The 56,133-nt window shown below is 61.1% G+C and carries 56 protein-coding genes (2 of these 56 cut by a window edge); 34 read left to right on the top strand and 22 right to left on the bottom strand.

Annotated features, from left to right (window positions below; all coding sequences use genetic code 11):
- On the bottom strand, positions 1–849 hold the 5' portion of the coding sequence (rapA, locus tag HKK53_RS13790; RefSeq protein ID WP_169371280.1) for an RNA polymerase-associated protein RapA. 1,998 nt of this gene lie to the left of the window's left edge; 849 of the gene's 2,847 nt are visible here — the first part of the coding sequence; its start codon is at positions 847–849; the stop codon falls past the left edge of the window.
- A 240-nt stretch (positions 850–1,089) separates the two neighbouring features.
- On the opposite strand from rapA, the gene HKK53_RS13785 reads away from it, so the two are divergent.
- Entirely contained in the window at positions 1,090–1,431 is a 342-nt protein-coding gene (locus tag HKK53_RS13785; RefSeq protein ID WP_169371279.1) for an aspartate-semialdehyde dehydrogenase, read from the top strand.
- Positions 1,432–1,468: 37 nt separating this feature from the next.
- On the opposite strand, the gene HKK53_RS13780 is transcribed toward HKK53_RS13785, so the two are convergent.
- The 3 genes from HKK53_RS13780 to HKK53_RS13770 all read right to left on the bottom strand — a co-directional run bounded on the left by HKK53_RS13780 (position 1,469) and on the right by HKK53_RS13770 (position 4,087).
- Positions 1,469–2,659: an aminotransferase class V-fold PLP-dependent enzyme gene (locus HKK53_RS13780; RefSeq protein ID WP_169371278.1), complete on the bottom strand. Its 1,191-nt coding sequence runs from the start codon at positions 2,657–2,659 to the stop codon at positions 1,469–1,471.
- Positions 2,656–3,126, bottom strand: a complete 471-nt coding sequence (locus tag HKK53_RS13775) for a RidA family protein (protein ID WP_169371277.1) — start codon at positions 3,124–3,126, stop codon at positions 2,656–2,658. Before HKK53_RS13775 ends, HKK53_RS13780 begins: the two co-directional genes overlap by 4 nt.
- A gap of 88 nt (positions 3,127–3,214) precedes the next feature.
- Positions 3,215–4,087 (bottom strand): LysR substrate-binding domain-containing protein, encoded by an 873-nt coding sequence (locus HKK53_RS13770; protein ID WP_169371276.1) that lies wholly within the window; start codon positions 4,085–4,087, stop codon positions 3,215–3,217.
- Positions 4,088–4,176: 89 nt separating this feature from the next.
- On the opposite strand from HKK53_RS13770, the gene HKK53_RS13765 reads away from it, so the two are divergent.
- Together HKK53_RS13765 and ccoM are read left to right on the top strand one after the other, a co-directional pair.
- On the top strand, positions 4,177–4,419 hold the full coding sequence (locus HKK53_RS13765; protein ID WP_169368744.1) for a hypothetical protein: 243 nt from the start codon (positions 4,177–4,179) through the stop codon (positions 4,417–4,419).
- Between the two features lie 144 nt (positions 4,420–4,563).
- Positions 4,564–4,677 (top strand): cytochrome c oxidase subunit CcoM, encoded by a 114-nt coding sequence (ccoM, locus tag HKK53_RS32875; protein ID WP_054046898.1) that lies wholly within the window; start codon positions 4,564–4,566, stop codon positions 4,675–4,677.
- A 270-nt stretch (positions 4,678–4,947) separates the two neighbouring features.
- Here the strand turns inward: ccoM and HKK53_RS13760 are convergent, their stop codons facing one another.
- The 3 genes from HKK53_RS13760 to HKK53_RS13750 all read right to left on the bottom strand — a co-directional run bounded on the left by HKK53_RS13760 (position 4,948) and on the right by HKK53_RS13750 (position 7,000).
- On the bottom strand, positions 4,948–6,423 hold the full coding sequence (locus tag HKK53_RS13760; RefSeq protein ID WP_169371275.1) for an inorganic phosphate transporter: 1,476 nt from the start codon (positions 6,421–6,423) through the stop codon (positions 4,948–4,950).
- 88 nt (positions 6,424–6,511) lie between these two features.
- Entirely contained in the window at positions 6,512–6,670 is a 159-nt protein-coding gene (locus HKK53_RS13755; protein ID WP_169405736.1) for a hypothetical protein, read from the bottom strand.
- Between the two features lie 129 nt (positions 6,671–6,799).
- Positions 6,800–7,000 (bottom strand): hypothetical protein, encoded by a 201-nt coding sequence (locus HKK53_RS13750; RefSeq protein WP_169371274.1) that lies wholly within the window; start codon positions 6,998–7,000, stop codon positions 6,800–6,802.
- Between the two features lie 675 nt (positions 7,001–7,675).
- On the opposite strand from HKK53_RS13750, the gene pcaR reads away from it, so the two are divergent.
- From pcaR to pcaC, 11 genes are all read left to right on the top strand, one after another.
- On the top strand, positions 7,676–8,518 hold the full coding sequence (gene pcaR / locus HKK53_RS13745) for a pca regulon transcriptional regulator PcaR (RefSeq protein WP_169371273.1): 843 nt from the start codon (positions 7,676–7,678) through the stop codon (positions 8,516–8,518).
- A 170-nt stretch (positions 8,519–8,688) separates the two neighbouring features.
- Positions 8,689–10,035, top strand: coding sequence for an MFS transporter (locus tag HKK53_RS13740; protein ID WP_169371272.1), 1,347 nt, complete (start codon positions 8,689–8,691; stop codon positions 10,033–10,035).
- A 280-nt stretch (positions 10,036–10,315) separates the two neighbouring features.
- The gene (locus HKK53_RS13735; RefSeq protein ID WP_054046891.1) at positions 10,316–11,173 is read left to right on the top strand and encodes a CoA transferase subunit A; all 858 of its coding nucleotides are present in this window, start codon (positions 10,316–10,318) and stop codon (positions 11,171–11,173) included.
- On the top strand, positions 11,173–11,952 hold the full coding sequence (locus HKK53_RS13730) for a CoA-transferase subunit beta (RefSeq protein ID WP_169371271.1): 780 nt from the start codon (positions 11,173–11,175) through the stop codon (positions 11,950–11,952). Before HKK53_RS13735 ends, HKK53_RS13730 begins: the two co-directional genes overlap by 1 nt.
- On the top strand, positions 11,952–13,154 hold the full coding sequence (pcaF, locus tag HKK53_RS13725; RefSeq protein ID WP_169371270.1) for a 3-oxoadipyl-CoA thiolase: 1,203 nt from the start codon (positions 11,952–11,954) through the stop codon (positions 13,152–13,154). Before HKK53_RS13730 ends, pcaF begins: the two co-directional genes overlap by 1 nt.
- Before the next feature lie 35 nt (positions 13,155–13,189).
- On the top strand, positions 13,190–13,894 hold the full coding sequence (pcaH, locus tag HKK53_RS13720; protein ID WP_169371269.1) for a protocatechuate 3,4-dioxygenase subunit beta: 705 nt from the start codon (positions 13,190–13,192) through the stop codon (positions 13,892–13,894).
- 1 nt (position 13,895) lies between these two features.
- Entirely contained in the window at positions 13,896–14,462 is a 567-nt protein-coding gene (gene pcaG / locus HKK53_RS13715) for a protocatechuate 3,4-dioxygenase subunit alpha (protein WP_169371268.1), read from the top strand.
- A gap of 190 nt (positions 14,463–14,652) precedes the next feature.
- On the top strand, positions 14,653–15,957 hold the full coding sequence (locus HKK53_RS13710; RefSeq protein WP_169371267.1) for an MFS family transporter: 1,305 nt from the start codon (positions 14,653–14,655) through the stop codon (positions 15,955–15,957).
- 45 nt (positions 15,958–16,002) lie between these two features.
- Positions 16,003–17,367 (top strand): 3-carboxy-cis,cis-muconate cycloisomerase, encoded by a 1,365-nt coding sequence (locus HKK53_RS13705; RefSeq protein ID WP_169371266.1) that lies wholly within the window; start codon positions 16,003–16,005, stop codon positions 17,365–17,367.
- An 11-nt stretch (positions 17,368–17,378) separates the two neighbouring features.
- On the top strand, positions 17,379–18,185 hold the full coding sequence (gene pcaD / locus HKK53_RS13700) for a 3-oxoadipate enol-lactonase (protein WP_169371265.1): 807 nt from the start codon (positions 17,379–17,381) through the stop codon (positions 18,183–18,185).
- 11 nt (positions 18,186–18,196) lie between these two features.
- Positions 18,197–18,589: a 4-carboxymuconolactone decarboxylase gene (gene pcaC, locus HKK53_RS13695; protein ID WP_169371264.1), complete on the top strand. Its 393-nt coding sequence runs from the start codon at positions 18,197–18,199 to the stop codon at positions 18,587–18,589.
- Between the two features lie 78 nt (positions 18,590–18,667).
- Here pcaC and HKK53_RS13690 read toward each other — a convergent pair whose 3' ends face one another.
- The 5 genes from HKK53_RS13690 to emhA form a co-directional block, all read right to left on the bottom strand.
- Entirely contained in the window at positions 18,668–19,483 is an 816-nt protein-coding gene (locus HKK53_RS13690) for a methyltransferase domain-containing protein (protein WP_169371263.1), read from the bottom strand.
- A gap of 263 nt (positions 19,484–19,746) precedes the next feature.
- Positions 19,747–21,006: an OprD family porin gene (locus HKK53_RS13685; RefSeq protein ID WP_169371262.1), complete on the bottom strand. Its 1,260-nt coding sequence runs from the start codon at positions 21,004–21,006 to the stop codon at positions 19,747–19,749.
- Positions 21,007–21,403: 397 nt separating this feature from the next.
- The gene (emhC, locus tag HKK53_RS13680; protein ID WP_169371261.1) at positions 21,404–22,864 is read right to left on the bottom strand and encodes an efflux RND transporter outer membrane subunit EmhC; all 1,461 of its coding nucleotides are present in this window, start codon (positions 22,862–22,864) and stop codon (positions 21,404–21,406) included.
- Entirely contained in the window at positions 22,861–26,010 is a 3,150-nt protein-coding gene (gene emhB / locus HKK53_RS13675; protein WP_169371260.1) for an efflux RND transporter permease subunit EmhB, read from the bottom strand. Before emhB ends, emhC begins: the two co-directional genes overlap by 4 nt.
- Before the next feature lie 3 nt (positions 26,011–26,013).
- A complete protein-coding gene (emhA, locus tag HKK53_RS13670) occupies positions 26,014–27,171 on the bottom strand; it encodes an efflux RND transporter periplasmic adaptor subunit EmhA (RefSeq protein ID WP_169371259.1) in 1,158 nt (385 codons plus the stop codon).
- Positions 27,172–27,436: 265 nt separating this feature from the next.
- Between emhA and emhR the strand changes: the two genes are divergently transcribed.
- Positions 27,437–28,069 carry an efflux system transcriptional repressor EmhR gene (gene emhR / locus HKK53_RS13665; protein WP_169371258.1) on the top strand — a complete coding sequence of 211 codons (633 nt, stop codon included), beginning with the start codon at positions 27,437–27,439 and terminating at the stop codon, positions 28,067–28,069.
- Positions 28,070–28,359: 290 nt separating this feature from the next.
- Here the strand turns inward: emhR and HKK53_RS13660 are convergent, their stop codons facing one another.
- From HKK53_RS13660 to HKK53_RS13650, 3 genes are read right to left on the bottom strand one after another with little or no spacing between them, the layout of a single operon-like run.
- On the bottom strand, positions 28,360–29,409 hold the full coding sequence (locus HKK53_RS13660) for an alkene reductase (protein WP_169371257.1): 1,050 nt from the start codon (positions 29,407–29,409) through the stop codon (positions 28,360–28,362).
- A 22-nt stretch (positions 29,410–29,431) separates the two neighbouring features.
- Entirely contained in the window at positions 29,432–30,601 is a 1,170-nt protein-coding gene (locus HKK53_RS13655) for an MFS transporter (RefSeq protein WP_169371256.1), read from the bottom strand.
- Between the two features lie 3 nt (positions 30,602–30,604).
- Positions 30,605–30,925, bottom strand: coding sequence for an ArsR/SmtB family transcription factor (locus HKK53_RS13650; protein ID WP_054046859.1), 321 nt, complete (start codon positions 30,923–30,925; stop codon positions 30,605–30,607).
- 170 nt (positions 30,926–31,095) lie between these two features.
- On the opposite strand from HKK53_RS13650, the gene HKK53_RS13645 reads away from it, so the two are divergent.
- On the top strand, positions 31,096–31,665 hold the full coding sequence (locus HKK53_RS13645; RefSeq protein ID WP_169371255.1) for an acyl carrier protein phosphodiesterase: 570 nt from the start codon (positions 31,096–31,098) through the stop codon (positions 31,663–31,665).
- 109 nt (positions 31,666–31,774) lie between these two features.
- Here HKK53_RS13645 and HKK53_RS13640 read toward each other — a convergent pair whose 3' ends face one another.
- On the bottom strand, positions 31,775–32,569 hold the full coding sequence (locus HKK53_RS13640; protein ID WP_169371254.1) for a lysophospholipid acyltransferase family protein: 795 nt from the start codon (positions 32,567–32,569) through the stop codon (positions 31,775–31,777).
- Positions 32,569–33,324, bottom strand: a complete 756-nt coding sequence (gene olsB, locus HKK53_RS13635; RefSeq protein WP_054046852.1) for an L-ornithine N(alpha)-acyltransferase — start codon at positions 33,322–33,324, stop codon at positions 32,569–32,571. Before olsB ends, HKK53_RS13640 begins: the two co-directional genes overlap by 1 nt.
- Positions 33,325–33,478: 154 nt before the next feature.
- Here olsB and HKK53_RS13630 point away from each other — a divergent pair, with 154 nt between their 5' ends.
- From HKK53_RS13630 to HKK53_RS13590, 9 genes are all read left to right on the top strand, one after another.
- The gene (locus HKK53_RS13630; protein WP_169371253.1) at positions 33,479–34,366 is read left to right on the top strand and encodes an acyl-CoA dehydrogenase family protein; all 888 of its coding nucleotides are present in this window, start codon (positions 33,479–33,481) and stop codon (positions 34,364–34,366) included.
- Between the two features lie 130 nt (positions 34,367–34,496).
- Positions 34,497–35,591, top strand: a complete 1,095-nt coding sequence (locus tag HKK53_RS13625) for a serine hydrolase domain-containing protein (protein WP_169371252.1) — start codon at positions 34,497–34,499, stop codon at positions 35,589–35,591.
- The gene (locus HKK53_RS13620; RefSeq protein WP_169371251.1) at positions 35,588–35,911 is read left to right on the top strand and encodes an amidase; all 324 of its coding nucleotides are present in this window, start codon (positions 35,588–35,590) and stop codon (positions 35,909–35,911) included. Before HKK53_RS13625 ends, HKK53_RS13620 begins: the two co-directional genes overlap by 4 nt.
- A gap of 301 nt (positions 35,912–36,212) precedes the next feature.
- Entirely contained in the window at positions 36,213–37,388 is a 1,176-nt protein-coding gene (locus HKK53_RS13615; protein ID WP_169371250.1) for a M20 aminoacylase family protein, read from the top strand.
- A gap of 81 nt (positions 37,389–37,469) precedes the next feature.
- A complete protein-coding gene (locus HKK53_RS13610) occupies positions 37,470–38,780 on the top strand; it encodes a citrate-proton symporter (RefSeq protein ID WP_169371249.1) in 1,311 nt (436 codons plus the stop codon).
- On the top strand, positions 38,777–40,225 hold the full coding sequence (locus HKK53_RS13605; protein ID WP_442962284.1) for an amidase: 1,449 nt from the start codon (positions 38,777–38,779) through the stop codon (positions 40,223–40,225). Before HKK53_RS13610 ends, HKK53_RS13605 begins: the two co-directional genes overlap by 4 nt.
- Positions 40,226–40,293: 68 nt before the next feature.
- A complete protein-coding gene (locus HKK53_RS13600; protein WP_169371248.1) occupies positions 40,294–41,064 on the top strand; it encodes an IclR family transcriptional regulator in 771 nt (256 codons plus the stop codon).
- A 274-nt stretch (positions 41,065–41,338) separates the two neighbouring features.
- A complete protein-coding gene (locus HKK53_RS13595; RefSeq protein ID WP_169371247.1) occupies positions 41,339–41,929 on the top strand; it encodes a YceI family protein in 591 nt (196 codons plus the stop codon).
- A gap of 1 nt (position 41,930) precedes the next feature.
- A complete protein-coding gene (locus HKK53_RS13590) occupies positions 41,931–43,088 on the top strand; it encodes a phospholipase D-like domain-containing protein (protein ID WP_169371246.1) in 1,158 nt (385 codons plus the stop codon).
- A gap of 52 nt (positions 43,089–43,140) precedes the next feature.
- Here HKK53_RS13590 and bglX read toward each other — a convergent pair whose 3' ends face one another.
- Positions 43,141–45,432, bottom strand: coding sequence for a beta-glucosidase BglX (gene bglX / locus HKK53_RS13585; RefSeq protein WP_169371245.1), 2,292 nt, complete (start codon positions 45,430–45,432; stop codon positions 43,141–43,143).
- A 239-nt stretch (positions 45,433–45,671) separates the two neighbouring features.
- On the opposite strand from bglX, the gene HKK53_RS13580 reads away from it, so the two are divergent.
- The 4 genes from HKK53_RS13580 to HKK53_RS13565 all read left to right on the top strand — a co-directional run bounded on the left by HKK53_RS13580 (position 45,672) and on the right by HKK53_RS13565 (position 49,324).
- On the top strand, positions 45,672–46,280 hold the full coding sequence (locus tag HKK53_RS13580; RefSeq protein ID WP_169371244.1) for a LemA family protein: 609 nt from the start codon (positions 45,672–45,674) through the stop codon (positions 46,278–46,280).
- A gap of 76 nt (positions 46,281–46,356) precedes the next feature.
- Positions 46,357–47,115, top strand: coding sequence for a TPM domain-containing protein (locus HKK53_RS32810; RefSeq protein WP_169371243.1), 759 nt, complete (start codon positions 46,357–46,359; stop codon positions 47,113–47,115).
- Between the two features lie 43 nt (positions 47,116–47,158).
- A complete protein-coding gene (locus tag HKK53_RS13570) occupies positions 47,159–47,776 on the top strand; it encodes a TPM domain-containing protein (RefSeq protein ID WP_169371242.1) in 618 nt (205 codons plus the stop codon).
- Positions 47,777–48,109: 333 nt separating this feature from the next.
- A complete protein-coding gene (locus tag HKK53_RS13565) occupies positions 48,110–49,324 on the top strand; it encodes a class I SAM-dependent methyltransferase (protein WP_169371241.1) in 1,215 nt (404 codons plus the stop codon).
- Positions 49,325–49,397: 73 nt separating this feature from the next.
- Here HKK53_RS13565 and HKK53_RS13560 read toward each other — a convergent pair whose 3' ends face one another.
- Positions 49,398–50,288, bottom strand: a complete 891-nt coding sequence (locus HKK53_RS13560) for a DMT family transporter (protein WP_169371240.1) — start codon at positions 50,286–50,288, stop codon at positions 49,398–49,400.
- A 321-nt stretch (positions 50,289–50,609) separates the two neighbouring features.
- Between HKK53_RS13560 and HKK53_RS13555 the strand changes: the two genes are divergently transcribed.
- The 3 genes from HKK53_RS13555 (at position 50,610) to HKK53_RS13545 (ending at position 52,021) form a co-directional block, all read left to right on the top strand.
- Positions 50,610–51,191: a DJ-1/PfpI family protein gene (locus tag HKK53_RS13555; RefSeq protein ID WP_169371239.1), complete on the top strand. Its 582-nt coding sequence runs from the start codon at positions 50,610–50,612 to the stop codon at positions 51,189–51,191.
- Between the two features lie 14 nt (positions 51,192–51,205).
- Complete coding sequence (locus tag HKK53_RS13550) at positions 51,206–51,511, top strand: ribbon-helix-helix domain-containing protein (RefSeq protein ID WP_169371238.1); 306 nt, start codon at positions 51,206–51,208, stop codon at positions 51,509–51,511.
- Positions 51,512–51,676: 165 nt separating this feature from the next.
- Positions 51,677–52,021, top strand: coding sequence for a YegP family protein (locus tag HKK53_RS13545; protein ID WP_169371237.1), 345 nt, complete (start codon positions 51,677–51,679; stop codon positions 52,019–52,021).
- 129 nt (positions 52,022–52,150) lie between these two features.
- Here HKK53_RS13545 and HKK53_RS13540 read toward each other — a convergent pair whose 3' ends face one another.
- Together HKK53_RS13540 and HKK53_RS13535 are read right to left on the bottom strand one after the other, a co-directional pair.
- Positions 52,151–53,032, bottom strand: coding sequence for a dihydrodipicolinate synthase family protein (locus tag HKK53_RS13540; RefSeq protein WP_169371236.1), 882 nt, complete (start codon positions 53,030–53,032; stop codon positions 52,151–52,153).
- Between the two features lie 31 nt (positions 53,033–53,063).
- Complete coding sequence (locus tag HKK53_RS13535) at positions 53,064–53,846, bottom strand: aldolase (protein ID WP_054615903.1); 783 nt, start codon at positions 53,844–53,846, stop codon at positions 53,064–53,066.
- 159 nt (positions 53,847–54,005) lie between these two features.
- Here HKK53_RS13535 and HKK53_RS13530 point away from each other — a divergent pair, with 159 nt between their 5' ends.
- Positions 54,006–54,548 (top strand): helix-turn-helix domain-containing protein, encoded by a 543-nt coding sequence (locus HKK53_RS13530; protein ID WP_169371235.1) that lies wholly within the window; start codon positions 54,006–54,008, stop codon positions 54,546–54,548.
- Positions 54,549–54,664: 116 nt separating this feature from the next.
- Here the strand turns inward: HKK53_RS13530 and HKK53_RS13525 are convergent, their stop codons facing one another.
- Positions 54,665–55,684, bottom strand: a complete 1,020-nt coding sequence (locus tag HKK53_RS13525; RefSeq protein WP_169371234.1) for a DUF4917 family protein — start codon at positions 55,682–55,684, stop codon at positions 54,665–54,667.
- A 159-nt stretch (positions 55,685–55,843) separates the two neighbouring features.
- On the opposite strand from HKK53_RS13525, the gene yiaY reads away from it, so the two are divergent.
- Positions 55,844–56,133, top strand: partial view of an L-threonine dehydrogenase gene (gene yiaY, locus HKK53_RS13520; RefSeq protein WP_169371233.1) — the 5' portion only. 859 nt of this gene lie beyond the right edge of the window; only the first 290 of its 1,149 coding nucleotides appear in the window; its start codon is at positions 55,844–55,846; its stop codon lies beyond the right edge, outside the window.

The raw sequence follows: 56,133 nt of genomic DNA, 5'->3' as shown, positions 1-56,133 counted from the left end.
CAGGTGGTGGGCTTCGTCGACGACCATCAGGTCCCAACCGGCGGCGAACAGCGCGTCCTGGGCCTTCTCGTCGTCCACCAGCCATTCCAGCGCCACGAGGGCGAGCTGGGTGTCTTCGAACGGGTTGGCGGCATCGCTTTCGATGAAGCGTTCTTCGTCGAACAGCGCGACTTGCAGGTTGAAGCGGCGGCGCATCTCGACCAGCCACTGGTGCTGCAGGTTCTCCGGAACCAGGATCAGCACGCGGTTGGCGCGGCCCGACAGCAGTTGGCGATGGATCACCAGACCGGCTTCGATGGTCTTGCCCAGGCCCACTTCGTCCGCCAGCAGCACGCGCGGCGCGATACGGTCGGCGACTTCACGGGCGATGTGCAATTGGTGCGCGATCGGCTGTGCACGCACACCGCCCAGGCCCCAAAGGGACGACTGCAACTGACGACTGGTGTGTTCCAGGGTGTGGTAACGCAGGGAGAACCAGGCCAGCGGGTCGATCTGCCCGGCGAACAGACGGTCGCTGGCCAGACGGAACTGAATGAAGTTCGAGAGCTGGGTTTCCGGCAGGGTCACCACTTCGTTCTGCGCGTTGAGGCCGTGGTAAACCAGCAGGCCATCGACATCGTCGACTTCCTGTACGGTCAGTTTCCAGCCTTCGAAGTGAGTGATCGAGTCACCTGGGGAAAACCGCACACGGGTGAGGGGCGCATTCCGTAGCGCGTACTGACGAGTGTCGCCAGTGGCCGGATAGAGCACGGTCAACAAGCGGCCGTCCTGTGCCAGAACGGTGCCCAAACCCAGCTCGGCTTCGCTGTCACTAATCCAGCGTTGCCCCGGTTGATACTGCTGCGCCATGCTGCCTGACTCCCACCTTGAAAAAGCGGGCTATCTTAACGGAATGAGCCTTCAGGGCCAAAGGATAACTCGCATCGGCGCGGGCGAAGGCTGTGATTTTTCGATCTTCGGGAACGCTTGGGTTCTGTGCTGTCGGATAAAACATCGCCCCTCGCGCGTGCGCTGGTTCACAACTTTGCGACCGATGGCTCAAGTCGCCCCTCGCGCAGCCGACAGCCTGATGACAGGAGACTAATAATTATGCTGCAACCGATGCTGCCCTTGAGTGCCGTGCCGATCACCTCACAGCAGGACCCGATCCGCCAGCGTCCGGACATTCCGCCGGTAGTGCCTGTGCAGGAAAGCTCCAGCGAAAGCACGATCGACCTGCAAAAACGCGACCCGGAAGAGGCCGCCCTGCAACTGCGCGAAGAACAGCGCCGTCGCCAGGAGCAGGATCGGCGCCGTCGTGAGGCCGATGAAGATCCTGACGTGCACCTGGCGATCCCCGGCGACGAACTCAACGCCGACAACACCGTGCCGGTCGCGCCGTTGATCGAAGACGAGCCGCGCCAGGGTCTTTGGGTCGATATCCAGATCTGACTGCCTCCCGCAGGGGCTGCCGAAGGCTGCGATCTATTCAATCGCTGCCACTTTCGGCCAATTCCCGCAAACGCCCCAACAACACGTCGGTTTCCTCCTCAGTGTTGAAATAACTCACGGCAATCCGCGCAATGCTCTCCAGCCCTCTGGCCTGCATATCCAGAGGCGTATAAGCCACGCCATTGGCGCCGATATTGATCCCGCGCTGCGCCAGCCGCAGTTTCAGCTCGACACAGTCCCACCCCTTGAGCGTAAACGCGATCAGGCCGGATTGATGGCCTTGCGGGCCGAGATTGTGCAGCGTCAGGCCGGGGATCTTTAGTAGGCGCTCGCGCAACCCCCGACTCAGTCCGTCGATCCGCTGGCGAATGGCTGTTGTCCCCAGCGCATTGCATTCCTCCAGCGCATTGGCCAAACCGGCCAGCAACGCCACCGACACTTCGCTGGTTTCAAAGCGCCGAGCATCGTTGCGCATCGTAAAACCTGCGCCATCCCAAGGCGCCGAAAGCACATCGAGTTGAGTGGGTTGGAGCCGTTCCATGAATCCCGGCCTTATATACAGCAGCGCCGTTCCTCGCGGCCCGCGCAGGAATTTGCGCCCGGCACCCTTGAGCACATCGCAATTCAACGCCTGAACATCACAGGGCAGTTGCCCCAGCGCCTGGCCGGCGTCGATGAAATACGCGATGCCATGCTGCCGCGCCACGGCGCCAATCGCCTCGGCGGGATTGATCAAGCCACCGTTGGCGGGCAGCCAGGTCAGGGCAATCAGCTTCACCTTAGGATCGATCATTTGCTGCAGAGCGCTCACGGACACCGCGCCCGTCTCATCGCAGGGAATCACCTCCAGTTGCGCCCCGGCGGCGACGGCTCGGGCGATGCACGCCAGATTGCCACCCCATTCGTGGCGGCCGACGAGAATCCGCTCGCCGGATTGCCACGGCCCCAGGGCATTGAACGCCATGCCCCAGGCTGCCGAGCCGCTGCTGGCGAAGGCAATGGCTTCAGGCTCGGTGTTCAGCAGGCTGGCCGCCGCGGATCGGGCGCGAGCCTGCACACTTTGGTCGGCCGTCTCCATCGGCCCGCCGAGGGCTTCCCGTTGCAGTTGCCCGAGGATGGCGTCGAGGGTCGCCTGGCTCGGCAGCGAGGCGCCAGCGTGGTTGAAGTGAATCACGCTGGCGCAACCCGGTGTCGCCGCCCGCAAATGCGCCACTTCGGCGGGTGTCATGGCTTGAGCTCGAAAATCGCGTCGATTTCCACCGCCACGCCGCCGGGCAGGCTGGAAACACCGACGGCCGTACGCACATGTTTGCCTTTCTCGCCGAGGGCGTTGACCAGCAGGTTGGAGGCGCCGTTGGCCACCAGACCTTGGTTTTTGAAATCACCGGCGCTGGCGATGAATACGCCGAGGCGAATGATGCGCACCAGTTTCGACAGGTCATCACCGAGTGCATTGCTCAGTTGCGCAAGCAGACCAAGCGCGGCAAGTTCGGCGGCGTTAGCGCCTTCTTCGTCGCAAATCGCGTCCCCGAGTCGACCGATAAAGGTCGGTTTGCCATCGAGCAACGGAATCTGCCCGGAGATGAACAGCTGGTTCTGGCTGACCACGTGATTGATGTAGTTGGCGATCGGCTGGCTCGGGGTCGGCAACTTCAAGCCAAGTTGCTGGACGCGTTGGGCGAGTGAATCGGTCATGGTGAGTCCTCCTGAATGAAGGGTTCAGCATGTTGGCGTCTCGCGGGCGCGACAAACGGATAGATTTAATCCGACGTATTCAAATAACTCATGCGTCGGCGATTTCACTCAGCCATTGGGCGAAGCATTCGGCGGCCGGGCTTGGCGGACGATCCGGGGTGACCAGCCAATAACCGATCTCGCCGGTGAACGGCGGGGTGTCGAAGGCTTCGACCAACGCGCCTTCCTTGAGTCGACGTTCGATCAAGTGCCGGCGGCCCATGGCGATGCCCTGGCCGGCCACGGCGGCTTCGACGACGATGTTGTAGTCGTGAAGCATCACGCTGGGGTAATGGGCGAGGTCGACGGCGTGGTGCGCGCTCCAGTCGATCCACTCGAATGGCTGGTAGGACTTGGCCATCAGCAGCGGGCCATGATCGACACTTTGAGCCTTGAACGCCGGGCTGCACACCGGGGTGAGGGTTTCCAGCATAAAGCGTCGGGCCTGAACCTTGGGCCAGCCGCCCTTGCCATAACGGATGGCCAGGTCGACTTCGCCGCCATTGACGTCGGCCAGTTGCACCGACGGCATCAGCTCCACATGAATATGCGGGTAACGCGTATTAAAACCGGCCAGGCGCGGCGCCAGCCACAGGGTGGCGAAGGAAGCGAGCAGGCCGATGCGCAGGGTGGTTTCCTGTTGTTCGTGACCGCGCAGGTCGCGGGTGGCCGAGGCGATGGAGGCCAATGCCGGTTGAATCTTGCGGTAGTAGGTTTCGCCGGCTGGCGTCAGATCAATCGCCCGAGTACGTCGGATAAACAGCCGCTGGTTGAGGAACTGCTCGAGTTTCTGCACCTGATGGCTGATCGCACTTTGGGTCACCGACAGCTCATCGGCAGCCTTGATAAAACTCAAATGCCGCGCCACGGCCTCGAAGGCGCGCAGGGCCATCAAGGGCGGCAGATCCTGGTGCAATTCCACGGTTGGGTCCTTTGGGTCCATCGCGACGTGCCGATTGTGCGGTGAAAAATCCCTATGAGCACATATTTTGTTAAGGCCTTGTTCAGCGGGTGACTGGTCAGCGCGGGCGCCAGACCGCATTATTGGCGCAATCCCGACCGAACTTCCTTTCCAGCGATGCACTGAACACCATGAGCCAAGACGACAAACTGATCGACCTTAACGCCGAACGCGCCAAGCGGGTGCATGACCTCAACGACAAGCGCCTGAACGAAGTGCGCCAGGCCTTCGAACAGGCCATGCCGTTGGGTAAAGCGAAGAAAAAGCCGAAAAACAAACCGAAAAAGCGTTGAACCCCCCTGCATCGATTGATGCAGGTCAGTTATTTCCCCTCCTTTACGCCCAGTCTCGGGCGGCATTGATCCCGGTCAATTTTCTCTCCTGCCCGATTGGTTAACTTAGCCCTATCGCAACAGGGCAAGTGCAGGAGGCCAGTCATGTTTTTCGACAACGTGGTGATCGCCGGAGTGCTGACAGTCGGCCTCATGGTTCTGTTTTTTGCAGGGTTTGGATATTTCATCTGGAAGGATTCGCATAAGCGCAAACCGTAGTTCTTTCCAGAGCAATGAGCACGCAAGGCATTTTGGGCAACTTCGGTTGCCCTTTTTTTTGCCCACGAAAATCTATCGGTACATGATCGTTCCCACGCTCTGCGTGGGAATGAATCCCGTGACGCTCCGCGTCACAGGTGGACGCGGAGCGTCCATGGCGGCATTCCCACGCAGAGCGTGGGAACGATCATTGGGGTGTTTGGGAGAAATCAGCAGGCATGAAAAAGGCGCGGCTCTTGCGAGGCGCGCCTTTTTCGTTGCAGCGATGGATCAGCTACCCAGTGCCTTCGACGCCAGCCAGAACAGGCCGGCCGACAGGGCCACGGTGGCTGGCAGGGTCAGGACCCAGGCCAGCAGGATGGTTTTGACGGTGCCGCCCTGCAGGCCGCTTTTGTTCGCGACCATGGTCCCGGCCACGCCCGAGGACAGGACGTGGGTGGTGGACACCGGCAGGCTGAAAATGTTGGCCAAACCAATCATGCACGCAGTGGTGATCTGCGCCGACATGCCCTGTGCGTAGGTCATGCCTTGCTTGCCGATCTTCTCGCCAATGGTCAGCACCACGCGTTTCCAGCCGACCATGGTGCCCAGGCCCAGGGCCAGTGCAACCGCCAGAATTACCCAGAATGGGGCGTATTCGGTGGTGGTGGTCAGGTCTTTGCGCAGTTTGTCCAGGTCAGCCTTTTCACGGGCTTGCAGGCCTGGCAGCTTGGCGACCTTGCGAGCGGTGTCGTCCAGGCACAACAGGTAGCGACGCACTTCGATACGGCTTTCCGACGGCAGCGAGTGGTAGTCGGCTACACCCTTGAGGGTGTCGAGCAGGGCGCTGATGGTCGGTTCGGTCTGTTGCGGGTTGCAACGGAATTTCTCCGGAAGATCGCCTTCCACGCTTTTGCCCAGGGCCAGGAACTCACCCAGGGTGTCGGCATTACGCTTGTAGAACTGGCTCAAGTGCAGGGTCGCATCGCGAGTCCGTTCGATCTGGTAAGTGGTGCTGCTCAGGTCGAGAACGAACTGCGCCGGCACGATACCGATCAACACCAGCATGATCAGGCCGATGCCTTTCTGCCCATCGTTGGAACCGTGCACAAAGCTCACGGCCATCGCCGAAATCACCAGGACCAGGCGGTTCCAGAACGGCGGGTGCTTCTTGTCGTCAAGCTTGCGGCGCTGGTCCGGGGTCTTGTGCATCTTCGACAGCGGACGCCACCATTTAAGGCCGATCAACACCAGCGCGGCGACAATAAAGCCGGCCATTGGCGAGAACACCAGAGAAGCGCCGATATCGATCGCCTTCTGCCAGTTCACGCCATCGGCCAACGGAATGTCGTTGATCAAGGCGTTGGCCAGGCCGACACCGAGGATCGAACCGATCAGGGTGTGGGAGCTGGAGGCCGGGATACCGAAGTACCAGGTGCCCAGGTTCCAGGTGATGGCGGCGGCGAGCAACGAGAACACCATGGCCAGTCCGTGTCCGGTGTTCACATTGATCAGCAGCTCTACCGGCAGCAAATGGACGATGGCATACGCCACGCCAACACCGCCCAGCAAAACGCCGAGAAAGTTGAACACACCGGAAAAGAACACCGCCAGATGAGGCGGCATGGCTTTGGTGTAGATAACAGTGGCCACCGCGTTTGCAGTGTCATGAAAGCCGTTGATGAACTCGAAGGCGAGGACAAAGGCCAGGGCGAGCAAGAGGCTCACAAGCACCCAAGCATCCAGTCCGCTGAATAAATCGATCATGAAGGTTTTCTGACCCGGTCGTAAGGGGGCGCGATTATGCCAGAAAAGACTGGAAATCGATGCACTAGCTGCTCATCGGTAACATTCTTCAACGAATTAGTTTGTCGCAAAGCCCTAAGCCCCAGGTTTTTACTGGGATTTTTAACTCATTGATTTTCTTTGAAAAGCCAGCGCGCGCAGGGTTTTCTCTCGACAGCACGAGAGGCGCAAACGCTTGTGTGAAATATCTGAGAAGAAGGTCGGACATGCGCCATTTGCCTCATCCGATGGGTGAGGTGGCCGCTGCCCGCTGGTAGCGGGCGCGAAAGGCAACGTCGAAACACCGCGCTTTTAGCGGATGCAAACGCAGGCCCTTGAAGGATTCAGGCCGGGGCGGTCAAGGCTCTTCGGCTTTGAGTTCCTTTTCCATCTTCTGCAGTTCCTGACTGAAAGCCTGATCCTGAACGGTGGCGCGTTTACGCCAGGGCTTGCGTTCCGGTTCGGGCTGGGCGGCGTAGGTGGTGACTTCCCCGCCGTAAACATCCTTGTAACGTTGTTCCTGGCGCTCAAGTTCCGCGCGCAGTTCGTCTTTCGTCACAGTGCTACCTGATTGAGTTGAGATAAATTCTGGTGAAACGCACTGCTTCAAGTTTATTGACCACGCTCGTCGAAAGGACAATACCTGAAAAGGCATTGGCTTTTTAACGACTCAATGATCAACACTTCCATGTTGCAGGCGGCCACGGCACCAGAGAAAACAGCTGACGTAGCTTCAGTGTCCTGTTTCAGCGAACGCGTTGGCGGTGCATATGAAATCAGCGTCAGGCGCTTGCTGCGGGCGGCGGCGATGGGACATCGCGCTCCGGGTGGCGTAATCGGCAAGTAAAAAACCGGCGGGCCACTGAGATGCATTATAGCGGTCGATTCGAAGAACACTATCTCTTGAGCATTAAAAGTGGTTCCTGGTGTGTGATGATTTTGTTACTCGTAACTTTTACCGGTAACTAGAGTGTCTGGGTTGCCAGTTTTCAGCGACTTGTTTCTGACGCCAACAAGACGAACAAGTTCGGATCATAACTTTGCCCTTTAAAGTCGGCGACCGCCTAAAAGTGACAATATCTAACAGCACTGCACACGTCTGACGATGAGGGCAGGTCGATTGCGATTATCGGTCGATGGTTCGATAATCGCCCAATCTTGTTGCCTGCGGCTTGTGTACGGGCGTTGAGCCGCTTGTAATAGCCGCTGAGCCGTGTAGGAAAAAGGACCTGATATGAACGATCAAATGCGCAACTCCTTCGCGTCGGTGGCGCCGCCGATCGTCGCCTCCCCGGCCAAGCGAATCCAGGCCCTGACCGGCGATCCGGACTTCATGACGTCCCTGGCCCGTGGCCTGGCGGTGGTGCAGGCATTCCAGGAGCGCAAGCGCCACCTGACCATCGCCCAGATCAGCCACCGCACGGAAATTCCCCGCGCCGCCGTGCGACGTTGCCTGCACACCCTGATCAAACTCGGCTACGCCACCACGGACGGCCGGACTTATTCGCTGCTGCCCAAAGTCCTGACCCTCGGCCATGCCTATTTGTCCTCGACGCCCCTGGCAGTTTCCGCACAGCCGTACCTCGACCGCATGAGCGAGCAACTGCATGAGGCCTGCAACATGGCCACCCTGGAAGGCGATGACATTCTGTACATCGCCCGTTCGGCAACCACCCAGCGCCTGATTTCCGTGGACCTGTCGGTCGGCGGCCGCCTGCCGGCCTACTGCACGTCGATGGGGCGGATCCTGCTCGCCGCCCTGGATGACACGACGCTGGGCGAATACCTCGACCACGCGGAGTTTCAAGCCAAGACCAGCCGTACGCTGCACACCCCCGAGGCCTTGCTCGAATGCCTGCAAGAAGTGCGGCAGCAAGGCTGGTGCATCGTCGATCAGGAACTGGAGCAGGGCCTGCGTTCGATTGCCGTGCCGGTGTATGACGCTTCCGGCCAAGTCGTGGCGGCGCTCAATGTCAGTACCCACGCCGGGCGCGTCAGCCGCAGCGAGCTGGAGCAACGGTTCCTGCCGGGTTTGCTGAGCGCCAGCCGTGACCTCAGCGCGCAGCTGTTTGCCTAAGCTGTTCGATAAACGCACAGAGTCGCGTTTATCGAATTGACGCTCTTTCCCTCGGATCATTAATGTCGCGGCAGCGTCATCCGGCGCTGTTGACCCTCGGTCAGTCGCCGGACGATGACTCCCCATAATAATGAGCAGAGGCCACGCGCTCCTTGCGTGGAATAAAAATAATGAATCAGCCTCAGACTGCTGTAGGAAACTGCCTCGACGTGCAGTCCTTCATCAATGCCCAACCCATTTCGCGCTACCAGTGGCGAGTGGTGATCCTGTGTTTCCTGATTGTCTTCCTCGATGGCCTCGACACCGCGGCCATGGGTTTCATTGCGCCGGCCCTGTCCCAGGACTGGGGTATCGACCGCGCCAGCCTCGGCCCGGTGATGAGTGCCGCGCTGATCGGCATGGTCTTCGGCGCGCTGGGTTCCGGTCCATTGGCTGACCGCTTCGGGCGAAAAATCGTACTGGTCGGCGCGGTATTTCTGTTCGGCATCTTCAGCCTGGCTTCGGCCTACAGCTCCAACGTCGATCAATTGCTGGTGCTGCGCTTCCTCACTGGCCTCGGTCTGGGCGCCGGCATGCCGAACGCCACAACACTGCTGTCGGAATACACCCCGGAGCGCAAGAAATCGCTGCTGGTGACCAGCATGTTCTGCGGCTTCAACCTCGGCATGGCCGGCGGCGGGTTTATCTCGGCCAAGCTGATTCCAGCGTTCGGCTGGCACAGCCTGTTGCTGATCGGTGGGATTTTGCCACTGATCCTTGCAGTGGTTTTACTGTTCTGGCTGCCGGAATCGGCGCGATACCTTGTCGTCCGTAACCGCGGCACCGACAAAGTACGCAAAACCCTGGCGCCGATTGATCCGGTGGTGGTGGCCCTGGCGTCCAGCTTCAGTGTGCCGGAACAGAAAACCGTGAAGGCACGCAATGTGTTCGCAGTGATTTTCTCCGGCACCTACAGCACCGGCACCTTGCTGCTGTGGCTGACCTACTTCATGGGCCTGGTGATCGTGTACCTGCTGACCAGCTGGCTGCCGACGCTGATGCGCGACAGCGGCGCGAGCATGGAGCAGGCGGCGTTTATCGGCGCGCTGTTCCAGTTCGGCGGGGTGTTGAGCGCGGTCGGTGTCGGTTGGGCGATGGACCGGTTCAATCCGCACAAGGTCATCGGCACTTTCTACCTGTTGGCCGGGGTGTTTGCCTACGCGGTCGGGCAAAGCCTGGGGCATATCACGGTGTTGGCAACCTTGGTGCTGGTGGCCGGGATGTGTGTCAACGGCGCGCAATCGGCGATGCCTTCACTCGCGGCGCGGTTCTATCCGACCCAGGGCCGGGCGACCGGGGTGTCGTGGATGCTCGGGATTGGCCGCTTCGGCGCGATCCTCGGCGCGTGGATGGGCGCGACGTTGTTGGGCCTGGGCTGGAATTTCGAGCAGGTGCTGACGGCGTTGGTGATTCCGGCGGCATTGGCGACCACGGCGGTGGTTATCAAGGGCTTGGTCAGTCATGCGGATGCGACCTGAGGGTGGGTGATCGTTCCCACGCTCCGCGTGGGAATGCAGCCCGGGACGCTCCGCGTCCCATTGGAACGCGGAGCGTCCCCTGAGGCATTCCCACGCGGAGCGTGGGAACGATCGGCGGAACGGATCGATAGCCAGACAACAATCTGTTCGATAAACGAACACTCAGTCGATTATCGGATTGTTTGGTGATTTTCCCAGGCTTACTCTTCAGTGACTCCGGCGCTGAACCTCGCGCCTTTTTCTTCCACTGTCGGTTCACAACAAAACGGGAGCCTGCCCCATGGCTGAAATCCTTTCGCTGCATGACGCGGTGAAGCAATTCGTCAACGACGGCGATACCGTCGCGCTCGAAGGCTTCACTCACCTGATTCCGACGGCGGCGGGTCATGAAATCATTCGCCAGGGCAAGAAAGATCTGACCCTGGTGCGGATGACGCCTGACTTGATCTACGACCAGTTGATCGGTGCCGGTTGTGCTCGCAAGCTGATTTTCTCCTGGGGCGGCAACCCCGGCGTGGGTTCGCTGCACCGACTGCGTGACGCCGTCGAGAAGCAGTGGCCGCATCCACTGGAAATCGAAGAGCACAGCCACGCCGATCTGGCGAATGCCTACGTTGCTGGCGCCTCCGGCCTACCTTTCGCAGTGTTGCGGGCCTACGCCGGTTCCGACCTGCCGAAGGTCAATCCGCTGATCAAGACCGTGACCTGCCCATTCACCGGCGAAGTGCTGGCCGCCGTGCCTTCGGTGCGTCCGGACATCACCGTGATTCACGCGCAGAAGGCCGACCGCAAGGGCAACGTGCTGCTGTGGGGCATTCTCGGCGTACAGAAAGAAGCGGCGCTGGCGGCCAAGCGCTGCATCGTCACCGTTGAAGAAATTGTCGACGACCTCAACGCGCCGATGAATTCCTGCGTGCTGCCAACCTGGGCCTTGAGCGCGGTCTGTCATGTGCCTGGCGGCGCGCATCCGTCCTACGCCCACGGTTACAACGAGCGCGATAACCGTTTCTACCAGGCCTGGGACCCGATTGCTCGGGACCGCGACACCTTCACCGCGTGGATCAACGAGTACATCCACGGTTGCGCTGACTTCAGCGAGTTCCAGGCCAAGCTGGCCGCTGCTTCGGAGGCCAAGTAATGACCTACACCACCAATGAAATGATGACCGTCGCCGCCGCCCGCCGCTTGAAGAACGGTTCGGTGTGCTTCGTCGGCATCGGCCTGCCGTCGAAAGCGGCCAACCTGGCGCGGCTGACGTCCTCGCCAGATGTCGTCCTGATCTACGAATCGGGTCCGATTGGTGCCAAGCCGAGCGTACTGCCGCTGTCGATTGGTGACGGCGAACTGGCGGAAACCGCCGACACTGTCGTGCCGACCGGTGAGATTTTTCGCTATTGGTTGCAGGGCGGACGCATCGATGTCGGTTTTCTCGGGGCGGCGCAGGTCGACCGCTTCGGCAACATCAACACCACCGTCGTCGGCGATTATCACCAGCCGAAAGTTCGCCTGCCGGGTGCCGGTGGCGCACCGGAGATTGCCGGCTCCGCGAAGAGCGTGTTGATCATCCTTAAACAGTCGGCGCGTTCCTTTGTCGACAAACTCGACTTCATTACCTCGGTCGGCCATGGCGAGGGCGGTGATTCGCGCAAGCGTCTGGGCCTGCCGGGCGCCGGGCCGGTCGGCATCATTACTGACCTGTGCATCATGGAACCGGAAGCCGACACCCATGAATTCGTGGTCACCGCGCTGCATCCCGGCGTGACCCGCGAGCAAGTGGTCGCCGCCACCGGTTGGGCGATTCGTTTTGCTGAAAATGTAGAAAATACCGCCGAGCCAACCGACGTCGAGCTGACGGCATTAAGGGATCTGGAAGCCCGCACCGCTGCCGCCCACGGCCAAGCCCCCGGAGAAGCCTAATGCGTGACGTTTATATCTGCGACGCGATTCGCACCCCCATTGGCCGTTTCGGCGGTGGTCTGTCGGCGGTGCGTGCCGATGACCTGGCCGCCGTGCCGATCAAGGCGCTGATGGAACGCAACCCCTCGGTGGACTGGAGCGCAGTGGACGAGGTGTTCCTCGGTTGCGCCAACCAGGCCGGCGAAGACAACCGCAACGTCGCGCGCATGGCGCTGTTGCTGGCGGGGCTGCCGGAAAGCATTCCCGGCGTCACCCTCAATCGTCTCTGCGCGTCGGGCATGGACGCCATCGGCACCGCGTTCCGCGCCATTGCCAGCGGCGAGATGGAGCTGGCGATTGCCGGCGGCGTCGAGTCGATGTCCCGCGCGCCGTTCGTGATGGGCAAGGCTGACGCCGCGTTCTCGCGCAACATGAAACTGGAAGACACCACCATTGGCTGGCGCTTTATCAACCCGTTGATGAAAGCCCAGTACGGCGTCGATGCGATGCCGCAGACCGCCGACAACGTGGCTGACGATTACGAAGTGTCCCGCGAGGATCAGGACGCTTTCGCCCTGCGTAGCCAGCAGCGCACGGCCGCCGCGCAAGCCGCAGGATTCTTCGCTGAAGAAATCGTAGAAGTGCGGATTGCCCACAAGAAAGGGGAAACAATCGTCACTCAGGACGAACATCCTCGTGCTGATACCACGCTGGAAACACTGGCCAAACTGAAACCGGTCAATGGCCCGGACAAAACTGTCACTGCCGGTAATGCCTCGGGTGTAAACGATGGCGCGGCTGCACTGATCCTTGCGTCTGCCGAAGCGGTGAAGAAACACGGCCTGACCGCCCGCGCCAAAGTGCTCGGCATGGCGAGTGCCGGTGTTGCCCCTCGGGTGATGGGCATCGGCCCGGTGCCAGCGGTACGCAAACTCACCGAGCGCCTCGGCCTGGCCGTCAGCGATTTCGATGTGATCGAGCTCAACGAAGCCTTCGCCAGCCAAGGCTTGGCGGTGTTGCGTGAACTGGGGTTGGCGGACGACTCGGCCCAGGTCAATCCGAACGGCGGCGCGATTGCCTTGGGCCATCCGTTGGGCATGAGCGGCGCGCGCCTGGTGCTGACCGCGCTGCATCAACTGGAAAAGACCGGTGGCAAGAAAGGTCTGGCGACCATGTGCGTCGGCGTCGGCCAGGGTCTGGCCCTGGCGATCGAACGCGTCTGACAGCCGCCGACTAATAAGAACAGAGGAAAAGCGAAATGACTGACAAGCCTGGTTACCGTCGTCCGAAGGAAGGCACTCAGCCGGAATACCTGCACCCGACCTATCAATCCACCAACCGTCGCGCGCCGTCCAAGCCTTTGGTGTTTTTGCCCCATTCGCTGTCGGAAATCACCGGCCCGACCATCGGCGCCGAGCACATCAACCCGCAGGACAACGACCTGACCGCCCAGCACACCGGCGAGCCACAGGGCGAACGCATCATCATCCATGGCCGCGTGCTCGATGAAGACGGCTTGCCGGTGCCGGGGATTCTGGTGGAAATCTGGCAGGCCAACGCCGCCGGGCGCTACAACCATGCCCGCGATCTGCACGATGCGCCGCTGGACCCGAACTTCACCGGCACCGGCCGCACCGTGACCGACGCCGATGGCTGGTATCAATTCCAGACCATCAAGCCCGGCGCCTACCCGTGGGGCAACCACCACAACGCCTGGCGCCCGGCGCACATCCATTTCTCGTTGTTCGGGCCGAGCATCCTGACGCGGCTGGTGACCCAGATGTATTTCCCGGGCGACCCGTTGCTGGCTTACGACCCGATCTACAACTGCGTGCCCGATACCCGCGCCAAAGAGCGTTTGATCGCTAGTTTCGACCTGGAAAAAACCATCCCTTCCTATGCCCTCGGTTATCGCTGGGACATCGTCTTGCGCGGCCGCGAAGCCACGCCGATGGAGAAATAAGATGACGCTGAATGCGACCACGTCCCACACCGTCGGGCCGTATTACCACATCGGCCTGACCTGGCTGAACCGCGAAGACCTGACCGTCGAGCAAACCCTGGGCCAGCGCGTGGCGATCACCGGGCAAGTGATCGACGGCAATGGCGATGTGGTGAACGACGCCATGCTGGAAGTCTGGCAGGCCAACGCCGCCGGCAAGTATGACCACCCCGAAGACGATCAGGACAAACCCCTGGACCCGAACTTCGAAGGGTTTGGCCGGGTGCCGGTGGATGGGGAAGGACGGTTCCGCTTTACCACGATCAAGCCCGGTACGGTGCAAGGCCTGAACGGCACGACCCAGGCGCCGCATCTGGTGGTGCTGGTGTTTGCGCGCGGGTTGGTGAAGCACTTGCTGACGCGGATTTACTTTGATGGTGAGCCGACGAATGTGGCGGATCCGCTGTTGGAGTGCGTGCCGGCCGAGCGTCGCAGCACGCTGCTGGCCAAGGTGGATGCGTCGGGTGTTTATCAGTGGAATGTGATTTTGCAGGGGACTGATGCGGAGACGGTGTTCTTCGATTACTGACTTCAACCTGATCGTTCCCATGCTCTGCGTGGGAATGCCGCCATGGACGCTCTGCGTCCACTGTGACGCAGAGCGTCAGGGGATGCATTCCCACGGGGACCGAGGGAACGATCCGTGAAGACTGCATCTGTGGAACGGGACTGTTGCAAAGTGTGTCTAGACTCTCACTGTCCCCATTGAGTGAAAAACAATGACAACGACTACCACTGCTACCGAACACTACACCGGGGAAGAGCGCAGCAAGCGCATCTTCGCCATTGTCGGCGCCTCGTCCGGCAACCTGGTCGAGTGGTTCGACTTTTACGTGTATGCCTTCTGCGCCATCTATTTCGCCCCGGCGTTTTTCCCGTCCGACAACCCTACGGTGCAGTTGGTCAACACCGCCGGCGTGTTCGCCGCCGGGTTTCTGATGCGGCCCATTGGTGGCTGGATTTTCGGCCGGGTGGCGGACAAGCACGGGCGCAAGAATTCGATGCTGATTTCGATTCTGATGATGTGCTTCGGCTCGCTGCTCATCGCCTGCCTGCCGACCTACAAGGACATCGGCGTCTGGGCGCCGATCATGCTGCTGTTCGCGCGCCTGCTCCAGGGCCTGTCGGTAGGCGGCGAGTACGGCACCACCGCGACCTACATGAGCGAAGTCGCGCTCAAGGGCCAGCGCGGTTTCTTCGCCTCGTTCCAGTACGTGACGCTGATTGGCGGGCAATTGCTCGCGGTGTCGCTGGTGGTGATCCTGCAACAGTTCCTCACCGAAGATGACTTGCGCGCCTACGGCTGGCGGATCCCCTTTGTGGTCGGTGCAGTGGCGGCGCTGATCTCGCTGTTCCTGCGTCGCTCTCTCAAGGAAACCACCAGCAAGGAAATGCGCGAAAACAAGGACGCCGGGAGCATCATGGCGCTGTTTCGCGACCATAAAGCCGCGTTCATCACCGTGCTCGGCTACACCGCCGGCGGCTCGCTGATTTTCTACACCTTCACCACGTACATGCAGAAATACCTGGTGAACACCGCCGGCATGCACGCCAAGACCGCCAGCTACATCATGACTGGCGCGCTGTTCCTTTATATGTGCATGCAGCCGTTGTTCGGCATGCTCGCGGACAAGATCGGCCGGCGTAACTCGATGCTCTGGTTCGGCGCCCTCGGCACGCTGTTCACCGTGCCGATCCTGCTCAGTCTGAAAAGCGTCAGCAGTCCATTCCTGGCCTTTGTGCTGATTACCGTGGCGCTGGCGATCGTCAGTTTCTACACCTCGATCAGCGGCCTGGTAAAAGCCGAGATGTTCCCGCCGGAAGTGCGCGCATTGGGCGTCGGCCTGGCGTACGCGGTGGCGAATGCGATCTTCGGCGGTTCGGCGGAATACGTGGCCCTGAGCCTGAAAGCCGTGGGCATGGAAAACTCCTTCTACTGGTACGTCACGGTGATGATGGCGGTGGCGTTCCTGTTCAGCCTGCGCCTGCCCAAACAAGCGAAGTATTTGCACCACGACCTTTGATCCATACGCGTGGGCCCGTTCGGCCCACGCTTGCAGGGACTTTTTATGAACCAGCGACCGAACAATCAATTGTTCGATGCCTATTTCACTGCCCGCGATATGCGTGAGGTGTTCTGCGATCAGGGCCGGGTCCAGGCCATGCTCGATTTCGAAGCAGCGCTGGCCCGGGCCGAAGCGCGGGTCGGGTTGATCCCGCAGACTGCTGTCGCGCCTATCGAAGCGGCCTGTCAGGCCGGGCATTACGATTTCGCCGCCCTCGGTGAAGCGATTGCCACGGCGGGGAACTCGGCGATTCCGTTGGTTAAGGCCTTGGGCAAGCAGATCGCTGCGAACGATGCCGAGGCCGAGCGTTACGTACACTTGGGCGCGACCAGTCAGGACGTGATGGATTCAGGACTGGTGCTGCAATTGCGCCAGGCCCTGGCGTTGATCGAAAGCGATCTGGCGCAACTCGGGGAAATCCTCGCGACCCAGGCCCGACGTTACGTCGCCACTCCGCTGGCCGGGCGCACTTGGTTGCAACACGCGACGCCGGTCACCCTCGGCATGAAGATCGCCGGTTGGCTGGGGGCGGTGACCCGCAGTCGTCAGCGGCTGTGCGAATTAAAACCGCGATTGCTGGTGCTGCAATTCGGCGGCGCCTCCGGGACTCTCGCGGCCCTTGGCGAACAGGCGATGCCGATTGCCACAGCCTTGGCCGAAGAGCTGCAATTGAGCTTGCCGGAGCAACCCTGGCACACCCAGCGTGATCGCCTCGTGGAGTTCGGCGCGGTACTCGGACTGATCGCCGGCAGCCTCGGCAAACTCGGCCGCGACATCAGCCTGTTGATGCAGACCGAGGCTGGCGAAGTGTTCGAACCGTCGGCGCCAGGGAAGGGCGGTTCTTCGACCATGCCGCACAAGCGCAACCCCGTCGGCGCGGCAGTATTGATCGGCGCGGCGACGCGGGTGCCGGGTTTGCTCTCGACCCTGTTCAGCGCCATGCCGCAAGAGCACGAACGCAGCCTGGGCCTGTGGCATGCCGAGTGGGAAACCCTGCCGGAGGTTTGCTGCCTGGTGTCCGGCAGCCTGCGGCAAGCACTGTTGGTGGCGGATGGCCTGGAAGTGGACGCCGAGCGCATGGCGCGCAACCTCGACTTGACTCAAGGTCTGGTGCTGGCGGAAGCGGTGAGCATCGTCCTCGCGCAACGGGTCGGTCGCGAGACTGCGCATCATCTGCTGGAACAGTGCTGCAAACGCGCGGTGGCCGAGCAACGGCATCTGCGCGCCGTCCTCGGCGATGAGTCGCAAGTGACGGCGCAGCTGTCGGACGCTGAACTGGATCAACTGCTGGACCCTGCCCACTACCTCGGCCAGGCCCATACCTGGGTCGAGCGCGCGGTGGCTGATCATATTGCGTTGACTGCCTGAAGGAGGCTGCCGTGGCATTCGTACAACTCGCCGAGGGCGAACTACACTATCAAATTCAAGGGCCGCAACTCGATGGCCCGGACGATGCGCCGGTGCTGGTGCTGTCCAACTCGTTGGGCACCGACCTGCACATGTGGGACGCGCAGATGGCGGCGTTCAGCGAGCATTTCCGGGTGCTGCGTTTTGATACCCGTGGTCATGGCCAGTCGCTGGTCACACCGGGGCCATACAGCATTGAACAATTGGGCCGCGACGTACTGGCGTTGCTGGATGCCTTGCACATCGAGCGCGCGCATTTCTGTGGCCTGTCCATGGGCGGCTTGATCGGCCAATGGCTGGGGATCAATGCTGGCGAGCGGCTGCACAAACTGATCGTGTGCAACACCGCGGCGAAGATCGGCGATCCGTCGGTGTGGAACCCGCGAATCGAAACCGTGCTGCGGGACGGTCCGGCGGCCATGGTCGCCTTGCGTGATGCGTCGATTGCACGCTGGTTTACTGCGGACTTTGCCGAAGCCCATCCAGCGGCGGCGAAGAAGATCACCGACATGCTCGCCGCCTCATCGCCTGAAGGTTACGCGGCCAATTGCGCGGCCGTGCGTGATGCCGATTTCCGTGAGCAATTGTCCTCGATCAAGGTGCCGCTGCTGGTGATCGCCGGCACCGAAGACGCCGTCACGCCGCCATCCGGCGGGCACTTTATCCAGCAACACGTGCCGGGCGCCGAGTACGCCGAGTTCTATGCCGCGCACCTGTCCAACGTTCAGGCCGGCGCCGCGTTCAGCGAGCGGGTGCTGGCGTTTTTGTCGAAGCCTTGAGGGGAATTGCTGTGGACGAGAAACAACGTTACGACGCGGGCCTGGAAGTTCGCCGCGCAGTCCTCGGCGACGCCCATGTCGACCGCAGCCTGAACGCGCTGACCGAGTTCAACTCGGAGTTCCAGGAAATGATCACCCGCCACGCCTGGGGCGACATCTGGACCCGCCCGGGCCTGCCGCGTCACACCCGCAGCCTGATCACCATCGCCATGCTGATCGGCATGAACCGCAACGAAGAACTCAAGTTGCACCTGCACGCCGCCGCCAATAACGGCGTGACCCGTGGCGAGATCAAGGAAGTGATCATGCAGAGCGCGATCTATTGCGGGATTCCAGCGGCGAATGCGACGTTCCATCTGGCGGAGTCGGTGTGGGATGAGTTGGGGGTTGAGTCGCGGGGCTAGCGTGAAAGTCTCAAAAAAGATCGCAACCTTCGGCAGCACGCGCGTAGGCGCTGCCGAAGGCTGCGATCCTTTGATTTTTTACACCGTCGCCACAATGAATATCCGCTTGAACGGAAACAACGTGCGCCCATCTGTTTCCGGCGGGTAATGCCTATGCACGCGCATCAGGTAGTGATAAATGAATCGCGCCTGTTCCTCAGGTTTCAATCCCTGCATCACCGGGCGCAACGCCGAGACCTTGACCCAGTCATAGATCGGCGACTTGCCGTCCACCACCTGCAGCTGCTCGGTTTCCCAGATATCCAGCGTTCGGGTGATTGGCGCGAGCAGCCGGTAATACTCTTCCAGCGATAACAGCGGTCGGGCGGCCATCCTTTGGTGCAAGGCTGGCGTTCCCAGCGGTGTGCCGCCAGGACCTGCATCCTTAAGGGTGTCGAGCATCAGGCGATACCACAACGCATCGCGCCAGTCAGGCATGTGCGCCGCGAGGCAACCGCCGGGGTTGAGTTGTTGCAGAAGGCGCGGCAGCAACTGCTCGTGGCCATCAATGAAATGCAATACAGCAGCGGCGAACAGCAGGTCGGCCGGTTGCTCGGGCTGCCAGTCCAGCACATCGCAGTGTTTCCACAAGGCCCTGATGGGCAGGCCGCGGGCTTCGGCGAGCATTTGTTCCGAGCTGTCCACGCCCATCAATCGGGCCCGGGGCCAGCGCTTGGCAAGAAGTTGAGTGGCGATGCCTGTGCCGCAGCCCAGATCATAGATGTGTCTGGGGTGTTCGAGGTCGACCCGGTCGAGCAATTCGTTGACCGGTCGTTGCCTGAGGCGGGAAAACTGCTGGTAGGCCTTGGCGTCCCAAGCAGTATTGCCGGGTACGGGGGTGAGACGGGTGATCATGAGGTGGTCCTCCGGTGATCAGCGGTGTCTTCCGATGACAGCCTGGCTCAAGTCCTGGGGACCAACATCAACAGATAACGGAAGCGGGAGGGTGGAAAAGTGCCTGAGTCCTGTCAGGTTTTTTCACTGTAATCGAAGGGCGGCGAAGTGCCACTTGGGCTGACGGGTGGCAGGGAGACCGCATTATCGTTTTTCGCGGGCAAGCCTCGCTCCTACGCGAACGGTGTAGGAGCGAGGCTTGCCCGCGAAGGCGTCATCGAGCCTTACAACAAACTGATCGGGTAGCTGACGATCAAGCGGTTCTCATCAAACTCGTTGTTGTTGAAGTCTCGGCGCATGGTCGAGTTGCGCCATTTGACGTTCAAATCCTTGAGCGTACCGCTTTGCACGGTGTAGCCGAGCTCGCTCTCGCGGCCCCATTCCTTACCGTTGGTGATGGTGCCGGTGTGCACGTTGTCGCCGCTGATGTAGCGGTTCATCAGGGTCAGGCCGGGGATGCCGAGGGCGACGAAGTTGTAGTCGTGGCGCAACTGCCAGGAGCGTTCCTGGGCGTTGTCGTAGCTGTTGTTGTAACTGTCGTTGGCCAACGTGCCGCCACTGGTGCCGTTGACGCGCATCCAGGCGCTGTCGCCGGTGAGTTTTTGCAGGCCGACGTAGAAGGTGTTGCCGCCGTACTTGGCCGAGAACATCCCTGACCAGGTCTTGTTGTCCAGCTCGCCGGCCCGGGCGCTGCCGTCGTCCTTACCGTAGAAGAAGCCGAGGTTGGCGCCCAGAGTCCAGTCGCCGATGGGCTGGGAGTGGATCAGATTGACGAACTGCTGGCTGTAGATGTCCTTGAGTTCGGCGTTCCACAGGCCGATCTGCGTGCGCTTGTCGTTGAAGGTGTATTCGCCGCCCTGGAAGTTGAAACGGTCCGAGGTGAACGCCGCTTTGCCGACCATCGACAGGTCGCTCATGCTGCTGTCGTCCCGCGGGCTGTTGGCGCGGAACTGGCCGCCGTAGAGCGTCAGGCCGTCGATTTCCTTCGAGGTGATCTGTCCGCCACGGAAGGTTTGCGGCAAGGAGCGGCCGTCATCCGAACGCAGGATCGGCAGCACCGGCATCCATTCGCCGACCTTCACTTCGGTCTGGGACAGCCTGGCCTTGAACGCCACGTTAGTGCGGCCAAAGTTGTCCGCCGGACGCCCGTCGTGGTCCAGCGGTAGCAACTGCGTCCCGCCCGTACCTTTACCGCCGTCGAGCTTCACCGAGTACAACCCCAGCACGTCCATGCCGAACCCGACCGTGCCTTGGGTAAACCCGGACTTGGCGTCGAGGATGAAGCTTTGCGTCCACTCCTCAGCCTTGCCCTGGGCCTTGGTCGGGTTGGTGAAGTTGCGGTTGATGTAGAAATTGCGCAGGTTCAGGTTGACCTTGGCCCCCTCGGCAAACCCCGACTCTTCGGCTGCGGCGGGTAGGGCGCTGCCCGCCAGTGCGGCGGCGATGAGGCTGGGAAACAGGTACTGCGCGGTGGAAGGCTTCATGGGCTCGGGTCTCTCTAATTGTTAGGGGTGAAACGGGGCGCTGCCGCAACCTGGGGGTGCAGACACAAGATTCGAAATCGGGGTTGAATCGGGAGAAAAATCAGCCGGACAGAGCAGGGCGTGGGGGCATGGTGTAGAACCTGTTGTTATTGGTTTTGTGGAGCGAATGGTGCGGGGGATTAGCGGAGGGATTCAATCGTGGAAAGCGGGTTTTGGGCGATTATCGAACGGCAAAGATCAGAAGACAAAATCAAAAGACGAAGATCAAAAGATCGCAGCCTTCGGCAGCTCCTACGAGCCTGTGGGCGCTGCCGAAGGCTGCGATCTTTTGATTTTGCTTTCCAGAAGCCAACAAAAAGCCCACCAATCGGTGGGCTTCTTGTGTTTCAAGGCGCTATCAGAACAACTTCAACTTCGGCGCTTCTTCTTTCAACGGTTCGTTCTTCGCCGTCTGTTCATTCCAGCCACCGCCCAGCGCCTTGTACAGATTGACGGCGCTGTTCAACTGCGCCAAACGGTCGGTGATCAGCGTCTGTTGGGCGCTGAACAGCTGGCGTTGGGCGTCGAGGAAGGTCAGGTTGCTGTCGACACCAATGCGGTAGCGACGCTCGGCCAGACGGTAGTAGTCCTGGTTGGCGGCGACGAAATCGCGCTGGGCTTGCAACTGCTCGGTGTAGGTCTGGCGGGCGGCCAGGCCGTCGGCGACTTCCTGGAAGGCCGTTTGAATGGACTTCTCGTAGTTCGCCACGCCGATGTCTTTCTGGATTTTCGAGTAATCCAGGCTGGCGCGCAGGCTGCCGGCGTTGAAGATCGGCAGGTTGATCTGCGGCGAGAACAGCCAGGTCCCCGAACCACCCTTGAACAGACCGGACAGGTCCGGGCTCAGGGTGCCGGCATTGGCGGTCAGGCTGATGCTTGGGAAGAACGCCGCTCGTGCCGCGCCGATGTTGGCGTTGGCGGCCTTCAGGTTGTATTCGGCCTGAAGGATGTCCGGGCGACGTTGCAGCAAGTCCGACGGCAGGCCCGGCGGTACATCGCTCAGCAGGTCGTCAGACAGTGGCTTGGCGGCTTGCAGGTTGGCCGGGACACCGGTGCCGAGCAGCAGCACCAGACTGTTTTCGTCCTGGGCAACTTGACGGGTGTACTTGGCCAGTTGCGCCCGGGCGTTTTCCACCGAGGTGCGCGACTGGGCCAGGTCCAGGGCCGAGGCGACACCGACTTCGTTGCTGCGCGAGGTGAGCTTGTAGCTCTCCTCGAAGGCGCCGAGGGTGTCCTGGGTCAGTTTCAGCAGTTCCTTGTCGGCCTGCCAGGTCAGGTAGGCGTTGGCCACGCTGGCCACCAGGCTGATCTGCGTGCTGCGCCGTGCTTCTTCGGTGGCGAAGTACTTTTGCAGGGCTTCTTCGCTCAGGCTGCGCACTCGACCGAACAGGTCGAGTTCATAAGCGCTGATGCCGACCGTGGCCGAGTAGGAGCTGGAGATGGCCGATTCGCCGGTCTGCGAGGCCCGAGCCGGAACACGCTGGCGGCTACCGGTGCCATTGGCCGAAATGGCCGGGTACAGATCGGCACGCTGGATGCGGTACTGCGCCGCGAAGGCGTCGATGTTCAGCGCCGCGACACGCAGGTCGCGGTTGTTTTCCAGGGCGACCTGGATCATCTGTTGCAGCGCCGGGTCATGGAAAAACTGCTTCCAGCCCTGCTCGGCGGCAGCCTGGCTCGGCGCCTGGGCCGGCGAATACGCCGGCCCCTGCGGGAATTGACCTGCCACCGGTGCTGCCGGCTGCTGATAGTCAGGAATCAGCGAGCAGCCACCGAGCACGAAGGCGGCAACAGCTAGGGAGAGTAGCGACTTGCTCATTGGCCAGCCTCTTTAGGATTTTCAATAGCGTCATCCTGATCAGCTTTTTTGCGCTGGCCGATGGACGACACGGTGACGAAGAACAGTGGGACCCAGAAGATCGCCAGGACCGTGGCGGTGATCATACCGCCAATTACCCCGGTACCGATCGCGTGCTGACTGCCCGAACCGGCGCCGGTGGAGATGGCCAGCGGAACCACACCGAGGACGAAGGCCAGCGACGTCATGATGATCGGTCGCAGACGCATGCGGCAGGCCTCGATGGCCGCGTCGCGCAGGCTGCGTCCTTGCTCGTGCAAGTCCTTGGCGAACTCGACGATCAGAATGGCGTTTTTCGATGCCAGACCGATGGTTGTCAACAGGCCCACCTGGAAGTACACGTCGTTGGACAGCCCTCGCAGGCTGGTGGCCATCAACGCACCGATGATCCCCAGCGGCACCACGAGCATGACCGCGATCGGAATCGACCAGCTTTCATACAAGGCCGCCAGACACAGGAACACCATCAGCAGCGACAGGGCGTAAAGCGCTGGTGCCTGGGAGCCGGACAAGCGTTCTTCGTACGACAGGCCGGTCCAGGAAATACCGACACCTGCCGGAAGTTTCTTGGCAAGTGCTTCGACTTCGGCCATCGCTTCACCGGTGGAGTAGCCCGGCGCCGGAGCCCCGAGGATTTCCATCGCTTCCACGCCGTTGTAACGAGCCAGTTTCGGCGAACCGTACACCCACTCGCCCTTGGCGAAGGCGGAGAACGGCACCATGGTGCCCGCGCTGTTGCGCACATACCACTTCTTCAAGTCTTCCGGGCTCATGCGCGAGCCTGGCTGGCCTTGGACGTAAACCTTCTTCACCCGACCACGGTCGATAAAGTCGTTCACGTAGCTACTACCGAAGGAGATCGACAGCGTGCTGTTGATGTCGGCAAGGGTCAGGCCCAGGGCGCTGGCTTTCTCGTCGTCGATTTCCAGCTGGTATTGCGGCTCGTCGTTCAGGCCGTTCGGACGCACCTGGTACAGCACCTTGCTCTGTGCCGCCATGCCGAGGAACTGGTTACGCGCAGCCATCAGCTTGTCGTGACCGATACCGGCACGGTCTTGCAGGAACACGTCGAAACCGGTGGCGTTACCCAATTCCAGTACCGCCGGCGGTGCGAAGGCAAACACCATGGCATCGCGGAAGCTGAAGAAGTGCTGCTGGGCACGGCCTGCCAGGGCAAACACGCTGTTGTCGGCGTTACGCTCGCCCCACGGCTTGAGCATGATGAACGCCAGGCCGGAGCTCTGGCCACGACCGGCGAAGTTGAAGCCGTTCACGGTGAACACCGAGGCCACCGCGCTGGATTCTTTATCCAGCAGGTAGGAGCGCATCTCGTCGATCACCACTTGCGTGCGCTCGGCACTGGAACCGGCCGGGGTTTGCACCTGGGCGAACAGTACGCCCTGGTCTTCTTCCGGCAGGAACGCAGTCGGAATGCGGGTGAACAGCCAGATCATGCCGACGATGATCAACAGGTAAGCCAGCAGATACGGGATCTTGTGCTTGAGCATGTTGCCGACACCGCGCTCGTAGCTTCTGAGGCCACGGTCGAAGTTGCGGTTGAACCAGCCGAAGAAGCCGCGTTTAGGTGTGCCGTGCTCGCCTTTCGGAATCGCCTTGAGCATGGTGGCGCACAGCGCCGGGGTGAAGATCAGGGCAACCAATACCGACAGGGCCATGGCCGAGACGATGGTGATCGAGAACTGCTTGTAGATCACACCGGTGGAACCGCTGAAGAACGCCATCGGCAGCAGTACCGCCGACAGTACCAGCGCGATACCGACCAGCGCGCCCTGGATCTGCCCCATGGATTTCTTGGTGGCCTCCTTGGGCGACAGGCCTTCCTCGCTCATCACCCGCTCGACGTTTTCCACCACGACGATGGCATCGTCCACCAGCAAGCCGATGGCCAACACCATACCGAACATGGTCAGGGTGTTGATGCTGAAACCGAACGCGGCGAGGATCCCGAACGTACCGAGCAATACCACGGGCACGGTCATCGTGGTGATGATGGTGGCGCGGAAGTTTTGCAGGAACAGGAACATCACCAGGAACACCAGCACGATCGCTTCGACCAGGGTTTCAACCACACCCTTGATCGACTCGGTCACCACCGGAGTAGTGTCGTACGGGAACACCACTTCCATCCCTTGCGGGAAGAAGGGCTTGAGGTCATCGATGGTTTTACGCAGGGCCTTGGCGGTATCGAGGGCGTTGGCGCCGTTGGCCAGTTTCACCGCCAGACCGGAAGCCGGCTTGCCGTTGAACTGCGCCGCGATGCTGGAGTTTTCACCCCCCAGGCCGACATCGGCGACATCACCGATACGCACTTGCGAACCATCCTTGTTGACCTTCAGCAGGATCGCCTTGAACTGCTCGGCGGTCTGCAGGCGGGTCTTGCCGATGATCGTGGCGTTCAATTGCTGGCCAGGCAACGCAGGCAAGCCGCCCAGTTGACCGGAGGAGATTTGAACGTTCTGTGCCGAGATCGCGGCACTGACATCGGCCGGGGTCAGGTTGTAGTTGTTCAACTTGGCCGGGTCGATCCAGATCCGCATCGCGTACTGGGCACCGAAGACCTGGAAGTCACCGACACCGGCGGTCCGGGAGATCGGATCCTGCATGTTCGACACGATGTAGTTGGACAAGTCGTCCTTGGACATGCTGCCGTCTTGCGACACCACACCGATCACCAGCAGGAAGTTTTTCACTGCCTTGGTCACGCGGATCCCCTGTTGCTGCACTTCTTGCGGCAGCAGCGGGGTGGCCAGGTTCAGTTTGTTCTGGACCTGGACCTGCGCGGTATCGGAGTTGGTGCCCTGCTCGAAGGTTGCGGTAATGGTCATGCTGCCGTCGGAGTTACTTTCCGACGACACATAACGCAGGTTATCGATACCGTTGAGCTGTTGCTCGATGACCTGCACCACGGTGTCCTGCACGGTTTGTGCGGATGCGCCTGGGTAGGTCACCTGGATCGCAATGGCCGGAGGCGCAATGCTCGGGTATTGGTTGATCGGCAGTTTGAGGATCGATAGAGCCCCGACCAGCATGATCACCAGGGCAATTACCCAGGCGAAAATCGGACGGTCGATAAAAAATTTCGACATGGTTTACTCCCCTTTGCCGCTGTAAGCCTTGTCAGCTGTCTGAGCGGGGGCCGGGTTCTTTGCGCCAACGTTGGTGGCTTCGGTGGGCTTGACTTCGATGCCAGGCTTGACGAATTGCAGCCCTTCGGTGATCAGGCGATCGCCTGCCTTGAGACCGTCTTCGATCAACCATTGGCTACCGACGGTACGGCTGGCCTTGAGCTGACGCAGCTCGACCTTGTTGTCCGGGCCAACGACCAGTGCAGTCGGGGTGCCTTTGAGGTCGCGGGTCACGCCTTGTTGCGGCGCCAGGATCGCCGCGCTGTTCACACCGGATTGCAACTGGGCGTGAACGAACATGCCCGGCAGCAGGGTGTGATCAGGGTTAGGGAACACGGCGCGCAAGGTGACGGAACCGGTGGTCTGGTCAACCGAGACTTCGGAGAACTCCAGTTTGCCGTCCTGCTTGTACTGGCTGCCGTCTTCCAGGGTCAGCTTGACCGCGGCCGAGTTATCGCCGGCCTTTTGCAGGCGACCGCTTTCCAGCTCACGGCGCAGCTCAAGCAGCTCGACCGAAGACTGGGTGACGTCGACGTAGATCGGGTCCAGTTGCTGGATGACCGCCATCGCGTCGGTCTGGCCGCTGGTGACCAGCGCGCCTTCAGTCACCGAAGAGCGGCCGATACGACCGGTGATCGGTGCGTAGACCTTGGTGTAGCGCACGTTGATCTGGGCCGATTGCAGGGTCGCTTCCGACTGCAAGCGATTGGCCAGGGCCGTGTCGTATTCCTGGCGGCTGACCGCTTGCTCCTTGACCAGTTGCTGGTAACGATCGGAGATCGACTTGGTCTGTTGCAGGTTGGCCTGGGCGCTTTTCAGAGTGGCGTCATAGACCGACGGATCGATCTGATAGAGCTGCTGGCCAGCCTTGACGTCGCCGCCTTCCTTGAACAGGCGCTTGAGAATGATGCCGTTGACCTGTGGGCGAACTTCGGCGATGCGGTACGCACTGGTACGGCCCGGCAGTTCGGATGTCAGGGTAAAGGCTTGGGGTTGCAGGGTGACGACGCCGACCTGAGGGGCGGGAGCGGCAGGAGGTGCCTCTTCCTTTTTACATCCGCTGAGCAGCGATGCCAGGGCGACGGCAGTGACCAGGGCGGTAACAGCTGGCTTGAATTGCATGAAAATCCTCGGGTCAGGCGCGCAAAATGCGCACTAGAAAGGTGGAAGGGTAAAAAAGGTGCGCTGAGTGGATAAGTAGCTTGCTAAGGAATATACTTACGTTCATGGTTGTTTGTAAATACCTTGGCTGCGTACCCACTTCGTTACAAAAGCCGTTCAAGGGTTTGAATTGTAGGCCGGGGACGACGCCCAAGAGCGTTCGCCCCACTTTTATTCAGCGGCTGTTCAGACATCGCTGAAGCATCCTGATTGAGGTTGTACTGCCATGGTCCGTCGTACCAAAGAGGAAGCTCAAGAAACCCGTAGCCAGATTCTCGAAGCGGCAGAGAAAGCCTTTTATGAGAGGGGCGTGGCGCGCACGACACTGGCGGACATCGCCACCCTGGCCGGCGTGACTCGCGGGGCCATCTACTGGCATTTCAGCAACAAGGCGGATCTGGTGCAGGCCATGCTCGATACCTTGCATGAGCCGCTGGATGAAATGGCCAAGGCCAGCGAGAGCGAGCACGAACTCGATCCGCTGGGCTGCATGCGCAAGCTGCTGACTCATTTGTTTCAGCAAGTTGCCCTGGACCCGAAAACCCGACGCATCAACGAGATTCTGTTTCATAAGTGCGAATTCACCGATGAAATGTGTGATCTGCGCCAGCAGCGCCGTGCGGTCAGCCTTGACTGCAACGTGCGAATCGCCCTGGCCTTGAGTAATGCGGTGAATCGCGGACAGTTGCCGGAAGATCTCGACACGGCCCGCGCGGCGATCAGCCTGCATGCCTACATCGATGGCATCCTGTACCAATGGCTGCTGGCCCCCGACAGCTTTGAGCTGCACACCGAAGCCGAGCGCTGGGTCGATACCGGGTTGGACATGCTGCGCCTGAGCCCTAGCCTGCGCAAATGAAACAAAATGCGTAATTGGGGCCGTGCGTGTCAACACGCCAGGGGCAGAAGACTCTGTTTTCTTCACCTCCAGGCATGGTGTGCTTTTATATACGGACTAGTAGCAGGTTGATAGGTAGCGAGCTACGTATTTTGTAGGGAAATTGTTTCGTGCGTGTGAATGACTGTAAATAAGCCCGGATAAGCCCCCCAAGCCTGCAATCTTTGAATACTTTATGCAAAAAGCCCCGGCTCTTTCGAGTCGGGGCTTTGGCGTTTGCGCAGGAGCAACGTTTGCTCCTGGAAGCATCCTTACAGCGTTGGGTAGTCGATATAACCAACCGGACCCTTGGCATAGAACAACTCAGGTCGCGCTTCATTAAGCGGCGCATCCGCCTTCAACCGCGCCGGCAGATCCGGGTTGGCAATGAATGGCACGCCGAACGCGACCGCGTCGGCTTTACCGGTTGCCAGCCATTCGTTGGCGCTGTCCTTGGTAAAGCGTTCGTTGGCGATGTACGGGCCACCAAAGGCTTCTTTCAACTGTGGACCGAGGCTGTCGCCGGCTTCTTTCTCGCGGGAGCAAATGAACGCGATGCCACGTTTGCCCAGTTCACGAGCGACGTAAGTGAAGGTCTCGGACAAGTTGTCGTCGCCCATGTCATGGGAGTCGGCGCGGGGTGCCAGGTGCACACCAACACGGCCCGCGCCCCAGACTTCGATCGCGGCGTCGGTCACTTCCAGCAACAGGCGTGCACGGTTTTCCAGGGAGCCGCCGTAGTTGTCGGTGCGCTGGTTGGTGCTGCTTTGCAGGAACTGGTCGAGCAGGTAACCGTTGGCGCCGTGGATTTCCACGCCGTCGAAACCGGCCGCCTTGGCGTTTTCGGCACCGACGCGGTAAGCGTCAACGACGTCAGCGATTTCAGCGATTTCCAGCGCACGCGGCGTTGGGTAGTCGGCCAATGGGCGAACCAGGCTGACGTGACCTTTAGGCTGGATGGCGCTCGGTGCGACCGGTGCTTCACCGTTCAGGTACGACGGGTGGGAAACCCGGCCGACGTGCCACAGTTGCAGGACAATCTTGCCGCCGGCAGCGTGGACCGCCTTGGTCACGTTGGCCCAGCCACGCACTTGGTCGTTGGACCAGATGCCCGGGGTGTCCGGGTAGCCGACGCCCATCGGCGTGACCGAGGTGGCCTCGCTGAGGATCAGGCCGGCGGAGGCGCGTTGCACGTAGTACTCGGCCATCAGCGCGTTCGGCACACGGCCTTCGTCGGCGCGGCAGCGAGTCAGTGGCGCCATGATGATGCGGTTGGCCAACTCGAGGTCGCCCAGTTTGATTGGATCGAAAATAGTCGTCATTGAAATAGCTCTCTTTTGAAGATCAATTAGTAGTGGCAGGGGCCAGTTCGGGATCGCCGCTCTGACGGAAAGTAATCAGGGTCACCAGCAGGGCGAGCACTGCCAGTGCCGCCGCAGCGAGGGGCACGCTGGTCAGGCCGAAGCCGTGGGCGATAACGCTGCCGCCGACCCAGGCACCGAGTGCGTTGCCGACGTTGAAGGCGCCGATGTTCAGGGTCGAGACCAGGTTCGGTGCAGCCTTGCCGAAGGTCACCACGTTGATTTGCAGCGCAGGGACGGCGGCAAACGAAGCGGTGGCCCAGAGAAACAGGGTGATTTCAGTCGGGATCAGCGCGACGCTGGTCCAGGTCAGAACGGTGGACACCACGGCCATCGAGATGAAGACGCCGATCAGCGTGGCGGACAGGCGTTTGTCCGCCAGTTTGCCGCCGATGATGTTGCCGACCGTCAGGCCCAGGCCAATCAGCAGCAGGGTCCAGGTCACGCCTTTGGGCGAGACGCCGGTGACATCGCCGAGCAGCGGGGCGACGTAGGTGAAGAGGGTGAACATCGACGCGGCAAACAATGCAGTCATGGTCAGCGACAGCCAGATCCCGGCGCCTTTGAGGGCCCGCAGTTCGGCACGCATGTCGAGTTTCTCTTCATCGCGCTTGGCTGGAAGGAAGCGGATCAGACCGATCAGCGCAATGACACCGATCACAGTCACCGCCCAGAACGTCGAGCGCCAGCCGGCTTCCTGACCGAGCGCGGTGCCCAGCGGTACGCCGAGGACGTTGGCCAGGGTCAGGCCGGTAAACATCAGGGCCACGGCCGAAGCGCGTTTGTTGGCGGGCACCAGGCCGGCCGCCACCACTGAACCGATACCGAAGAACGCGCCGTGGCACAGGGCGGTGACCACGCGGGCAAACATCAGCACGTTGTAGTCACTGGCCATGGCGCAGAGCAGGTTGCCGACGATAAAAATCCCCATCAACGCTACCAGGGCGGCCTTGCGCGGCAATCGGGCGGTGGCCAGTGCCATGAACGGCGCACCGATGGCCACGCCCAGGGCGTAACCGGTCACCAGCCAACCGGCGCCGGGTATCGACACACCAAGATCCGCCGCCACATCGGGCAGCAAGCCCATGATGACGAACTCGGTGGTGCCGATGGCGAAGGCGCTCAGGGCCAGAATGAGTAGCGAGAGGGGCATGGATTAATTCCTGGTCGGAGCACTGAGCTCTTTGACGATGGCGTCGAGGGCCGCTTGAATCACGTCCTCGTTGCGTTTGAAGAAGTGCCATTGACCGGCTTTCTGGCTGCTGATCAGACCCGCACGTTGCAACGTTGCCAAATGCGCGGACACGGTCGACTGCGACAGGCCGCAGCGTTGATCGATCTGCCCGGCGCAAATGCCGTACTCGTGGTTGTGGATCTGTTCCGGAAACTGGACCTTGGGGTCTTTCAGCCAGATGAGAATGTCTCGGCGTACTGGGTGTGCCAGCGCTTTTATTATTTCGTCGAGGTCAAGGGTCATGGTGTGGGCTCGTAATGAGTAAAACGCTATATCGCGATGAGGCGAACTTTAAATCGTTGAATCGCGATATACCAATATGATTTCGATCTGATGACCGAGTAAATCGGTATATCGGGTTATAACGATACGTTGGGTGTAACGATATGAATGCGCAGTGCTAAGCTGCGCCCATGAATTATCTCGCACATCTGCACCTCGGTGGCCAGCGCCCCGGACAATGGCTCGGCAGCCTGTATGGCGATTTCGTCAAAGGGCGGCTGCAAGGGCAGTACGACCCGGAAATCGAAGCCGCCATCCAGCTGCATCGCAGCATCGACGTCTTTACCGACCGCCATCCGTTGGTGGACATCGCGTTGTCGCGGTTTTCCGTCACGCGTCGGCGTTATGCCGGGATCGTCCTCGACGTGTTTTTCGATCACTGCCTGGCGCGGGACTGGACGCTCTATTCCGATCAGCCGCTGACCCAATTCACTTCTGACGTTTACCGGGTGTTGTCCCGCGAGCCGCAGTTGCCGGAACGCCTGGCGCAAATTGCGCCGCACATGGTGGCCAATGACTGGTTGGGCTCTTACGAGGATTTCGAGGTGCTGGCACAGGTGCTGCGGGGGATTTCCCGACGCTTGACCAAGCCTGAGGAACTGGCCGGGGCGATGCAGGAATTGCGGGGGTTGTATGAGCCGTTGAGTGATGACTTTCGGTTGTTTTATCCACAGCTTCAGGATTTCGCCAATAACCGCTGACACCCATTACCTGTAGGAGCGAGGCTTGCCCGCGAAGGGGACGCCGCGGTGCAACTGATCCACCGCGTCATCGTTCTTCGCGGGCAAGCCTCGCTCCTACAAAAAAGCATTACGCGGCGATGAGTTCGCCGGCACGCCGCGGTTCGGCAGGTTTCGCCACTTCACCAAACAACGCCCGCTGCACCGCCTGCTGCGCTTCGAACGCCAGCGCCGCGCGCTCGCGACCTTCGCAAGCAATCGGCTTGAGCAGGTGAATCTCCACCTCGCCCCGATCATTGGCAAACAAGCGCATCAAGTGCGAGAGCAAATCATCATCGCCAATAAACGGCGCCAGCGAATCGATTTCGCCGTCACGCAGATAACGGATCGCCACCGGTTGCATCGCGACTTCGGCATCAATCGCCGCTGACAGCAGACGACCGTGGAAAGTACGCAACGAACGGCCGTCGGTGGTGGTGCCTTCCGGGAACATCAGCAGTGGATGCTGTTGTTCCAGATGACGCGTCATCTGCTTGCGGATCAACTGGCTGTCGCCCGAACCGCGACGGATAAACAAACTGCCAGCCTTCGCCGCCAACCAGCCAGCCACCGGCCAGGTGCGCACTTCGGCCTTGGACAGGAACGACAGCGGCGTGATCATCCCCAGCAACGGAATGTCGGTCCAGGACACGTGGTTGCTGACCCACAGCATCGGCACTTTCGGCAGCTCGCCATGCACGGTCACGCGAAAGGGCAGGGCGTTGCTCAACCGCGCCATGAAGAACCGCGACCAGCGCTGACGCCGGACCATCGAATGAGCAATTCCTGCGCGCTCGAACAATCCGAACACGCTGGCCATGGTCAGGCCCAGCGCCACCACGAACAGCACTCGCGCAATTCGCGCGTACACCCGCAGGCGGCTCATTACATGGCCGCCTTGAAGTGCTTGGCGTAGCGCGGGCAGAGTTCGTCGCGCTTGAGCAGGATGAACACGTCGGCAACCTGGAAGTCTTCGTCCCAGCACGGCTCGCCGCAGATCTTCGCGCCCAGGCGCATATAGGCCTTGAGCAGTGGCGGCATTTCCGCGATCACGTTCGAGGGAATATCCAGCGTCGGCAGCGGCTTTTTCGGCTCGGCGCGCAGGTGTTCGGTGCACAGGTAGCGTTCGCGCAGGCGCTGCATGATGGCGTGGGCCTGAATGCCGCCGTCCTGCATCGGGATGCTCGCGCAACCCATCAAATAGCTGTAGCCGCCCTGGTTGAGGACTTCGGCCAGTTCGCCCCAAAGCACGGCGATGGTGCCGCCGTTGCGGTAAGCCGGATCGACGCAGGTGCGACCGATTTCGAGGATCGGGCCTTTAAGAGAAACCAAGCCGTGGAGGCTGAATTCTTCTTCGCTGTAGAACTTGCCCAGGCTGCTGGCGGCGGTGTGGTCGAGTAAACGGGTGGTGGCCACCAAACGGCCGGTGTTCAAGTCACGCACGCCGATGTGGGCGCAGTGAACATCATAGTCATCCATGTCCAGACCGCGTTCCGCGCCTTTCAGTTTGGCGTTGAATTCGCCGCTGAAAACGTTGAAGCGCAAGGCCTGGGCTTCCTGCAGGGCCTCGCTGCCGATCAGGCGTTCGGCTTGCAGGCGGCGTTCATTGCCGGTGTCGCTGATGCGGGCGATCTGAGTCATTGCGAATCTCCGTACGGGCCGTTCACCCGTCGTGGGTTGCAGCCGATCGACTTTCTTTATGCAGCCGTGTTGTGCAAAGTCAGGCTATGTAGCCCCGGTGTCATCGCCGTTAAGCTTTGGTGATGCTTATATGACAGCCCACAAGGAGACTCCTATGCCCTGGCAAACCCTGCTCAATCGCCGCGAACGCCTGCCGGCCAATGCCGACCTGGCCGAAGGCTTTGCGACGTTGTTGCATCAGTTGGGCACGGTCACGCCGTTCGAACTGGCGGTGGCCGGCGCACGCCTGATGGCGACGCCGGGGCTGGCGTTTCTGGTGGGTTATCAGGCGGCATTGCGTGTGCTGTGGCCGAGTGCGCCGCAGAGCCTCGGCGCCCTGTGCGCGACCGAACAGCGCAGCCTGCGCCCAGCCGACATGCAGACCCGCCTCAAGGATTTGCGCCTGAACGGGCGCAAGGATTTCGTCACCGCCGGCGACGCCGCCGACTGGCTACTGATCGCCGCGCGCAGCGAAGAGCCCGGCGAAGTCCCGCGCCTGAATCTGGCAGTGGTCTATCCCGGCGAGCCAGGCGTGCGCCTGGAAAAACTCCCGACCATCGCCTTGATGCCGGACATCAGTCACGGCCGGGTGTTTCTCGACAACGCTTTCTGCGAATTGCTGGCCGGGGATGGCTGGGACGCTTACGTCAAACCGTTCCGAACGTTGGAAGACATCTATGTGCTGAGCGCCATGAGCGCCTGGTTGTACGGCGTCGGGCAGGACAGCGACTGGCCGCAAACCCTGCAACTGCGCTTGCTCGCGCTATTGGCCGGGTGTGCGGAGGTCAGTCGGCAGGCACCGAGTAATCCGGCCGGGCATGTGTTGCTCGGTGGGTTGTTTGCGCAGTTTGATGGGCTCAAGGCCGAGGTGAATCAGGCGCTGGCTGAAGGGCCACCGTTGTGGGCGGCGATGTGGCAGCGCGATCAAGCGGTGATGGAATTGGCGGCGGGCGCGCGGGGGAAGCGGTTGGCCAAGGCGTTGGCGGGATCTTTGTCCGACTGACGGGCCTCTTCGCGGGCAAGCCTCGCTCCTACAGGAGGAATGGGGGCAAATTATTAATGACCGACGCACATTCCAAAACTGTCATCAACCTCAACTAGGCTCAGCAGGTCCATCCTCCCGAGCCCCCACCATGTTCAAAGGCGTGTCCCTCCTTTTCATGCTGCTGCTGAGCCTGACGGCCCACGCCGAATACTGGCCTGCCGAACAATGGTCGCCCGGCCCAACCATCACCGGCCCGGCCCTCGAAGCCCTGGAAACCTACGCCTTCCCACTCCGCGATGACTCCACCCGAACCGGCATCCGCACCGACGCCTTGCTGGTGATCCGCGACGGTCAACTGATCTACGAACGCTACGCCGGACCGACCACCGCCGACACCCCGCACCTGACCTGGTCGATCAGCAAAAGCCTGATGGCCACGGTCCTCGGCGTGGCCTATGGCGAAGGCTTGTTCAGGTTGCAGGACCCGGTGGTGAAGTTCTACCCGACTCTGGAAAACCACCCGGCGATTACCCTGGCCGACCTGCTGCATTGGGCCTCCGGTCTGGACTGGCAGGAAGACTACGAATACGCGCCGCTGAAGTCCTCGGTAGTGGCCATGCTCTACACCCGTGGTCACGCGAACATGGCCGCGTTCACCGCCGCCCATGACGAATACGCAGCCCCCGGCCAGGCCTTCCGTTATTCCAGCGGCGACAGCAACCTGCTGTCGGCGGCGCTGAAAACCATCGTCGGCCCGAACCGCTATCCGGACTATCCATGGACTGCATTGTTCGAGCCTTTGGGGATTCGCCATGCCGTGTGGGAAACCGACGCCACCGGGACGTTTGTCGCCTCATCCTATGCCTACCTCACCGCCCGGGACCTGGCGCGGGTCGGGCTGTTGATGGCGCGAGACGGTCGCTGGGGCGATCGGCAATTACTGCCCAAGGACTGGGTCGCCTTCAACCGCGAACCCTTCGCCGGTTATCGCGCCCATCAGGACGAGGCCGTCCCTGGCGGCCAGTGGTGGCTCAATCGCGCGGTGGACGGCGCCGCGCCACCGTGGCCCGCAGCGCCGGCCGATACCTTCGCCGCGCTGGGCCACTGGGGTCAGGCGCTGTACGTAATCCCCAGCGAAAACCTGGTGATCGTGCGTTATGCCGATGATCGCGACGGGACGTATCAGCACAACGAACTGCTCAAGCTCGCGCTCAAGGCGTTTGCCAGGAAGGTGCAGCCATGAGCCGTTTTGTTCGTCGTCGTCCATTCGCCAGCGTTCTGCTGTTAGTGCTGATTTTGCTGCTCGGCTGGATCTGGCAGGAGCGGGTGGCGCTGTGGGCATTCCCCGACATCATCAGCGCCTACACCGCCAAGGAATATTGTTCGTGCCGCTATGTGATGAACAATGACGCCGGGTATTGCCGTGGCTATGTGAAGCAGTGGCTGCCCTTCAGCGGATTTGACGATGACGCCGCGAGCAAGCGCGTAACGGTCAGCGGCCTGGGGCGGAGCAACACGGCCTTCTGGGTCGGTGAACGGCAAGGTTGCCGCTTGTCGCCCTGATAGATCGCAACCTGCACGGATCCCTGTAGCAGCTGGCGAAGCCTGCGTTCGACGGCGAAGCCGTCGCCAATCCCGACACCTCGGTCTGTCCGGTTTTACGACGGCTGCGCCGCCGAACGCAGGCTTCGCCAGCTGCTACAAAGGTGTCTGCGTCCCTCAGGTTCCATGCAGTGGAACCACATTCGATTGTCCTTGCGCCGTACTCGCGGTTATCTGGCGGTGAGCGCGACCTGCCTTGATGTGTCGCGAAATCACAGCGAACAAAAAGAACGGGAATACACCCGGCCTGAGGATAATCGTCATGACCCGACATCAGCACATTCTCGCCTGGATCAGTGATGTGGCCAGCGACCTGCACGCCACGCGCCAGGACATCCACGCCCACCCGGAACTGGGCTTCGAGGAAAACCGCACCTCGGCACTGGTGGCCCGATCCCTCGAAGAATGGGGTTACGAGGTGCACACCGGCATCGGCAAGACCGGCGTGGTCGGCGTCCTGCGTAACGGCAGCAGTTCGCGCAAACTGGGTCTGCGGGCGGACATGGACGCGTTGCCGATCATCGAGAATACCGGCGCGCCCTACAGCAGTCGGCATCAAGGCTGCATGCATGCGTGCGGTCATGACGGGCACACCACGATGTTGTTGGGGGCTGCGCGTTATCTGGCGGCGACGCGTCAGTTCGACGGCACCCTGACCCTGATTTTCCAGCCTGCCGAAGAGGGGCAGGGCGGCGCCGAAGCGATGCTCGCCGATGGCCTGCTGGAGCGTTTTCCCTGCGATGCGCTGTTCGGCATGCACAACATGCCGGGTCTGCCGGCCGGTCACTTGGGCTTTCGCGAAGGGCCGATGATGGCCTCGCAGGATTTGCTGACAGTGACCATTGAGGGCGTTGGTGGACACGGCTCGATGCCGCATCTGGCGGTGGATCCGCTGGTGGCGGCGGCCAGTGTGGTCATGGCCCTGCAAACCGTGGTCGCGCGCAACATCGATGCACAGCAGGCGGCGGTGGTGACGGTCGGAGCCTTTCAGGCCGGGGAGGCGGCCAACGTCATCCCGCAACAGGCCATTCTGCGCCTGAGCCTGCGGGCGCTGAACGCAGAGGTTCGTCAACTCACCCTCGAACGGGTGCGCGCCATCATCGAATCCCAGGCCCGCAGCTTTGCGTGCAGCGCCCGTATCGAGCATCGACCGGCCTATCCGGTGCTGGTCAACCACGCCGCTGAAAACGAATTCGCCCGGCGAGTCGGCGTTGAGCTGCTCGGTGCGGACGCCGTGGATGGCAACACGCCCAAACTCATGGGCAGCGAAGACTTCGCCTGGATGCTGCAACGCTGCCCCGGCGCCTACCTGTTTATCGGCAATGGCGTCTCGCGGCCGATGGTCCACAACCCTGGCTACGACTTCAACGACGACATCCTGCTGACCGGCGCGGCGTATTGGGGCGCGCTGGCCGAGAGCTGGCTCAAGCCCGCCTGACGATTGCACTTTCAACTGCCGCTGGATCGGGCGCGCCTCGTTGCGCCCGCGATCAACCCACAGGTTTTTGGAGAGTTCCCCATGCAAACTTCGAGCATAGGTGCTTCGCGCACCCGGCAGGTGGTCGCCGCCGTTATCGGCAACGCCCTGGAATGGTATGACTTCATCGTTTACGGCTTTCTGGCGAGCATCATCGCCCGGCAGTTTTTCCCGTCGCAGGATGAATACGCGTCGTTGCTGATGGCACTGGCGACCTTTGGCGTCGGGTTTTTCATGCGCCCGGTGGGCGGCATTTTGTTGGGCATGTATGCCGATCGCAAAGGGCGCAAAGCGGCGATGCAGATGATCATCCGCCTGATGACAGTGTCTATCGCGCTGATCGCCTTCGCGCCGAACTATGCCGCCATCGGCATGGGCGCGCCGCTGTTGATCGTGGTTGCGCGGATGCTGCAAGGTTTCGCCACGGGTGGCGAATACGCCAGTGCCACCGCGTTCCTCGTGGAAAGTGCGCCGGCGCATCAAAAGGGTTTGTACGGTTCCTGGCAATTGGTGGGGCAATGCCTGGCGGTGTTTTCCGGGGCGGCGATGGTGGCGTTGTTCACCCATCTGCTGTCCCCCGAGGCGCTGGACAGTTGGGGTTGGCGGATTCCGTTCATGATCGGTTTGCTGATCGGTCCGGTGGGCTTGTGGATTCGCAAGCACATGGAAGAACCGGAAGAGTTTCTCGAGGCACGCAAGCAGGCCAAAGGGGCGAGCCCGAGCTTGCTGCAAGTGATCCGCGAACATCGGCGCAGCATTCTGGTGTCGATGGGCCTGGCGTGCGGCGCGACCGTGTCGTTTTACGTGGTGCTGGTGAACATGCCGACCTTCGCCCACAAGAACCTCGGCCTGCCGCTGGATCAGGTGCTGCTGGTGCAGATGCTCGCGGTGGCGGTGATGACCGTGATCATTCCGTTGTCCGGCGCGCTGTCGGATCGCCTCGGCCGCCGCCCGGTGTTGATGGCGTTCACGTTGGCGTTTTTCCTGATGGTGTATCCGCTGTACGTGTGGGTCGCGGCGGCGCCCTCGGTGGAGCGTCTGCTGGTGATGCAACTGTTGTTGTGCAGCGCTATCGGCGGGTTCTTCGGCCCGGCCCCGACGGCACTGGCCGAACAATTCCCGATCAGCGTGCGCTCTACCGGGGTGTCGGTGGCCTACAACGTTGCGGTCATGCTCTTCGGCGGTTTCGCGCCGCTGATTGTCACCTGGCTCAGCAAGGTGCTGGCCACCCCCGTGGCGCCGGCCTTCTACGTGCTGTTCGCTTGCGTGCTGACGCTGTTGGGCACTTACTGTATGCACGAAGCGCCAAGGGTAAAGACATCCAACGCTCTCAATCTTGAGGTGAAGCCTTGAGCATTAATCCGATTGTTGAAATGGACGCCGATGCCCTGTCAGGGGCGATTCATGCCCGGCAGGTCTCTTGCCGGGAAGTGATGCTGGCCTACCTGGCGCACATCGAGCGTTTCAATCCGTCGGTCAACGCGCTGGTGTCCCTGCGCCCGAGCGATGAGTTACTCGCCGAGGCCGACGCCTGCGACCAGCAGTTGGACGCAGGTCAGTCCCGTGGCTGGATGCATGGCATGCCGCAAGCCATCAAAGACCTCGCGGCCACCGCCGGTTTGCGCACGACCATGGGCTCGCCGCTGTTCGGCGAGCAAGTCCCGCAACATGACGCCATCAGCGTGGCGCGGGTTCGCGAAAGTGGGGCCATCATCATCGGCAAGACCAACGTCCCGGAGTTCGGCCTCGGCTCGCAGACCTACAACAGCGTGTTCGGCACCACCACCAACGCCTATGACCCGACGTTGATCGCCGGCGGCAGCAGCGGCGGGGCGGCAGTGGCGCTGGCGTTGCGCATGCTGCCGGTGGCCGACGGCAGCGACATGATGGGTTCGCTGCGCAACCCGGCGGCGTTCAACAACGTGTTCGGCTTTCGTCCGTCCCAGGGCCGCGTGCCCCACGGCCCCGGACTGGAAGTGTTCGTCCAGCAACTGGCGACGGAAGGGCCGATGGGCCGCAGCGTCACGGATGTCGCGCGGTTGCTGAGTATTCAGGCCGGTTACGACGCGCGCGTGCCGTTGTCGCTCACGCAGGACCCGCAGATCTTTACCGAATCCCTCACGCGGGATTTCAGCGGTGTGAGGATCGGCTGGCTGGGTGACTACAACGGCTATCTGCCCATGGACGACGGCGTGTTGAGCCTGTGCGAAATGGCGCTGGAAGATTTCACCGCACTGGGTTGCAAGGTCGAAGCCTGTCAGCCGGATTTCTCCATGGAACGCTTGTGGCAAACCTGGCTGGTGCACCGGCACTGGTTGGTGCAGGGCAGCCTCGGTGCGTTGTATGCCGATCCGCAACAGCGCGACCTGCTCAAACCCGAGGCGCAATGGGAAATCGAGGGTGGCTTGCGGCTGACGGCGGCGGATGTCTACCAGGCATCGGTCAGTCGTAGCGAGTGGTATCGAGCCTTGAGTGAGTTGTTCGAACGTTACGACTTTCTGCTGTTGCCCACCGCGCAAGTGTTCCCTTTTGACGCACAGACGCCGTGGCCGCGCCTCGTCGGCGGGCAGACCATGGACACTTATCACCGCTGGATGGAGGTGGTGATCGGGCCGACGCTGGCCGGTTTGCCGAGCATGAATGTGCCGGTGGGTTTCAACGCGAGCGGCTTGCCGATGGGCTTGCAGATTATCGGCCCGGCGCAGGCGGATCGAGCCGTGCTGCAACTGGCTTTCGCTCATGAGCAGCTGACGCAATGGGTCAAGCGCCGACCACCGGCATGCCTGCAAGCGATCTGAGCCTATCGGGCGGGCCCGCATCTTGCTGCATAAAGCGATCATCCATCCGTACTCAGGAGGTCGAATCCATGGACAGCAAGACCGAATCCGGCAGCGTACGCTCGGTCGAACGGGCCTTGGCGATCATCGATTTGCTGGGCGAGCATCAGGCGCTGGGTCTGGAGGAACTGCACTACCTGACGACCCTGCCCAAGGCCACGGTGTCGCGCATGTTGCTGACCTTGCTGGAGCAGGGCTGGATTTATCGCGGCTTGAGCGACCGGCGTTATCGGTTGTGCGCCAAGCGCTTGTTCGGCGACAGCGAGCAGCGGTTCAAACGGCGCCTGGTGGAAAGCGCGGCGCCGCTGTTGCTGGAATTGAGCGAGCGCACCGGGTTGGTGGCGGACCTGTCGAGCTTCGACGGCGAGCGCGTCGAAGTGATGGAAAGCGCGATCCCCACGGTGCTGCGCAAGCGCTATCCGAAGAACTGCTACATCGTCGGCCAGCATGCCAGCCTGTTTCATTCGGCCATGGGCCGGGCGTGCCTGGGTGAGCTGCAAACCCATGAAGTAGAACGACTCGCCGGCCGTGAGCGGCTCAACGATGACGCGCCGTATCACGTCAGTGAGCAGGCGTTGCATCAGGGTTTCGGCCAACGCACCGAAGGCTACTGGGAATACCCGGTGCGCCTGCCGTTTCTGATTCGCGCGGTGGCGTTGCCGATTCACGCCAATGGTCGATTGGTCGGCAGCATGGCGCTGCACTGGCCGATGGATCAGGCGCCGGTGGAGAGGGTGTTGAGCCTGCACCTGAACAGCTTGGCCACCACCATTGGCGATGTGCAGCAGGCGTTGGCCTAAAGCGTAAAAGATCGCAGCCTGCGGCAGCGCCTATTGGTGAACGCATTCTCTTCTGCCCCCAACTCAAGACGCGAACGCCCTGTAGCAGCTGGCGAAGCCTGCGTCCGGCTGCGCAGCAGTCGTAAAATCAGGCACCACGTTTTTTCAGGAAGACCGAGGTGGCTGGATTCGCGACTGCTGCGCAGCCGGACGCAGGCTTCGCCAGCTGCTACGAGTTTGCAAACGGCTCACGGGCGGTTAAGGTTCGTGCACGTTTATTTGCCCACGAGTCTCTATGCTCAACCGCGTCCTCTGCAAAACCCTCGCCTTTCTGCTGCTGACGGGGGCGACGCTGTCGGCCCATGCCGATTGGTACCTCGATGGCGAGTCCTCGCGGCTGTCGTTCATCAGCACCAAAAACGCCAATATTTCCGAAGTGCAGCGCTTTCTGGTGCTGCACGGCAAGGTCGATCCCAAGGGCCTGGCGCAAGTGGAAGTCGAGATGGATTCGGTCAACAGCGGCATCCCGCTGCGGGACGAGCGCATGCGCAAGGACCTGTTCGAGATCCAGACCTTCCCCGACGCCGTGATCAGCGCGCAGATTGACTTGCGGCCGATCAACGATCTGGCCCCCGGCGCCCAGCTGGAATTGCGTTTGCCAGTGACCGTCAACCTCCACGGCAAGCAACATGAATACAACACCGAATTGTTGGCGACCAGGCTCGATGATCGGCGCTTTCAAGTGGTGACGTTGGAGCCATTGGTGATCAACGCTGAAGATTTCGACCTGGCCCCAGGGCTGGACGGTTTGCGCAAGGTCGCCGGTTTGTCGGCTATCAGTCTGTCGGTGCCGGTGAGTGCGGTGCTGATTTTCACGGCGCGCTGACATGGCCGGTGCCGTATTTCCGTGGCGTGAAGGCAATCACTTTGAATTGCTGATCGATGGTCCGCAGTTCTTTCCGCGCATGCTGGTGGCGATTGCCCGCGCCGAAGAGCAGGTCGAACTGGAACTGTATCTGGTGGAGGCGGGCGCCTGCGCCGAGGCCATGGTCCAGGCGTTGGTCCAGGCCGCCGAACGCGGGGTGCGGGTGCGCTGCCTGTTCGATGACTATGGCAGCCTGGCGTTTACCCTGAACCTGCGCCAACGCTTGATGGCGGCGGGGGTGGAACTGCGTTTCTACAATCGCCTGAGCTGGCGGCGTTGGGTCGGCAATTTCTATCGCGATCACCGCAAGTTGTTGCTGGTCGATCAAAGCCTGGCGGTGGTCGGCGGTACAGGCGTGACTGACGAATTCTGGACGCCGGGCGAAGACACCAGTGAATGGCACGAAGTGATGGTGGAAATGACCGGCCCGCTGGTACTCGACTGGCAATTGCTGTTCGACCGCCAATGGATCGCCAACCGCCATCGCCGCGCCTGGAAACCCGCTTCGCACTTTGGCTTGCCTCGTTTGCCGCGCGTACCGTCGATGGGCGAGGGCATGGGCCGGGTTGCCTATGCCGACGCCCGCCAGCACCGCGATATCCTGCAGTCGTTGTTCCGCGCCTTGAACAGTGGCCAACAGCGCATCTGGCTGGCCACGCCGTATTTCCTGCCGACGTGGAAAGTCCGCCGCTCGCTGCGCAAGGCCGCCGTGCGCGGTATCGACGTGCGCCTGCTGCTGACCGGCCCGCGCACCGATCATCCGTCGGTGCGCTACGCCGGGCATCGCTACTACCCGCGCCTGCTCAAGGCCGGAGTGAAAATCTTCGAATACCAGCCGTGCTTCCTGCACCTGAAAATGGTGCTGGTGGATGACTGGGTGAGTATTGGTTCGTGCAATTTCGACCACTGGAATCTGCGCTTCAACCTGGAGGCCAACCTTGAAGCACTGGATCCCGGACTGACGGCGGCGGTGGCGGCGAGTTTCGAGAAGGACTTTGCACAGAGCTCGGAAGTCAGCCTGGAGGAATGGCAACGCCGGCCGCTGTGGCGGCGGGTCAAGCAGAGGGTGTGGGGCTGGGTGGATCGGGTGGTGGTGAATCTGCTGGATCGGCGGGGGTAGTTGGTACGCAGATCGTTCCCACGCAGAGCGTGGGAACGATCAGTCCACGGCGTTACAGCAATTCAAAGCTCTGCTGCGTCACGTCCTGGGAATCCAGGCCGATCTGCACATTGAACTTGCCCGGTTCTGCGCCGTACTTGAGCTGGGCGTTGAAGAACTTCAGGTCGTCTTCGGTAATGGTGAAGTGCACGACTTTCTGTTCGCCGGCCTTGAGCATGACTTTCTGGAAGTTCTTCAGTTCCTTGACCGGGCGGATCATCGAGCCGGTCACGTCCTGGATGTACAACTGCACCACGGTTTCGCCGTCGCGTTTGCCGGTATTTTTCAGCATGACGCTGGCGTCGAGTTTGCCGGTCTTGTTCAGGGTGGTCGACGACAGCGCCATATCGTCCACGCTGAACGTGGTGTAGCTCAAGCCAAACCCGAACGGGAACAGCGGCCCGGTGGTGTCATCGAAATACTGCGAGGTGTAGTTGCCCGGTTTGCCCGGCGTGAACGGCCGGCCAATGCTCAGATGGTTGTAGTAGGTCGGAATCTGACCCACCGAACGCGGGAACGTGATCGGCAGTTTACCCGACGGGTTGTAATCGCCGAACAGCACGTCGGCAATGGCGTTGCCACCTTCGGTGCCGCTGAACCAGGTTTCCAGGATCGCATCAGCCTGGTCTTTCTCTTCGAGAATCGACAACGGACGGCCGTTCATCAACACCAGCACCAGCGGTTTGCCGGTGGCTTTCAAGGCTTTGATCAATTCACGCTGGCTGGCCGGGATGTTCAGGTCGGTGCGGCTCGACGATTCGTGGGACATGCCACGGGATTCGCCGACGGCTGCAACGACCACGTCAGCATCCTTGGCCGCTTTCACCGCTTCGTCGATCAGCACCTGGGCCGAGCGCGGATCATCCACCACTTCCGGCGCATCGAAGTTCAGGAAGTTGAGGTAATCGAGGACTTTCTTGTCGCTGGTGATGTTGGCGCCACGGGCGTAGATCAGCGTCGCCTTGTCGGCCACGGCGGCGTTCATGCCGTCGAACAGCGTCACTGATTGCGCCGGTTTACCCGCCGCGGCCCAGCTGCCCATCATGTCGATTGGCGCTTTGGCCAGCGGACCGACCAGGGCGATTTTCGCGGTTTTCTTCAGCGGCAGGGTGTCGTTCTGGTTTTTCAGCAACACCAGGCTGCGGCGTGCGACGTCGCGGGCTTCCGGACGGTGCATGCGGCTTTCGGCGTAGGTGTCGGCCGGGTCTTCCTCGGCCTTGCCGATGCGCAGGTACGGGTCCTTGAACAGGCCCATGTCGTACTTGGCGGCCAGCACTTCACGCACGGCGTTGTCGATGTCCTTCTGCTCGATTTCGCCGGCCTTCAATAGCCCCGGCAGTTCTTTGCCGTAGAGGGTGTCGTTCATGCTCATGTCGATGCCGGCCTTGATCGCCAGCTTCGCCGCTTCACGACCGTCCGCCGCGACGCCGTGCTTGATCAGCTCGAAAATCGCCCCGTGGTCGCTGACCGCCAGGCCCTTGAAGCCCCACTCCTTGCGCAACAGGTCGTTCATCAGCCAGGTGTTGGCGGTGGCGGGCACGCCGTTGATCGAGTTCAGCGCAACCATCACCCCGCCGGCACCAGCGTCAATCGCGGCGCGGTACGGCGGCAGGTAGTCCTGGTACATCTTGACCGGGCTCATGTCGACGACGTTGTAGTCGCGACCGCCCTCGATCGCGCCGTACAAGGCGAAGTGCTTGACGCTGGCCATGATGCTGTCGGCGGCGTTGGCGCCCTGGCCCTGGAAGGCCTTGACCATCACCCCGGCAATCCGCGACACCAAATACGTGTCTTCACCGAAACCTTCGGAGGTGCGGCCCCAGCGCGGGTCGCGGGAGATATCGACCATCGGTGCGAAGGTGATGTCGAGGCTGTCGGCGGCGGCTTCCTTGGCGGCAACGCGCCCGGAGCGGCCGATGGCGTCCATGTCCCAGCTCGACGCCAGGGCAATGGGGATCGGGAAAATTGTCCGGTGGCCGTGGATCACGTCATAGGCGAAGAACATCGGGATCTTCAACCGGCTGCGCATGGCCGCGTCCTGCATCGGACGGTTTTCCGGACGGGTAATGGAGTTGAACGTGCCACCGATGTTGCCGGCGGCGATTTCCTTGCGGATCAGCTCCCGGGGCATTTCCGGGCCGATGCTGATCAGGCGCAATTGGCCGATTTTTTCATCAAGGGTCATCTGCTTCATCAGATTGCTGATGAAAGCGTCCTTGTTCTCAAGAGGTGCAGGGGTCGTGGCGGCCAATACGTTATGACTGGCCAGGCTGACGAACAGGCCCAGCAAACACAGCTTCTTCATGAATAGTTTTCTCAAAGGCCTAAACGGCAGTGAATACGCGCCGATCAGCCAAAATTTAGGGAGCGACTATTGTTGTTCAGGTAAATGCAGCACACTTCTGAAGCGTTTCTTGTACTGGGGGCATCTTTTAGCCCATTGCCACGCTGCAATCCAGTGGCGGCGGCAGATTATGCCCCAAGAGCCCGGTTCAAAGGTTACGGGCAGTTTTTCAACGGATTGTGCACGGGAGCACCACCTACATGAATGTACGACTCAACTATCGTTCGAGCCTGCACGTTGCAGCGCTGATGCTGTTGACCACGCTGCTCGCCGGCTGCGGCATCAACAACATCCCGACCCTCGACGAACAGGCCAAGGCCGCCTGGGGCCAGGTGCAGAACCAGTATCAGCGCCGTGCCGATCTGATCCCCAACCTGGTGGAAACCGTCAAGGGCTATGCCAAGCACGAAGAAGAAACCCTGACCGCGGTGATCGAAGCCCGGGCCAAGGCGACCTCGATCCAGGTCGATGCCAATACGCTGGACAACCCGGAAAAACTCAAGCAATTCCAGCAGGCCCAGGATCAACTGACCGGCGCCCTGAGTCGTTTGATGGTGGTGTCCGAGCGCTACCCGGACCTTAAGGCCAACCAGAACTTCCTGGCCCTGCAATCGCAACTTGAAGGCACCGAAAACCGCATCGCCGTGGCCCGCCGCGACTTCATCCTCGCGGTGCAGAAATACAACACCGAAATCCGCACCTTCCCGGGTCGCCTGTGGCATAGCGTGATGTACAGCGATTTGCCGATTCGCGAGACGTTCGAAGCGACCAGCCCGGATGCCGATAAAGCGCCGCAAGTGAAATTCTAGGTGAATGACCTGTAGGCGCAGCCTTCGGCAGTTCCTACGGGGAGGTGTTGATGGCGGTACACGGATGAGGTTGCCAATGCGCGTGTTGAAGATGGGCCTGGTGCTGTTGCTCTGGGTGGTTGCAGTCACGGCTCAGGCCGAGTTGAAGTTCCCGCCGCTGACCGGGCGGGTGGTGGACAACGCGCAGATGATCGAGCCGGCGGTGCGCGAGCAGTTGACCCAGCAGCTCCAGGCCCACGAATCGGCCACCGGCGAGCAATTGGTGGTGGTGACGTTGCCGGATTTGCAGGGCACCGACATCGCTGACTTCGGTTATCAACTCGGTCGCGCCTGGGCCATCGGCCAGAAGGACAAGAACAACGGTGCGCTGCTGATCGTTGCCCGCGATGAGCGCAAGCTGCGGATTGAAGTCGGTTATGGCCTGGAAGATCGCCTGACCGATGCCCAGAGTTCGGTGATCATCAATCAGGTGATCACGCCATCCTTCAAGGCCGGCAACTTCAGCAAGGGCATCAGCGATGGCGTCGCGGCAATGTTGGTGGTGTTGGGCGGCAGTCCGCTGGACGAGCCCTCGACGGTGTATGACTCTGGCGGCAACGAAGAGAGCGATTTCATCTCGCGCCACCCTGGCGTGTTCATCTTCCTGGTGATGCTGTTCATCCTGACGATTTTTATCTGCCAGATGCTCGGTATCCTGCCGGCCGGTCGCGGTGGCTCCGGTGGTTCGGGGGGCGGTTTCGGCGGTGGTGGATTTGGCGGCGGCGGTGGAGGCGGCGGGGGCTTCAGCGGCGGCGGGGGCAGTTTCGGGGGCGGAGGTTCGTCGGGCGGCTGGTGATAACGCTACTCATAAAAACAAATGGGAACAGGCACTGAAAACCATGGCATTACTGACAGAACACGAACAACGCAAAGTCGCCGAGGCGATCGCCCGGGTCGAGCGCGAAACTGACGCCGAACTGGTCACCGTGCTCGCGGCCCGCGCCGACGACTACGTGTACATCCCGCTGCTATGGGCCAGTTTGCTGGCGCTGGTGGTGCCGGGGCTGGTGCATTACCTGACCGGCGCGCTGACCATGCACAGCCTGTTGCTGGTGCAATGGGCGAGTTTTATCGTGCTGTGCCTGGTGTTCCGCATTCCGAAAATCACCACCCATTTGATCCCGCGCCGGGTTCGTCACTGGCGCGCCTCGAACCTGGCCCGGCGGCAGTTCCTGGAGCAGAACCTGCACCACACCGTGGGCAGCACCGGGATGTTGATCTTTGTCTGCGAAGCCGAGCGTTACGTGGAAATCCTGGTGGATGAAGGGATTTCCAGGCGCCTGGACAACAAGACCTGGGATGCAATTGTCACGGCGTTTACCCAACAGGTGAAACAGGGCCAGACGTTGCAGGGGTTTGTGACGTGCATCGAGGCCTGCGGTGAGTTGCTCAAGGTGCATGTGCCGGTGACGCAGGTGAGGAATGAATTGCCGAATCGGTTGGTCGTTCTAGGCTAAATCTCAGTAACAACGTCCCGCCTGTAGCAGCTGCCGAGCCTGCGAGGCTGCGTTCGGCTGCGAAGCAGTCGTAAAACCAGACCACGCAGTTTTACTGAAACACCGCGTATTCTGATTTCACGACTGCTTCGCAGCCGAACGCAGCCTCGTACCTCGGCAGCTGCTACACGCGACGCAGCCTCGTACCTCGGCAGCTGCTACACGCGACGCAGCCTCGTACCTCGGCAGCTGCTACAGATCGTGCCGTTCGGTAAATAACAGCGTGTCCCAAACCCACATCCCCCCTAAAATACCCGCCATTCCCGATTTGCACCGCCCGAGGCCGTTTTCCCCATGTCTGCTACCGCCACTCCTGCCAGCCTCGCGCCGGATCACCACGCCCAGTTCATCGACTTGCTGCAAACCAGCCTCGACGCCAATGCCTTTATCAAACTGGTGCTGGCCAAGTACGTCGGCCCCGAGGCGGACTTGCAGCGACTGATCATCAAGCAACTCACGGTCAAGGATCAGTCTTGCCTGTCCTTCGTCTACCGCTACAAGACCCGCGATATCACCAAGAACTTCCCGCTGGCCGAAGGCGTGGCGACTATCGCCGCGCTGCTGCCCGAGGCGTTCAAAAATGCGCATTTGCTGTCCCTGACTGATGAAGCCCAGCTCGAATACAGCAAAAAGGGCAAGCCTTCGCTGTTCAAGAGCAAACCCCAGCAATTGCGTGAAGTGCCGTCCGCCGAGCATAACCGCGAGAAAAATCGCTTCCTCGACCTGAGCCGGCCGTTCCTCGCCGACCTGGGTGTGACCAACAGCAAGCACGAGCTGATCCCGGCGATGTCGCGCAAGTGGAAGCAGATCAACAAGTTCATCGAAGTGTTCAGCCATGCCCTGACCACCTCGCCGCTGGCGCTGGACAAACCGGTGCGCGTGGCGGATTTCGGGTCGGGCAAGGGTTACCTGACGTTCGCGATCCACGACTACCTGCGCAACACCTTGAACGCTGAAGGTGAAGTCACTGGTGTCGAGTTGCGCGAAGAGATGGTCAACCTGTGCAACACCGCGGCGGCGAAGCTGGAACATCCGGGGCTGGTGTTCAAGTGCGGCGACGTACGCAGCGTCGCGCCGAGCGAGCTGGATGTGATGATTGCCCTGCATGCCTGCGACATCGCCACCGACTACGCGATCCACACCGGCATTCGTTCCGGTGCCTCGATCATCATGTGCTCGCCGTGCTGCCACAAACAGATCCGCCTGCAAATCCAGAGCCCGGCGCTGCTCAAGCCGATGCTGCAATACGGTTTGCACCTGGGCCAACAGGCGGAAATGGTCACCGACAGCCTGCGCGCATTGTTCCTTGAGGCCTGCGGCTACGAGACCAAGGTGTTCGAGTTCATCTCACTGGACCACACCAACAAGAACAAGATGATCCTGGCGGTCAAGCGCGCCGAGCCGGTGGACCCGGCGCAGTTGTTGGTGAAGATTCAGGAATTGAAGGATTTCTATCAGATCACTGAGCATTGCCTGGAAACGTTGCTGCGTTCCGACGGCTACCTCTGATTCTGTAGGAGCCAGGCTTGCCGGCGAAGGCGATTTTGAAGGCGCCTTCGCCGGCAAGCCTGGCTCCTACAGGTTATGCGGTGGCAATGCGGGCGGGTTTGACGGCTGTTTTTCGCCCCAACATCACCGTCACAATCACCCCACCCGCAAACAGCCAGGTAATCGGCTCGATGTGTTCGCCAAAGAACAACGCCGAAAACGCAATCGTGAAGAAGATCTGCAATAACTGGATCTGACTGACCCGCGCAATCCCGCCCATCGCCAACCCGGCGTACCAGGCAAAGAACCCGATGAACTGCGAAAACAGCGAGACGTAGCCGAACGCCCACCAGGTCTTGGCCGAGATCTCGCCCTGATGTTGCAGCGCCAGGTACACCACCGGCCCGATCAGCAACGGCGTCGACAGCACCAGCGCCCAGCAGATCACCTGCCAGCCGCCCATTTCCTTGGCCAATCGGCCACCTTCGGCATAGCCCAAACCGCCCACGGCAATCGCCCCGAGCATCAGCAAATCACCGGCCTGAATACTGCCGGCGCCGCTGATCAGCGCATAACCGAGCACCAGCGCGCTGCCCAACGCGGCGCAGGCCCAGAAGGCTTTTGACGGCCGTTCATGGGACAGCCACGCGGCGTACAGCGCCACGCACAGCGGTTGCAGGCCGTTGACCAGCGCACCATGGGACGCCGGCAACGTCTGCATGGCCCAGGCTGACAGCACCGGGAAACCGAGGATCACCCCGGCGATCACCAGGGTCAGGCCCTTGACCTGTTTCCAGGTCGGCCACTTCTCACGTCGCCACAACAACAGCATCGCCGCCGGCACCGCCGCAAACAAGGCGCGGCCCAGACCGTTGAGCAACGGATGGATTTCCTGCACGACGATCCGCGTGAAGGGCAGGGTGAGGCTGAAGATGACGACGCCGAGCAGGCCGAGGGCCATGCCGGTGTTTTCGCGCGAGGACATGATGGGCAACCAGGATTCAGGGTGATTGGACGTGGCTTCATCTAGCCACAAACATTAGGTTTGGCCCTGTTACAGCTAGGCGCAGAGTTATCCGTACAGTTTGCCGCGATCCCTGTGGCGAGGGAGCTTGCTCCCGTTGGGCTGCGCAGCAGTCCTCTTCTTTTTAAGGTCAAGAGAGGGGCCGCTTCGCAGCCCAGCGGGAGCAAGCTCCCTCGCCACAAAAGCTCATTGGCGGTAGTAACCGGCTATTACCTGCCGCCGCCGATAAGGACTACCTTGAATACTCCTGCACGCCCACGTATTCCCAGAGGAGTCCTCCCCATGGCTGCCAAGAAAATCCTGATGCTGGTCGGCGATTACGTCGAAGACTACGAAGTGATGGTGCCGTTCCAGGCGCTGCTGATGGTCGGCCACACCGTGCACGCCGTGTGCCCGGAGAAAACCGCCGGCCAGACCGTGCGCACCGCGATCCATGACTTCGAAGGCGACCAGACCTACAGCGAAAAACCCGGTCACCTGTTTGCCCTGAATTTCGACTTCGCCAAGGTGAAGGCCGGCGATTACGACGCACTGCTGGTGCCCGGCGGTCGTGCGCCGGAGTACCTGCGCCTGAACGAAAAAGTCCTGGAACTGGTGCGGGACTTCGACAAGGCCGGCAAGCCAATCGCCGCCGTGTGCCATGGCGCGCAATTGCTCGCCGCCGCTGGAATTCTCGAAGGTCGCGAATGCAGCGCTTACCCGGCCTGTGCCCCGGAAGTTCGTTTGGCCGGTGGTACGTTCATCGATATCCCGGTGACGGAAGGCCACGTTCAAGGCAATCTGGCCACTGCGCCCGCCTGGCCGGCGCACCCGAACTGGCTCGCCGGTTTCCTCGGTTTGCTGGGCACCAAAATCACGCTGTAACGAGGGACGTTTCCATGTGCGAGCTCTACGTCAAGGCCGATCCGATCCTCTACGAATCGCGCTCCCGCTCGCTGCGCATCTGCGGGGTGGTCACCACCCTGCGTCTGGAGAATCAGTTCTGGGACATCCTCAGCGAAATCGCCGAAGTCGACGGCATGACCACCAACCAGTTGATCGCCAAACTGTATGAAGAGGTGATGGATTATCGCGGGGAGGTGGTGAATTTTGCTTCGTTCCTGCGGGTGAGTTGCATGCGGTATTTGTCGCAGCGTCGGGTGCAGGCGCCGGAGTTGTCGGTGGTTCGCACTGCGGTGAAATAGCTTAAACCGTGTCGGCCCTTTCGCGAGCAAGCCCGCTCCCACCTTGGAATGCATTCCACCTGTGGAAGCGGGCTTGCTCGCGAAGGGGCGGGTACAGGCGACAGACATCACTGGGTGGTCTTTACTCTTTGGCGCGAACCCTCTCAATTGCCAAGGAGAACGAGCATGTCCGGATGGTACGAAGTGAGCAAAACCAGCAACGGGCAGTTTCGGTTTGTGCTGAAAGCAGCCAATGCCGAAACCATTCTGAACAGCGAGCACTACACCACCCGCGCCGCTGCCGATGGCGGCATCGCCTCGGTGCAGAAAAACAGCCCGCTGGATGAGCGCTACGAGAAAAAGACCACCAAGGATGGCCATCCTTACTTCAACCTCAAGGCCGGTAATCACGAGGTCATCGGCAGCAGCGAGGCGTATTCCAACGATGCCGCACGGGAGAAGGGGATTGCCAGTGTGAAGGCCAACGGGCCGACGACGGTAATCAAGGACAAGACGCTGCCGGTGCTCTAAGTTACCGCTGATCGTTCCCACGCTCCTGCGTGGGAATGCCTCCAGGGACGCTCCGCGTTCCAATGGGACGCAGAGCGTCCCCGGCTGCATTCCCACGCAGGAGCGTGGGAACGATCAGTAGGTGCAAGATCAGCGCAAGGCTTTCAACAACCCCTGCAACTGGCTGCAACCCGCCTCGCTCAGTGGAAACACCGGCAACCGTGGATCCCCCACTTCCAGCCCGGTCGCGCGCAACCCGGCCTTGATCGTCGCCGGCAAACCACCCTTGAGAATAAAGTCCAGCAGCGGCAACTGGCGATAAAACAACTCACGCGCCTTGCCCAGGTCATTGGCCAGTACCGCTTCATACAGGTCGAGATTGAGCTGTGGGATCAGGTTCGGCGCCGCCGTGCACCAGCCTTTTGCCCCGGCCGCAAACGCTTCCAGCGCCAACGGGTTGCAGCCGTTATAGAACGGCACCTGACCATCGCCGAGCAATTGCAGTTTGTGCATGCGCTGGATGTCGCCAGTGCTTTCCTTGACCATCGTGACGTTTTCGACGGCGTTGAAAATCCGCAGGATCAGCTCCACCGACATGTCCGTGCCACTGGTGGCCGGGTTGTTGTAGAGCATGATCGGCACGCCGATGCTGTCGCCAATGGCGCGGTAGTGGGCGAGGATTTCCGTTTCGCTGAGTTTCCAGTAGGACGCCGGCAATACCATCACCACATCGGCGCCATGAGCCTCGGCGAAGCGCGCACGGCGCACGGCTTTGGCGGTGGTCAGGTCGGACACGCTGACGATGGTCGGCACCCGTTTCGCCACGTGCTTGATACTGAACTCGCTGACCTGATCCCACTCCGCATCGCTCAGGTAAGCGCCTTCGCCGGTGCTACCCAGCGGCGCGATGGCGTGGACGCCGCTGTCGATCAGGCGGTCGATGGAGCGCCCGAGGGCTTCAAGATCGACGCCATTGGCGCTGAATGGTGTGATGGTGTAGCCGATGATGCCGTGAATGGTTGGGGTCGACATGTTGTCTCTCCTCTTTTGAAAATGAGTGGGTTCAGTTCAGGCAATCGGCGTGTTGGCGCAGGTTCTGCCGAGCGTAGTAGTTGAAGGCGGCGGCGTGGCGTTTCGGCTTGGATATCCAGTCATGGGCTTCGCGGCCCAGCTCCGGCAGGATCGGTTTGATCGTCCCGGCGCTCATGGCCAGCAACTGCAACTTCGCCGCGCGTTCGATCAGTTGCGCAATCACGCAGGCTTCCTCGATGCTGGCGCCGGTGGACAATTGGCCGTGGTGGGAAAGCAGGATCGCGCGTTTATCGCCGAGTGCGCCGGCAATGATTTCGCCTTCTTCATTGCCAACCGGTACACCGGGCCAGGCTTCGAGAAACGCGCAATCTTCGTAGAGCGGGCACAGGTCCATGTGCGAGACCTGCAGCGGCACTTCAAGCATCGACAGCGCAGCGACGTGGGTCGGATGCGTGTGAATGATGCAGTTCACATCCGGCCGGGCGCGGTACACCCAGCTATGGAAACGGTTGGCCGGGTTGGGCATACCGTGGCCTTCGAGCACTTCCAGGTCTTCGTTGACCAGCAGCAGATTGCCGGCGGTGATTTCATCGAAACCCAGGCCCAGTTGCTGGGTGTAATAAGTACCAGGCTGCGGGCCGCGAGCGGTGATTTGCCCGGCCAGGCCGGAGTCGTGACCATTCTCGAACAGGATGCGGCAGGTCAGGGCCAGCTTTTGCCGGTCGGTCCACGTATTATCCGCCAGGGTGTTTTGCATCTGGATCAGCGCTTGCTTGACCAGTTGGTCTTTGGGGAGTGCTAAGGTCTTGGCCATATCGGTGTCCTTTGGGTGGTTCAATGGACGTCGGGTTTGCGGTTTACCCGTTGCTTGCAAGGTCGTGGGTGAGTGCAAATGACACTAAAGAGGCTATATGACACTTTGTGTCATTGGCAAGGGCAAATCGTCGATTCCTTCATGGATTAATCGCTGCACATGTCTATCCGTTTGAAATTACTCAGGAAAAAACTTGGCGTGACTTTGGAGTCCCTGGCCGAAAAGTCCGGCATGACCAAGAGTTATCTGTCGAAAGTCGAGCGCGGGCTGAACACCCCGTCGATTGCCGCTGCCTTGAAACTGGCCAAGGCGTTGAACGTGAAGGTCGAGGAATTGTTCTCCGAAGACAACATCAGCCTCGACAGCTACAGCCTAGTGCGCAGCGACGAACGCCAGTCCCTGGCCGCCAACGACCACAGCCCCGGTTACGCGGTGCTGGCCCATCAGGTCAGTGAACGCAGTCTGTTGCCGTTCATCATCTACCCGCCGAGCGAATTCACCGACAAGACCTTCAAGGAACATTTGGGGGAAGAGTTTCTGTTTGTTCACGAAGGGCAGGTGGAAGTGGACTTCATGAACGAACGGGTGCTGCTCAATCGCGGGGATGCGCTGCACTTCAATGCGCAGAAGCCGCATCGGATCCGGTCAGTGGGGGAGGTTCAGGCGCAATTGCTGGTGGTGGTGCATAGCAGCGAAGAATGACTTGGCTGTTGATCGTTCCCACGCTCTGCGTGGGAATGCAGCCCGGGACGCTCCGCGTCCCATTGGAACGCAGAGCGTCCCTGGAGGCATTCCCACGCAGAGCGTGGGAACGATCCTTAGACTTCAACCGGCACGGTCAACTTCGAACTGCCCAGCGCATGCGTCTTCGAATCAAAAAACCTTAACTCAACCCCCGTCCCCTCAAACCCCTTCGCGTAATGCCGCTTCTGATGCTGGATAAACGCCTTGGTACGCGGATAAATCGACACCGCGACCACCTTCGGTTTCGCCTGGCGCAACGCATGGATGATGTGGCTGTCCTGCTCGCCCAGCGCATGCCCGAAGATGCACAAGCCCTCGCCATGCCCCAATAGCTGGTCATAACAGAACGACAAATAATCCGAACTGCGAATGGTCTTGAGCTTGTCCTGCGCCGGCCCTTCGTTGACGAACAGCGGCACGTCATCCAGGGTCTTGATCGTATTGTTGATCGCAAAGCTGCCGAGCAACGTGCCCTCGGTCGACATCAGTTTGCGCGCGGTGCCGTCCTGGTTGCGCACCAGGTGCAGACCACCGTGCAGGTACAGCAAACGGGTTTTGTCGGTGGCGCTGGCGCTCAAGTCGAAGCTCGGCTCGCTGCCGTGGAACAAATCAGTCACCCCATCAGGTGAGTGCTGGATCGCCCAGTTGCCGAGCAAATCGTAGTTGGTGGTGAACACCGTCCGATAGCGGCCCAGCTCTTGATTGATCGTCGCCAACGTCGAAGGCACTACCAGCCGCCACGGGATGTGCACCGCGTGCACGGTGTTGATCAGCGCTTCCTTGATCGCGTAGTAGCGATTGCGCGGCGCGGCGGAGCTGACGGCCAGGGCTTTGTTGACGCGGCTGGTGATTTTCAGCGCGCTCAGCACTTGCTCGAAACTGCGGGTTTGCAGCGCATCGAACACACTCAGCTCGGACTGGCTCAGGGGCTTTTCTTCGACGGTGCGCGCGTTGTCGAACAGCGAGTCGTAGCCGAAGTCGTCCCATACCGCGCGGCTGGCGCCGTTGCCCAGCAGCAGGCCGCTGAACGAAGCGCTGGTGCGCAAGGCGTTCCAGTCTTCAAGTTGGGCATCGACATCCTGGAAATCGGTCATTGCGTTGGTCGTCTCAAAAAGCGAAGGGGCTGATGGGCGGCGACTTTATCACGACCGGGACTTGAGCCAGATCAACATCCGCCGTGACTGATCGGTCGATCCTGTGCACATCCGCTGAATCGGCGCTGTCGATTCGGCCCCTCGCCAGGAGATTCGCTCATGAGCAGTACGTTTTTCATCCCCGCCGTGAACATCATGGGCAGCGGTTGCCTCGACGAAGCCATGGACGCCATCGGCAAGTACGGTTTTCGCAAAGCGCTGATCGTCACTGACGTCGGGCTGGCCAAGGCCGGCGTGGCGGCGATGATTGCCGAGAAGCTGGCGATGCGGGACATCGATTCGGTGATTTTCGACGGCGCCAAGCCGAACCCGAGTATCGCCAATGTCGAGCGCGGCCTGGGCCTGCTCAAGGAAAGTCGCTGTGATTTCGTGGTGTCCCTGGGCGGCGG

Source organism: Pseudomonas sp. ADAK7, from assembly GCF_012935675.1.
Classification (GTDB): domain Bacteria; phylum Pseudomonadota; class Gammaproteobacteria; order Pseudomonadales; family Pseudomonadaceae; genus Aquipseudomonas.
The sequence above is the reverse complement of the archived record's forward strand: the minus strand, read 5'-3'. Positions and strand labels throughout refer to the sequence as shown.

Coding starts and splice junctions, on each gene's coding strand:
- HKK53_RS13785 (WP_169371279.1), top strand. CDS start 1,090: ATGCTGCAACCGATGCTGCCCTTGAGTGCCGTGCCGATCACCTCACAG.
- HKK53_RS13780 (WP_169371278.1), bottom strand. CDS start 2,659: ATGACACCCGCCGAAGTGGCGCATTTGCGGGCGGCGACACCGGGTTGC.
- HKK53_RS13775 (WP_169371277.1), bottom strand. CDS start 3,126: ATGACCGATTCACTCGCCCAACGCGTCCAGCAACTTGGCTTGAAGTTG.
- ccoM (WP_054046898.1), top strand. CDS start 4,564: ATGTTTTTCGACAACGTGGTGATCGCCGGAGTGCTGACAGTCGGCCTC.
- HKK53_RS13760 (WP_169371275.1), bottom strand. CDS start 6,423: ATGATCGATTTATTCAGCGGACTGGATGCTTGGGTGCTTGTGAGCCTC.
- HKK53_RS13755 (WP_169405736.1), bottom strand. CDS start 6,670: ATGTCCGACCTTCTTCTCAGATATTTCACACAAGCGTTTGCGCCTCTC.
- pcaR (WP_169371273.1), top strand. CDS start 7,676: ATGAACGATCAAATGCGCAACTCCTTCGCGTCGGTGGCGCCGCCGATC.
- HKK53_RS13740 (WP_169371272.1), top strand. CDS start 8,689: ATGAATCAGCCTCAGACTGCTGTAGGAAACTGCCTCGACGTGCAGTCC.
- HKK53_RS13735 (WP_054046891.1), top strand. CDS start 10,316: ATGGCTGAAATCCTTTCGCTGCATGACGCGGTGAAGCAATTCGTCAAC.
- HKK53_RS13730 (WP_169371271.1), top strand. CDS start 11,173: ATGACCTACACCACCAATGAAATGATGACCGTCGCCGCCGCCCGCCGC.
- pcaF (WP_169371270.1), top strand. CDS start 11,952: ATGCGTGACGTTTATATCTGCGACGCGATTCGCACCCCCATTGGCCGT.
- pcaH (WP_169371269.1), top strand. CDS start 13,190: ATGACTGACAAGCCTGGTTACCGTCGTCCGAAGGAAGGCACTCAGCCG.
- pcaG (WP_169371268.1), top strand. CDS start 13,896: ATGACGCTGAATGCGACCACGTCCCACACCGTCGGGCCGTATTACCAC.
- HKK53_RS13710 (WP_169371267.1), top strand. CDS start 14,653: ATGACAACGACTACCACTGCTACCGAACACTACACCGGGGAAGAGCGC.
- HKK53_RS13705 (WP_169371266.1), top strand. CDS start 16,003: ATGAACCAGCGACCGAACAATCAATTGTTCGATGCCTATTTCACTGCC.
- HKK53_RS13690 (WP_169371263.1), bottom strand. CDS start 19,483: ATGATCACCCGTCTCACCCCCGTACCCGGCAATACTGCTTGGGACGCC.
- HKK53_RS13685 (WP_169371262.1), bottom strand. CDS start 21,006: ATGAAGCCTTCCACCGCGCAGTACCTGTTTCCCAGCCTCATCGCCGCC.
- emhC (WP_169371261.1), bottom strand. CDS start 22,864: ATGAGCAAGTCGCTACTCTCCCTAGCTGTTGCCGCCTTCGTGCTCGGT.
- emhB (WP_169371260.1), bottom strand. CDS start 26,010: ATGTCGAAATTTTTTATCGACCGTCCGATTTTCGCCTGGGTAATTGCC.
- emhA (WP_169371259.1), bottom strand. CDS start 27,171: ATGCAATTCAAGCCAGCTGTTACCGCCCTGGTCACTGCCGTCGCCCTG.
- emhR (WP_169371258.1), top strand. CDS start 27,437: ATGGTCCGTCGTACCAAAGAGGAAGCTCAAGAAACCCGTAGCCAGATT.
- HKK53_RS13660 (WP_169371257.1), bottom strand. CDS start 29,409: ATGACGACTATTTTCGATCCAATCAAACTGGGCGACCTCGAGTTGGCC.
- HKK53_RS13655 (WP_169371256.1), bottom strand. CDS start 30,601: ATGCCCCTCTCGCTACTCATTCTGGCCCTGAGCGCCTTCGCCATCGGC.
- HKK53_RS13650 (WP_054046859.1), bottom strand. CDS start 30,925: ATGACCCTTGACCTCGACGAAATAATAAAAGCGCTGGCACACCCAGTA.
- HKK53_RS13645 (WP_169371255.1), top strand. CDS start 31,096: ATGAATTATCTCGCACATCTGCACCTCGGTGGCCAGCGCCCCGGACAA.
- HKK53_RS13640 (WP_169371254.1), bottom strand. CDS start 32,569: ATGAGCCGCCTGCGGGTGTACGCGCGAATTGCGCGAGTGCTGTTCGTG.
- olsB (WP_054046852.1), bottom strand. CDS start 33,324: ATGACTCAGATCGCCCGCATCAGCGACACCGGCAATGAACGCCGCCTG.
- HKK53_RS13630 (WP_169371253.1), top strand. CDS start 33,479: ATGCCCTGGCAAACCCTGCTCAATCGCCGCGAACGCCTGCCGGCCAAT.
- HKK53_RS13625 (WP_169371252.1), top strand. CDS start 34,497: ATGTTCAAAGGCGTGTCCCTCCTTTTCATGCTGCTGCTGAGCCTGACG.
- HKK53_RS13620 (WP_169371251.1), top strand. CDS start 35,588: ATGAGCCGTTTTGTTCGTCGTCGTCCATTCGCCAGCGTTCTGCTGTTA.
- HKK53_RS13615 (WP_169371250.1), top strand. CDS start 36,213: ATGACCCGACATCAGCACATTCTCGCCTGGATCAGTGATGTGGCCAGC.
- HKK53_RS13610 (WP_169371249.1), top strand. CDS start 37,470: ATGCAAACTTCGAGCATAGGTGCTTCGCGCACCCGGCAGGTGGTCGCC.
- HKK53_RS13600 (WP_169371248.1), top strand. CDS start 40,294: ATGGACAGCAAGACCGAATCCGGCAGCGTACGCTCGGTCGAACGGGCC.
- HKK53_RS13595 (WP_169371247.1), top strand. CDS start 41,339: ATGCTCAACCGCGTCCTCTGCAAAACCCTCGCCTTTCTGCTGCTGACG.
- HKK53_RS13590 (WP_169371246.1), top strand. CDS start 41,931: ATGGCCGGTGCCGTATTTCCGTGGCGTGAAGGCAATCACTTTGAATTG.
- bglX (WP_169371245.1), bottom strand. CDS start 45,432: ATGAAGAAGCTGTGTTTGCTGGGCCTGTTCGTCAGCCTGGCCAGTCAT.
- HKK53_RS13580 (WP_169371244.1), top strand. CDS start 45,672: ATGAATGTACGACTCAACTATCGTTCGAGCCTGCACGTTGCAGCGCTG.
- HKK53_RS32810 (WP_169371243.1), top strand. CDS start 46,357: ATGCGCGTGTTGAAGATGGGCCTGGTGCTGTTGCTCTGGGTGGTTGCA.
- HKK53_RS13570 (WP_169371242.1), top strand. CDS start 47,159: ATGGCATTACTGACAGAACACGAACAACGCAAAGTCGCCGAGGCGATC.
- HKK53_RS13565 (WP_169371241.1), top strand. CDS start 48,110: ATGTCTGCTACCGCCACTCCTGCCAGCCTCGCGCCGGATCACCACGCC.
- HKK53_RS13560 (WP_169371240.1), bottom strand. CDS start 50,288: ATGTCCTCGCGCGAAAACACCGGCATGGCCCTCGGCCTGCTCGGCGTC.
- HKK53_RS13555 (WP_169371239.1), top strand. CDS start 50,610: ATGGCTGCCAAGAAAATCCTGATGCTGGTCGGCGATTACGTCGAAGAC.
- HKK53_RS13550 (WP_169371238.1), top strand. CDS start 51,206: ATGTGCGAGCTCTACGTCAAGGCCGATCCGATCCTCTACGAATCGCGC.
- HKK53_RS13545 (WP_169371237.1), top strand. CDS start 51,677: ATGTCCGGATGGTACGAAGTGAGCAAAACCAGCAACGGGCAGTTTCGG.
- HKK53_RS13540 (WP_169371236.1), bottom strand. CDS start 53,032: ATGTCGACCCCAACCATTCACGGCATCATCGGCTACACCATCACACCA.
- HKK53_RS13535 (WP_054615903.1), bottom strand. CDS start 53,846: ATGGCCAAGACCTTAGCACTCCCCAAAGACCAACTGGTCAAGCAAGCG.
- HKK53_RS13530 (WP_169371235.1), top strand. CDS start 54,006: ATGTCTATCCGTTTGAAATTACTCAGGAAAAAACTTGGCGTGACTTTG.
- HKK53_RS13525 (WP_169371234.1), bottom strand. CDS start 55,684: ATGACCGATTTCCAGGATGTCGATGCCCAACTTGAAGACTGGAACGCC.